Here is a 52,655-nt window from a genome sequence, read left to right on the forward strand (position 1 = left end):
TAGGGCAAATTTTTATCTCTTTTTTTATGCGTTGTTGTTATCATAATGCCATTGTCTATTTGGCTAAATCAAGGGAATAAAATGCGAAACATCAAACACTTCGCACAACGTTATGTGGATTGGGTAATCCGCCTTGGACGCGTGCGATTTTCTATACTTGGCGTCTTAGCTCTGGCGGTGCTGGCTTTATGCACACAGGTGTTATTCAGCCTGTGTGTGGTGGAAACGGTTTATTGGACGGACGTGGTGCGTTCCGTGGTGTTTGGCTTAATTTCCGCACCTTTTGTGATCTATTTCTTCACCCTTTTGGTGGAAAAACTGGAAAAATCTCGCCTTGAATTAGCCAAATTAGTGGAAAATTTACGCCGTGAAGTCTCAGAAAGAATGGTGGCAGAAAAAAAACTTTCTGTGGCGTTAAATGATTTAGAGCAAAACAGCCGTAACAAAACCGCCTTGATGACCACCATTAGCCACGAATTACGCACACCGCTGAACGGTATTATTGGCTTAAGCCGCATTTTATTAGACGGCAATTTAAGCGCCGAACAGCAAAATTATTTGAAAACCATCAATATGAGTGCGGTGTCTTTAGGGCATATTTTTAGCGATATTATTGATTTGGAAAAAATTGATGCGCACAAAATTGAGTTAAACCGCAAAGAAACAGATTTTTATGCCTTTCTTAATGATATTGCCAATTTTGCTACCTTAATGGCGGAGCAAAATCAGCTCAAATTTGAACTAGAATACGAACCCGATTTACCGCAATGGCTGATGCTAGATAGCGCCAGATTAAGCCAAATTTTATGGAACTTAATTAATAATGCGGTGAAATTCACCCCAAAAGGCGTGATCAAACTGAAAGTTAGCCGAACTGGCGAACAGCAATTTGCCTTCGCCATTTCCGATACGGGTATTGGCATTGCTGAAAGCGAATTGGCCAATATTTTTGCGATGTATTACCGCGTGCAATCCAATCAATATCAGCACGCCGGCAGTGGCATTGGCTTAGCAGTTTCCAAAACCATTGCCAATTTAATGGGCGGTGATCTCAGCGTGCAAAGTGCGGTGAAAAAAGGCTCCGTTTTTACCTTAACCATTCAAGCCGAATCGGTCAGCAAGCCGTTAGCCTATCATCAACATTTGCCAAACCAACTGCGTATTTTGCTGATTGAAGATATTGAAGTGAATGTGATCGTGGCGAAATCTGTTTTGGAAAAATTAGGTTATGAAGTAGATGTAGTAATGACAGGACAACAAGCCATCGAAGAATTTGAACAAAATAGCTATGACTTGCTGCTCATTGACATTCAGCTGCCTGATATGTCTGGCTTTCAAATCGCCCAGTATTTACGCCAAAAATACGAAAATGATGAATATGATTATCTGCCGCCACTCATTGCGCTCACTGCCAATGTAATGCACGATAAGCAAGAGTATTTACAGCAAGGAATGGACGATATTCTGCGCAAACCTCTTTCTTTAGAGGCGCTGACGCAATGTCTTTATCAGTATTTTGCTGATGAGATTGCGTTGCCACTGGGCGAAAGTTCTTCCAAAGCAATGAGAGAAACGACAATAGAGCAAGATGAAGCACTGGATTTCGCCACACTCAATGAATTTGTCGCTTTATTGGGCGTAAAAACAGTAAAAAATAACACCGCACTTTTCCAACAGCTAATGCCTGATTATATGGCTGAATTAATGACGGCTTACCAAATTTATCAAACTCAACCTGCACATAAAGCTGAAGTCGGCAACATCGCCCATAAAATCAAAGGTGCGGCAGGTTCAGTGGGCTTAAAACGTATCCAACAAATCGCCGAACAAGCCCAGCATAGTGAAAACCCAAATTGGGAAAGTGAAATCCCCCATTATTTGGAACAACTATCGCAAAATTGGCAGAAAGATTTGAACAAATTAATAAACTGGCTAAATTCTGTTGATCATTAGCAAAGTTTTTACACATTACACTAGTCACGCTTAAAGGTTTTAGCTAGAATCTGTGCAATTTTAATTCAACATCAACAAGAGGAGAAAACCGATGAATTTTCCAAATGTTGCCAAGCAGGTGATTGATAAACTGGGCGGCAAAGACAACATCAGCGCGCTTGCACATTGCGCAACGCGTTTACGCATTGTGGTGAAAGACGAAGGCAAAATTGACAAAGAAGCTATTGAAAATATTGATGGCGTAAAAGGTCAATTTGCAGTTTCTGGCCAGTATCAAATTATTTTTGGTTCAGGTACCGTAAATAAAGTACACGATGAAATGGCGAAACAGCTTAACATCGGCGATATGACCAAAAATGAAGTGGCGAAACAAGCTTCAGAAAATAACCAAGGGCTAATTATGCGCTTGGTGAAAGGCTTGGCGGATATTTTCGTGCCGATTATCCCTGCTATCGTGGCGGGCGGTTTGTTAATGGGTATCCACAGTATGCTTACCGCACAAGGTTTCTTCTGGGACGTACCACAAGCCTTGCGCGATTCTGGTCAGCCAATTACAGGTTATTCCGTAGTCGATCGTTTTAGCAATCTTTCTGATCTTGTTGATTTTATTAATACTATTGCCAACGCGCCATTCGTGTTCTTACCGGTGTTGCTTGGTTTTTCTGCTACTCGTAAATTCGGCGGAAATCCGTTCTTAGGGGCGGCGCTGGGAATGTTACTGGTTCACCCTGCATTAGCAGACGGTTGGAACTATGCCCTTACCGCTGCGCAAGGCAAAATCACACACTGGAATGTGTTCGGTTTAGAAATCGAAAAAGTGGGCTACCAAGGCACGGTAATTCCAACGTTAATTTCGGCTTGGGTTCTAGCTACGTTAGAAAAAACGTTCCGTAAATTTGTGCCATCTTACCTCGACAACTTGATCACCCCAATGTTCTCGCTCTTTATCGCAGGTTTACTTGCGTTCACCGTGATTGGGCCAATCGGACGTGAAGCAGGGGATTTGATCACTATCGGTTTAACTTGGTTATATGACAAACTTGGCTTTATCGGTGGCGGTATTTTCGGGACATTCTATGCACCAATTGTTATCACGGGTATGCACCAAACCTTTATCGCGGTGGAAACGCAACTGCTTTCTAATATGTCATTATCGGGCGGTACATTCATCTTCCCAATTGCAGCAATGTCAAACATCGCACAGGGTGCGGCTTGTTTAGGTGTGGCATTCGCATTGAAAGATCCAAAAGTACGCGGCTTAGCCGTTCCTTCAGGTATTTCTGCCTTATTAGGGATCACTGAGCCTGCAATGTTCGGGGTGAACTTACGCTATCGTCAAGCTTTCTTAGCGGCAATGATCGGTTCAGGTTTATCCAGCGCCTTTATTGCATTCTTCAATGTAAAAGCGCAAGCACTTGGCGCAGCAGGGTTCTTAGGTATTCCGTCTATTAAACCAGACAGCCTTGCAATGTACAGTGTGGGTATGGTGATTTCTTTCGCCGTTGCGTTTACTCTTTCTGTTATTTTAGTAAAACGCGCACAAACTAAAGCGTAATTTTTATAAAATTCGCAAAAAAGTACCGCACTTTGATCTGCACCTTAAACAGGAATACAATATTCTGCGTTTAAGGTGCAGATTTTTATTTTCAGCGAGGCAAAAATGAAGACGCAAATCGATAAGCTAGCTTGGCTATACATTAAAGATAAACAATTATTAATGGCACGCTCTAAAGGCAAAGAGAAATTTTATCTCCCCGGAGGAAAAAGAGAGCAAGGCGAAAGTGATCAACAAGCCCTAATGCGCGAAATTAAAGAAGAGCTGGGCATCGACTTAATTGAAAATAGCCTGCAACGAATCGGTGCATTTTCCGCTCAAGCAGACGGAAAAAATATGGATTGCATTGTAACGCTCACCTGCTACAAAGGGGATTTCATCGGCGATTATCGCCCTGAAAGTGAAATTGCTGAATTGGCTTGGATTGGTTATCAAGACAAAGAAAAATGTTCCCTCGCCACACAAAAAGTTTTGGAATATTTAAAACAGCAAGGGATGCTGGAATAAACGAACTAAATAAATTCGCAAAAAATAACCGCACTTTTAAACCATAGCATCAAAAGTGCGGTTTTATTTTTACCGTTTTTTATGATTAATTAGCGTTTGAACATATTGCCAAGACTACCTAGGCCGCTCATTCCGCCCATCATTCCTTTCATTCCGCGCATCATTTTTGCCATACCGCCTTTGCGCATTTTTTTCATCATACGTTGCATTTCGTCAAATTGCTTGAGCAATTTATTCACGTCTTGCACCTGTGTGCCTGAGCCAAGCGCAATGCGGCGGCGGCGTGAGCCTTTGATGATCTCAGGTTTGGCGCGCTCTTTTAGGGTCATTGAATTGATGATGGCTTCCATTTTGATGAACATTTTGTCATCAATTTGATTTTTAATATGATCAGGCAGATTTTTCGCGCCCGGTAATTTTTCAAGCATTGTCATCATTCCGCCCATTTTTTTCATTTCAATGAGCTGGTCGCGGAAATCTTCCAAGGTGAAATCATCGCCTTTTTGAAATTTTTTCGCCATTTTTTCTGCTTTTTCTTGATCCACAGAACGTTGTAGATCTTCGATTAGCGAAAGCACGTCCCCCATTCCTAAAATGCGTGAAGCCACACGATCAGGGTGGAAAGGCTCAAGGGCGTCTGTTTTTTCCCCAACCCCTAAGAATTTAATCGGTTTGCCAGTGATTTGGCGAATAGAAAGTGCTGCACCGCCGCGTGCATCACCGTCCACTTTGGTCAGAATCACCCCAGTAAGCGGTAGCGCTTCATTAAAGGCTTTGGCTGTGTTGGCGGCGTCTTGCCCTGTCATTGCGTCCACCGTGAAAAGGGTTTCCACAGGATTAAGTGCGGTGTGAATTTTTTGGATTTCTTCCATCATTTCGCCATCAACGTGCAGGCGACCAGCAGTATCCACAATCAACACATCATAGAATTTTAGCTTAGCATCAGCCAGTGCAGCTTGCACAATCTCTACTGGATTTTGCTGGCTGTTGGACGGGAAAAAATCCACCCCAACGGCTTGCGCAAGGGTTTCAAGCTGTTTGATCGCCGCAGGGCGATACACGTCCGCCGACACCACCATCACTTTTTTCTTTTGACGTTCACGCAAGAATTTAGCTAATTTCCCCACGCTGGTGGTTTTACCCGCCCCTTGCAAACCGGCCATTAGGATCACCGCTGGCGGCTGAGTGGCAAGATTTAGACTTTCATTCGCTTCACCCATCGCTTTTTCAAGCTCGGATTGCACAATTTTGAGAAATTCTTGCCCCGGCGTTAAGCTACGATTTACTTCTTCGCCGATAGCACGTTCTTTCACTTTATTGATAAATTCACGCACCACAGGCAGCGCAACGTCTGCTTCAAGCAATGCCATACGCACTTCGCGCAGGGTATCTTTAATATTATCTTCGGTTAAACGCCCTTTCCCTGTTATGTTGCGCAGGGTTTTCGAGAGCCGATCAGAAAGGTTTTCAAACATCGTTTTTCCTAAATTTGAGTGGAATAAAATGAAATAAATTGTGCCAATTATACTGAAATCCCACAGATTTTCATCATTTGAAAGAAATTTATAGCGATTTTAGTGCGGCAAGGCTAGAATAAGAATAGTTCTTAATTTGGCATTAAAGCGAATAAAAAGGTGAATAAAAATGTGGTTTGCCGTTGTTTCAATTTTTTTATATTTAATTAGCATTCTTCTCATTACCCCGATGTTGTTGAAAGCCCATTCGGGCGAACAAACCAAAAAACCGAATAAAACATTGTTTTTTTGCACCGCACTTTTGGCGATTATTACCCACGGCATTAGCCTTGCGCCGTTGTTTTCCCATTGGGCGAATGAGCAAACCTTCACCTTAATGGACATCAGTTCCTTGCTAAGTGTGATCGTGGCAGCTTTAGCAACTTTTGCCATTGGTTTTCGGGTGAATACGCTATGGTTTTTATTGCCGATTGTCTATTGCCTCGCCATTATCAATTTGATTTTACAAACATTTTTACCTTTTTCTATCGTGCAACATTTGATCCACAATGTGGGCTTATTCCTACATATCGGCTTGGCGCTGTTGGCCTATGCTGTTTGTTTTATTGCTACTTTATATGCCGTGCAGTTGTGGTGGATTGACCGCAATCTTAAAAGTAAAAAACTAGCGTTATCGCCAATTATTCCGCCATTAATGACGGTGGAACGCCATTTTTTCCGCTTAATGCTAAGTGGTGAAGTGTTGCTGACCTTAACGCTAATTTCTGGTGCGATTTATTTGCCTGATTTCTTTGGCGTGCAAAATGTACAAAAAGCCATCTTTTCGTTCCTTGCGTGGCTGGTGCTAGGTGTCGCATTAATCGGGCATTGGAAATGGCATTGGCGTGGAAAAAAGGTGATTATTTATAGCATTTCAGGTATGATTTTGCTTTCGATTGCCTATTTTGGCAGCCGAGTTGCGTTTGGGCTAGGGCTTTAATTTCGGCCACCCAAGAACGATGGTTTTATAAAAGGACTTGATTTTGGATAGTATTCCCCTTAGTACGTTATTTATCACTTTAATTATTTTACTCATTTTATCCGCCTATTTTTCCAGTTCAGAAACAGGCTTGCTTTCCGCCAACCGCTATCGTATGCGCTTTTTAGCCGAAAAAGGGCATAAAGGGGCGAAAAAAGCAGAAAAACTTTTGAAAAAAACAGATATTTTACTTAGTCTGATTCTTATCTGTAATAACCTTGTTAATATTTCTGCCTCTGCCATTGCTACCATTATTGGTATGCGTTTATATGGCGATATGGGCGTGGCGATTGCCACAGGGGCATTAACTTTCGCAATGTTGATCTTTGCGGAAATTTTCCCGAAAACCATTGCCGCACTTTATCCTGAAAAAGTGGCTTTTTTATCAAGCCATATTCTCACCCCATTGCTGAAAATTTTTAGTCCGATTGTGTTCTTAATGAACCTGATTATTTGTGGCTTGATGAAATTATTCCGCGTGAAAAATGAGCAAAAAACCAGTTCCTTAAGCACAGAAGAATTACGCGCCATTGTGAATCAATCGGGGCATTTCATTCCTTCCGCTCACCAAGAAATGTTGCTTTCTATTTTGGATTTAGAAAAAGTTACCGTGGACGACATTATGGTGCCGCGCAACGACATTGGCGGGATCGACATTGACGATGATTGGAAAGCCATTATGCGTCAGCTCAACCATTCGGCGCACAGTAAAGTGGTGTTGTACAAAGAGAGTATGGACGAAAATGTGCTAGGCATTTTGCGTGTGCGCGAAGCCTATCGCTTAATGCTAGATAAAAATGAATTCACTAAAGAAACCTTGATCCGCGCGGTGGACGAAGCCTATTTTATCCCTGAAGGCACGCCGCTTAATGCGCAATTATTGAATTTCCGCAGCAAAAAAGAGCGTATTGGCTTGGTAGTGGACGAATATGGCGACATCAAAGGCTTGGTCACCTTGGAAGATATTTTGGAAGAAATCGTGGGCGAATTTACCACCTCAACCGCCCCGTCCATTGATGAAGAAGTTACCCAGCAATCTGACGGCTCAATGATCATTGAAGGCTCTGCCAATATTCGTGATCTGAACAAATTGTTTGACTGGCATTTAGACACAGACGAAGCGCGCACTTTCAACGGATTAATTTTAGAGCATTTGGAAGAAATCCCCGAAGAAGGCACGGAATGTGAAATCAACGGCTTAAAAATCACCATTTTAGAAGTGGCGGATAATATGGTGAAACAAGCAAAAGTAGAAAAAATTTCACCAACAAAACAGCCAGAATAAAAGGTTTTTCCTATCCTAAAATCACAAAGACGAAAGGTGGCTTGCCTTTCGTCTTTTTCTTTTGTCTTTCATTTACTTTTCGTCTTTAAACATTATCTAATTTATTTCACGAAGTGCGGTGCTTTTTTACAAAATTTTTCTTAATTTTTAACGATCTTCTTCCTGTTTCAGAAATTTTTATTTTTTGAATTTTAAGTTATTGACTATAAATGCAAAAGCAAACAATAATAATTCTCAACAATTTGACAATATGAAATAAAGGAAGTTCATTATGAAAAAAGCAAAATTTGTTCTTTTACCTCTCGCTACGCTTGTTGCTACGGCGGTACAAGCGGAAAGCCTCGGCGTGATTGATGTCATCACAGAAAATACGGGTGCGAAGAGCAAAACTAATGTTGTTACCCTAAAACAAATGGAACGCAGCACCGAAACGGATTTGCGTGGTTTATTATTTGATGAGCCAGCCATCAATTTCGGTGGCGGAAATGGTGGGACATCACAATGGGTAACTATTCGTGGTATGGGACAAGATCAAATTGATTTCAAAGTGGACAACACTTATTCCGACACCCAAGCTTTTCACCACGAAGGGCGTTTCTTGCTTGATCCTGCGTTAATCAAACGTATTGATGTACAAAAAGGGGCAGGCTCAGCCAGTGCTGGGATTGGGGCGACCAGTGGTTCGATCATCGCCACCACTGTTGATGCGCAGGATCTCTTAAGAGAAGGGCAAAACTTTGGCTTTAAACTGACCGCAGGGGTTCGTAGCAATAAAGGTAACACCCAAGGTATGAGCGTTTATGGCAAAGTAGGCGCATTTGATGCTTTGCTTTCTGGTAACTGGAATCACAAAGAAAATTACAAAGGCGGTAAAGGCTATCAAAACCTTAACGGCTCAGACATTGTACAAAACAGTGCCTTAGGTGAGCGTGGTTTATTAGCCAAACTCGGTTGGGATATTACTGAAAATCAACGTGTGGTATTAAGTCATCGCCAAGAGCGCTATTACGGCGTAAGAGCATTGCGTGAAGAATTTGATTTTACCAATTCTTATATTTCTACATCACGCTTATCACCAGAGCAACGCAATAAGGGTTACAGCTTAAGTTCCGTTTATGCTGGGAAAGACAGACGTGGCAATGATTCTTACTATGTCCTCGATCAAAACGGTAACTATGTGGTGAATGAAGATAACAACAATCCACGTTACCGCACCACCACGCAAGATACTACCAATTTAGAGTGGACAGGTAAAAATATGGGCTTTATTACCGAGGCCAACGCCAATGTTTATCACACCAAACGTGTGCGTAAAGAACCTACAGGGCAAACCCGTATTCTTACCACTGGGGCAAACTTAAATTTAGACAGCGCTATTGGTGAAAATCACCTTGTGAAATACGGCGTAAACTATCGTAAACAAGTGGGAAAACCTAACCAACTGGCAGTGGGGGCTCATAATCAGCGTAAAGACGATTTAGGCTTTTATGTAGAGGGTATTTGGGGAATTGGTTCCGTTACACTCACTACGGGAGCCCGTTACGATTACTTTGAATTTAAAGCCTCCGATGGTAAAAAAGCTAGCCACGGGCATTTCAACCCAAGTGCGGGCTTAATTTGGCAAGTTTCTGATGATTTAAGCCTGAATACCAGCTTGAACTATGCAAGCCGCAGCCCTCGTTTATATGAAGTGGTTATTGCAGGTTCTGGCACGATTAGCGTGGATAGCAATATCCGTGCAGAACAAGCACGCAATGCAGAAATTGGCTTTAACTACGATCTGAACGACAGCTTCTCATTAAACGGAAGTTACTTCTGGCAAAAAGTGAAAGATGCGATGTCGTTAAAAAATAAGGTCATTTACAACGGCGCATTATTGCGTAACCAAGGTTATGAATTGGGGGCAACCTATAAACAAGCGGGCTGGAAGCTCCACCTTGGCGTTGCTGAAAGTAAGCCAGAAGTTTATGGTAATGTGGCGGACAACACCGTGTTTGCCGTGGCAACAGGGCGGACTTGGACGACTGAGGTTTCCTATAAATTTGACCAACCTAATCTTGAAATCGGTTGGAAAGGACGTTTTGTTGAAGGTGAAACGGGAACACCAAGCCGAGGTTCAGGATTTGGAACAAGCGTAAAACAGTCGGGTTACGGTGTGAATGATATTTTTGCAAGCTGGGAGGCAAATGAAAATCTCACCATTAATGTTGCGGTGGATAACGTGTTCAACAAGAACTACAAAAGCCACAGCCAACGCGCAGGGGTAAACAGCCTAACTGGTGCAGGGCGTGATTTCCGAATGAATGTGAGTTACACATTCTAAATGTGAAAAAACAAAGTGCGGTGATTTTTCACCGCATTTTTTGTTTGTGCTTTGACCGCAAATTTTTAATTTGCTACAATTTGCAACCTAATTGAAATTCATTCTCAATAACAATTAAGGGCAATTTGCCTCGTTTTATTTGAAGTCAGCGTTAAGGATTTCTCAATGCCGCAATTATTCGCATTTTTACAACATTATGTTGATTACATTATTTTAGGTTTACTCGGTTTAATGAGCTTTATTATGGTATGGTTCGTGATTGAACGCTTTATCTTTTTAAGCCGTGTGAATGTTTCGCACTACACCAATATCCACGAGTTAGACATTGATCTCAACCGTAACCTAACTATTATTTCCACCATTGGCTCAAATGCCCCTTATGTGGGTTTATTGGGTACAGTTATCGGGATTTTATTAACTTTCTATGAATTAGGAAATTCAGGTGGGGACATTGATGCCGCTGCCATTATGCTTAACCTTTCCCTCGCCTTAAAAGCCACGGCGGTGGGGATTTTAGTTGCCATTCCATCAATGGTGTTTTACAACGGCTTGCAACGCAAAGTGGAAGTCAATCGCCTAAAATGGAAAGCCTTAAACGGACAAAAAATCTAGGGGCATAATGTGAAAAAGTTTGATGAAATCAATATTATCCCTTTCATTGACATTATGTTAGTGTTGCTGGCGATTGTCTTAATCACCGCGTCTTTTATTTCGCAAGGCAAAATTCAAGTGAACGTGCCAAAAGCCAGTAGCACTGTGGCGTTTAAATCGGACGATTTAGCCAAATTATTAACCGTTACGGAAACAGGCGAAATCTTTTTTAATGATAAGCCGACAGATTTAGCGCAAATGGAAAAAGAAGTGGCAAGCTGGGCGAAAGATCAAAAAGTAACCCTTAAAGTGGACGCCAAAGCTACCTTCCAAGATTTTGTTAGCCTGACAGATTTAATGGCGAAAAATAACATCAAAAATGTTGCCATTGTTACAATGAAAGAAAAAGGCAAATAAATGGCAAATAAACATCGTTCTTGGTTCGGCTTCTTCTTTTCTCTCCTATTTCACGCCACCGTGATTGGGGCGATTGTCTATGCTGTAAAAGCCGACAGCAGCGCCAATGGCTATCAAGCAGACGTGATCGACAATAGTATTTCAATGGAAATGCTAATGGGAATGACCGTTGAAGAACCAGAACCTGTTGCAGAACCTGAGCCAGAGCCAGTGGCAAAAGAAACGGTGCCCGATCCCATTGTAAAACCTGAACCGCCAAAACCGGAAAAGCCAAAAGAAATTAAGAAAGAAAAGCCAAAAGAGAAAAAGAAAGAAAAACCGAAAAAAGAGAAACCTCAACTCAAAGAGAAACCTTTGGCGAATAAGGCGCTTGAAAAAGGGGATCGCAATGTGAATTCTGAAGCGAAAATCACAGCGACAGCAACCAGCTTAGGTAAGGCAACGGTGAATAATCCAAACCTTGTTAGTAAAAGTGCTGGCTCTGATGTAAAGAATGCCTATATGGGCGCATTGCGTCGAGAAATAGAACGCCATAGACGCTACCCACAACGGGCTAAAATGATGCGTAAACAAGGGATAGCGACAGTGAGTTTTAATATTGCCGCTGATGGTTCGTTGAGTAATATTCAACTCGCAAAATCCTCTGGTAATAATGATTTAGATAAAGCCGCCTTAGAGGCTGTAAACCGAACAAAATCTATCGGCGCAAGACCAGCAGGGCTTTCTTCTTCAATGACCGTGCCAATTCGGTTTAGTATTCAATAAAGTATAAAATATGAAGTGCGGTGGAAAAATTTTGAGTTTTTCCACCGCACTTTTCTTTACCTTAATTTTCCATCGGTTGGATTAATTTCCAGCTTTTATCTGGCTGAATTTGCAAATGCAATCTGTGATGTTTAAGTAAGGTGGAGCGATGTCCTACGCTGATTATGGTGGTATTTGGCAATGTGCTTTTTAATAATTGATACATTGCGTCTTCCAATCCTTCGTCCATACTTGCCGTTGCTTCGTCAAGAAATGCAACCTGTGGCTTGTGTAATAATAAGCGGGCAAAGGCAAGGCGTTGTTGTTCGCCGAGAGAAAGCACGCGCGTCCAATCCTGTTCTTGCTCGAGCTTATTGGTTAAATGTCCTAAATTAACTTGTTGCATAATTTGTTGGATTGCAGCGAGATCGTAATCTTCACTTGCCATTGCAGGATAATAAAGGGCATCAATTAAGCGACCTTGTGGCAAATAAGGTTTTTGCGAAAGGAATAGGGCGCTGTGTTGTGGGCAGATTACGGTGCCTTCGGAATATTGCCAAAGCCCTGCTGCGGTGCGTAATAGCGTGGTTTTTCCAACCCCAGATTGCCCTTGAATTAGTACCCTTGTGCCTAGGGGAAAGGTGAGGTTTAAGTTTTCAATCAGGCTTTTTCCATCAGGGCGTTTTATGGTGAGATTTTGGAATACCACTTCGCCTTGGCTATCTTGAAGCTGGGTTTTAGACGGTTGATTAACTGCGTTGATCGCACTATGAAAACCTGTTAAACGATCAAGCACAGCACGGTAAGCTGCGAAATCATCATAAGAATTACGATAAAAAGAAAGGGATTCTTGCACTTTGCCGAAGGCTTGGGCAGTTTGCATTAAATCACCGAGTTTGATTTGTTCACTGAAGTAGCGTCCCGCTTGAATAAGAAATGGGAAAATAACGGAGAGCTGTGAAACAGTTAAGTTAAAGCCAGATAATTTCAGGGTGCGGTAAACCAGTTGCCAGATGTTTCCAATAATTTTATTGAATTGTTTGAATAATAAGTGTTGTTCCATTTTTTCACCACGGTAGAAGGCAATACTTTCCGCATATTCTTTTAGGCGAATTAGGGAATAACGATAATTTGCGTTGAGCCTTTCATTAGCGAAATTGAGTTTAATTAATGGTCGTCCAATTCTAAAAGCAATCACACTGGTAATAAGCACATAAATAAACACTAAAAATACCATCATATGCGGGATTTCATAGCCCGCGATTTCCATTGGTCCTGATAAGTTCCACAAAATCGCGGTGAATGCGATGAGTGAAACTGTGGAGGAAATCACGCCTGTAGCAAAACTGAGCGAACTGTTGATGTAAGATTCAATATCTTGCTGGATTCGTTGATCGGGATTGTCTAGCTGATTGAGGCTATATAGGGTTTTATAATAGGCTTGGTTGGCTGTCCATTTTTCTACATAATGCCCATTGAGCCAAGTTCGCCATTGAATTTTGAAGCGTTGCGAAATGTAGTAGGTAAACAGCACATTCAACACGTGAACAGTGGCAAGCAAGGAAAATACGACCATTTGTTGCCAGAATACGCTGACATTCATTTCCTGTAATGCGCTGTACATTGCGTTATACCAATTAGAAAACAAAACATCTAACCGCACGGCAACTAGATTAAAGAAGATGATCACCCAAAAATAGCAGAGTGGTTTGAGGCTCTGTTTGGGGGAAAGGTAATTTTTAGCTAAAAGCCAAAATTGATGCGCCCAGCGAGTTGTTTTGACTAAAAGCGCTAAGATAAGGGAGAAGACAATGCTCGTAATCACGAGGCTTTGGATTATCCATAAAAATGAACTTAGTAATTCGTCTGACCAATTCATAATATTTCCGAGTAATGAGTTGATAGAAAAGAAAATAGTTAATCGTGTTGTTTAGATAGCAGAATGAGAAATTTGTTCAAAGATTGTTAAAGAAATTAATGCGGTAAGCAAGAAAAATGTGATGTAGATTAAACTTTTGGACTTTAATTCATTCTTTCTATCTGGAGATTGCTATAATTTTTTTAGTTAAATTAAATTTTTGAGGTTGTTATGAGTGATATTGCAGTTACGATTAGCATTTTAGCCCTCGTTGCGGTGGTCGGATTATGGATCGGCCATTTTAAAATTCGTGGCGTAGGGCTAGGTATTGGGGGCGTATTGTTTGGGGGGATCATTGTTGCCCATTTTACCAACCAATATGGGGTGCATTTAGATGCACATACGCTACATTTTATTCAAGAATTTGGCTTGATCTTATTTGTTTATACGATTGGTATTCAGGTAGGGCCGGGTTTTTTTGCCTCATTACGAGAATCAGGCTTAAAACTCAATGGGTTAGCTGTACTTATCGTATTACTTGGAGCCGCCAGTGTGGTTGTGTTATATAAAGCCGCCGATGTGCCACTTGATATTATTCTTGGGGTTTATTCTGGGGCGGTAACTAATACCCCGTCTTTAGGGGCCGGGCAACAAATTCTTGCTGAATTAGGAATGAGCCACACTACCAGCCATATGGGTATGGCTTATGCCGTAGCTTACCCTTTTGGGATTTGTGGGATTTTACTCACAATGTGGTTAGTGCGGTTGTTTTTTAAAATAAAAGTGGAAGAAGAGGACGCCAATTTCCAACGCGAAAGCGGTCAGGATAAGGAAAGTTTGCGTTCAATGAATGTGCGCGTAACCAACCCAAATCTTAACGGCTTGCCGCTAATTGAAATTCCGGGGTTTGAAAGTAAAGAGGTAGTTTGCTCTCGCTTAAAACGTGGCGATAACGTAAGCGTGCCGAACGCAGACAGCGAAATTTTTCTTGATGACTTGCTCCATTTAGTAGGAGAAGCGCATACATTAAGAAAAATGAAGCTAGTGATTGGTGAAGAAGTGGATGTGCCACGCTCAACACTCACCGGTGATCTTCGTTCAGAGCGCATTGTGGTAACCAATGAAAAGGTTTTGGGAAAACGCATTAAATCTTTGGGCATTCATCAAAAATATGGCGTGGTGATTTCTCGTTTAAACCGTGCTGGGGTGGAACTTGTACCAAGTGCAAATACGAGCTTGCAATTTGGTGATGTGCTACACATTGTCGGACGCTCTGATGTGATTGATAACGCCATTGCCTTAATTGGTAACGCACAGCAAAAATTGCAACAAGTGCAAATGCTCCCTGTTTTTATCGGGATTGGGCTAGGGGTGTTAGTCGGCTCAATTCCTTTTTATATTCCGGGGCTTTCTGTGGCGCTAAAACTGGGTTTAGCTGGTGGACCGCTTGTTGTTGCGCTGATTTTGGCAAGAATAGGGAGCATTGGAAAACTATACTGGTTTATGCCGCCAAGTGCTAACTTAGCGTTACGCGAAATTGGCATTGTTTTATTCCTTGCTGTTGTGGGGCTAAAATCAGGCGGTAACTTTGTGGATACCCTGGTAAATGGTTCTGGGCTTGAATGGATGGGCTATGGCATTATCATCACCTTCTTCCCATTAATGGCGGTGGGGCTGTTTGCTCGGTTATATCTAAAACTTAATTACCTGTCTTTATGTGGTTTACTTGCAGGCTCAATGACAGATCCCCCAGCGCTTGCCTTTGCCAATGCGATTAAAGAAGACAGCGGAATTGCCGCACTTTCTTATGCCACCGTTTATCCACTGGTGATGTTCTTGCGGATACTCTCACCACAGTTATTAGCTATTTTATTGTGGTCTTTTTTCTAACTTTTCTCACATTTAGTAATTTATCAATGCCCGGCTTAGCTGGGCATTTTTTTATTCTTATTTTTGATATAACAGCTAAGTTTACGATGATCTGACTGCTTATTATCCCTTTGTTTTCTTTTTATATTTTTCAACTGGTCTGAACTCTGATTAGTTAGGCTAAATTTGTTTGCACTAGTGTAGTGCTTTCTTTACAATCCAACAGCTTTTCTAATCAATTTTTATCAATTTAATCGAAAAAAGGTTACAAATGACTAAAACAACAATTTTTTCAAGAACATTACTTTCTTCTGCATTATTAGCTGTTGCAGGAGGTGCGCAAGCAGCAGCATTCCAATTAGCAGAAGTTTCAAGTTCAGGTTTAGGCCGTGCTTATGCTGGTGAAGCAGCCATTGCTGATAACGCTTCTGTGGTGGCTACCAACCCAGCTTTAATGACTTTGTTTAAAACCAACCAATTTAGTGCGGGTGGGGTTTATGTCGATTCTAAAATTCGTGTTGATGGTACGGTAACCGCGACAGCAGGTGGTCGTCCTGTTACTCGTCCACAATCTGCTGATAATAATGATGTTGTACCAGGTTCATTAGTACCTAATATGTATTTCGTAGCCCCAATCAATGATAAATTCGCGATTGGTGGAGGAATGAATGTAAACTTCGGTTTAAGAAGTGAATATGGCAGCGATTATAGTGCGGGTGTTTTTGGCGGAAAAACGGATTTAAGCGCAATTAACTTAAATTTAAGTGGTGCTTACCGTGTTACTGAAGGATTTAGTATTGGTGCTGGCTTAAATGCTATCTATGTTAAAGCTGAAGTTGAACGTACAGCAGGGATTTTAGATGACGCACTAAATGCGGTTGCAGCAAGTCCTAGCCCTTATGCACCAATGGCGGCACAAGTTGGTGCAGGTGTTGAGAAAGGTACAGTTCTTACTCACCTTGAAGATAGAAGCGCTTGGGGCTTTGGTTGGAATGCTGGCTTGGTTTATGAATTTAATGAAAGAAACCGTATCGGTGTTGCATACCACTCAAAAGTTGATGTGAAATTTAAAGATCGTAACGCAGTAAGTTATATGCCTTATGGTGTTCAACCTTATGTTGGTGCGGGTTCATTAACGTTAAATTTACCGGGTTATTGGGAAATCTCAGGTTTCCACCAATTAACAGATGCTTTTGCTGTGCATTATAGCTACAAATATACAGAGTGGAGTCGTTTAAAAAATTTACACGCGACTTATGAGAGCGTGCCGGCAGGCTCTCGCAATGGTGATCTTGCATTCCATAAAGAAGAAAGATACCGCGATAATACACGTGTAGCCTTAGGGGCAAGCTATCTTGTTAATGATCAACTAACATTACGCGCAGGTATTGCTTATGATGAAGCAGCCGCTCCAACTGAGCATGCGAGTGCATCAATTCCAGATACCGATCGTACTTGGTATAGCTTAGGAGCAACCTATAAATTTACCCCAAATCTTTCTGTAGATTTCGGTTTTGCTCATTTACGCGGTAAGAAAGTCAACTTCACTGAAACACAAAGCCTTGGTGGTGGTTTAGTTGAAGTAAAAGCTGACTATCGTTCAAAATCTAGCGCCAACCTTTACGGCCTAAACGTAAATTACAGCTTCTAATTTAAGAACTAGGCATTTACGCCAATTTGATTATAATAAGCCTATCCTGCTGGATAGGCTTTTTCTTAATTGCACACTTGTACTATGCAATTCAATTCTTTACAATATTTTTCATAATAAGAAATAAGCAGAGCAAATAAGATGTTTAATTTAACGGCTAAGCATTTTAAAGATGGCTATCTTTATCGTTTTTTCCAGTGTGGGGAATTGCATAGCAAAATTCCTGCAAATTTAACGAAAGTATTAGCAAGAAAATTAGATATGATAAATGCGGCAGAAAATCTAAATGATTTACGGGTTCCGCCTGCCAATCACCTTGAGCTGTTCGAGCCTAAAGAGAATAAACGTTATTCCATTAGGGTGAATAAACAATATCGTCTGATTTTTCATTTCGATAATGGCGAACTTTCTCAGCTTTATCTTGATCCACATCGTTATGATTTATAAGGAGAAATGATGTTCTCAACACAGCGCAAGCCCACATCAGTCGGTGAAATCTTACAAGAAGAATTTTTACAACCACTTAATCTTAAAGTAAGCGATCTTGCTGAAATCCTTGATGTTCATCGCAATACTGCAAGTAGCTTAGTAAACAATCATTCTAAAGTAACTTTAGAAATGGCGGTGAAATTGGCAAAAGCATTTGGCACTAGCCCCGAATTTTGGATTAATTTGCAAAATAACCTTGATTTGTGGGAACTGAACCATAATGCACGTTTTCAACAAAGTTTAGACAAGGTGAAAATAGCTAACTATCGCGCGAGTTTTTCGGTATAAAAGGTAAGTGCGGTCTTTTTTATGCGATTTTTTAGAGAATTCCCCATGTACGAAATCTATTATTGCTATTACCAATCCCCCATTGGGCGGTTATTGATGATTAGCCAAGATAACAAATTAACCAATTTGGATTTAGAAGCTGAGCAAATTGCACCAAATCCGAAATGGATTTTACAGGAAAATCACCCGCTCTTTGAGCAAGTTTCGGCGACATTAACCCGTTATTTTAATGGTGAAAAAGAAGATTTTGCAAGGATTCCGCTTAATCCACAAGGCACGCCTTTTCAGCAAAGCATTTGGCAGCAGCTTTGCCAAATTGCTTATGGTGAAACCACAAGTTATGGCGAGTTAGCCAACCGTATTAACAAACCGAAAGCAGTGCGTGCCGTGGGTGGAGCGGTGGGAAGTAATCCAATTAGTATTATTATTCCTTGCCATCGCGTGTTAGGGAAAACACGTCAGCTAACGGGATTTGGCGGCGGGTTGCCTGCCAAACGCCATTTATTACAGTTAGAAAATATTGCTTATGTAGATAAAGGCGTGGAATACGTCAAACAGAAATTATTGAAAAAGTATCAAAGCTAACAAAAATTTAATAAAAAAGCACCGCACTTTATGAATAGCCCAAACTCCGAACAAGCTCTACTCACCCTTGCGCAATCGCTGGCAGGACTCACTTTTGGTGAAGTTGCCAAGGAGCTGAATATGTCTGTGCCACCCAATTTGAAACGGGATAAAGGCTGGGTGGGAATGCTGCTGGAAACCGCCTTGGGCGCAACCGCGGGCAGCAAAGCGGAACAAGATTTTGCCCACCTTGGCATTGAACTCAAAACCATTCCCATTAATCGACAAGGTAACCCCCTTGAAACCACGTTCGTCAGCCTTGCGCCGCTGATTCAAAATAGCGGAATCACTTGGCAATCTTCTCACGTTCGCCATAAATTATCCAAAGTGCTATGGATTCCCATTGAGGGTGAACGCACCATTCCCCTTGCTGAACGTCATATTGGGCAGCCTATTTTATGGCAGCCCTCACCTGAGCAAGAACAACGTTTGCAGCAAGATTGGGAAGAACTAATGGAATATATCGTATTTGGTCGTCTTGATGAAATCACCGCGCGCCTTGGTGAAGTGCTGCAACTTCGCCCCAAAGGCGCAAATAGCAAAGCGCTAACTAAAGGCATTGGGCGAAATGGCGAGACGATTGACACCTTACCGCTCGGCTTTTATTTACGCAAAAATTTCACCCACGAAATCCTGCAACAATTTCAGCAAAATGGCTGATTTTCCTTTCCATTAAGGCCAGAAATCTATATTATTGTTCGCTTTAGATTTAATCTATAAGGAACTTATTATGTTTGACTGGATCGCCAGCCCCGAAGCCTGGGTGGCTTTATTTACTCTAACCGCATTAGAAATTGTGCTGGGTATTGATAACATCATTTTTATCAGTATTTTAGTAGGGCGTTTGCCTGCTCAACAACGCCAATCAGGGCGTTTAATCGGCTTAGGTTTGGCAATGGCAACCCGTATTTTATTATTGCTTTCCCTTTCTTGGTTAATGAAACTCACTGAGCCGTTATTTGAAGTTTTCTCGCAACAAATTTCAGGACGTGATCTTATTTTAATCGTGGGCGGATTATTTTTGGTGGCGAAAAGCACCCACGAAATTCACCACGCAATGACGCCAGAAGAAGAGGGCGAAGACCAAAGTGCGGCAAAAAAAGTGAATTTTTTCAGCGTACTCATCCAAATTGCCATTTTAGATATTGTATTCTCGCTGGATTCTGTGATCACTGCTGTGGGAATGGCAAGCGAAATTGGCGTGATGATTTTGGCGATTGTGATTGCCGTCGGCGTAATGATGCTGGCTGCCAAACCGATTGGCGATTTTGTGGAATCGCACCCAACATTGAAAGTACTTGCCCTTTCATTCTTGATTTTAGTGGGCGTGGCGTTAATTGGTGAAGGCTTAGATTTCCACATTCCAAAAGGCTACATTTACTTCGCAATGGGCTTCTCCGTGGTGGTAGAAATGATCAACATCAAAATGCGTAAGCGTTTGATTAAACGCCCATAATGCTAAAATAAAGAAGTGCGGTACAAAAATTCTGAAAATTTGCACCGCACTTTGTTTTTCTTCTTTTTACTTTTTCCAGCCCTAATTTTTTTATTTTACTTTTATTGTCTTACCATTTTCGATACATATTGGCGCACATCACTTGCCCTAACACATAAAGGGTGGAATTTTTTTGCAATTTTACCGTGTGTCGTTGTTGTTTGCGTAAGGCGGCGCGGATACCATCGCCCCAAAATTCACTGTAGTAATCCGTTCTAACTTGGGTAAGACGATAAGTATTACAGTTGAGAATTTTGTATTGACGCACGGAGCGTGCGTAAAGTTCTGGGCGCTCTTTATACACGAATAAGCCTTTATCCGAATTAATCACCACATCAAAATGAATTAAGTGCTTGTCTTCGTTATCCACCCAAACCGATTGAGTATCCACATAATATTCTGTATTCGGCGCTAATTTGAAATAGCCTGCTTTGGTTAAGGTTGGCAGAACGAGTTTGACTTCTGGGGGCGGTGAAGTAGGCGTAGTAGAACAAGCGGCAAGTAGCATTACGCTAAGCAATAAACCTAATTTTTTCATTTTGACCTCCTTACATTCTGAGGAAGAACGCTCGTTGATTAGGTTAGAATCATTCTGGCATATTTGAATGGGGATTTCTAACAAAAAAAGACGATTTTGTGAGCTGTTCCACAAAATCAGCTTTACATAAAGAGTGAAAATAAAGCGACGTGATAAAATTTATCGCAAACGATTGCGTAGGCGTGCTACAATACGCGCAATTTTCAGTAACTCAAGTCATATAGGAAAAAATCGTGAGCAAACAATCATTAAGTTACAAAGATGCGGGTGTGGATATTAACGCAGGCAACGCGTTAGTGGAAAAAATTAAAGCTGATGTTAAACGCACCACACGTCCTGAAGTTATTGGTGGATTGGGCGGATTTGGCGCGCTTTGTGCGTTGCCGAGCAAGTATAAAGAGCCAATTTTGGTGTCTGGTACAGACGGGGTTGGCACAAAATTACGCCTTGCCATTGATTTGAATAAACACGATACCATCGGCATTGACTTGGTGGCGATGTGTGTTAATGATTTAGTGGTGCAAGGGGCAGAACCGCTATTTTTCCTAGATTATTATGCCACAGGCAAATTAGACGTCGATGTTGCAGCCAGTGTGATTAAAGGCATTGCCAATGGTTGTGAGCAATCAGGTTGCGCCTTAGTGGGCGGGGAAACCGCAGAAATGCCGGGAATGTATCATCAAGGTGATTATGATTTAGCAGGTTTCTGCGTGGGCGTGGTCGAGAAGTCAGAAATTATTGACGGCAGCCAAGTGAAAGTGGGCGATGCCTTGATCGCATTAAGCTCAAGTGGCGCGCATTCCAATGGTTATTCCTTAATTCGCAAAGTGATCGAGCGTTCAGGTATCGATCCTGCTAACGCAGAATTAGATGGCAAGCCTTTCGCCGATCAAGTGTTAGCGCCAACCAAAATTTATGTTAAATCCATTTTACAATTAATCAAACACGTGCCTGTTCACGCTATTTCTCACTTAACGGGCGGTGGCTTCTGGGAAAATATTCCGCGCGTGTTACCGCATAATGTGAAAGCGGTGATCGATGAATCAAGCTGGCAGTGGCCTGCGATTTTTAACTGGTTACAAGAACAGGGTAATATCGATCGCTATGAAATGTATCGCACCTTCAACTGCGGGGTGGGTATGATCATCGCCTTGCCACAGGATCAGGTGGAAACCGCATTGGCGTTATTGCAAAAAGCAGGCGAAAATGCGTGGCAGATTGGGCGCATTGAGAGTGTGAGCGAAGGCGAAGAGCAGGTTGTTATTCGTTAATGAAAAAGATCGTTGTACTGATTTCTGGGGAAGGGCAAACCTTGCAAAGCATTATTGATGCTTGCCAAGGTGGCGAGATTGCGGCACAAATTTGTGCGGTGATTGCCAATAAAGCAACAGCTTATGGATTGCAACGCGCAAAAATGGCTGAAATTCCCACCGCACTTTTTGAACGCAAGGATTACGCTGATAATCTAGCGATGGATCGGGCTATCGGTGATTATATTGCTGAGCTTGGTGCGGATTTAATTGTGCTAGCCGGTTATATGAAAATTCTAACCGCCGAATTTACCCAACGTTTTGCAGGCAAAATTCTCAACATTCACCCATCATTGTTGCCTAAATATCCCGGTTTACACACTTATCAGCGCGCGTTAGAAGCAGGCGATCAAGAACACGGTACAACGGTGCATTTTGTCAATGAAGAAGTGGACGGTGGTGCGATTGTACTGCAAGCCAAAGTGCCAATTTTTCCAGATGATGAAGTCAGTGATATTGAGCAGCGCGTGAAATATCAGGAGCAGAAAATTTATCCTTTAGTGATAAATTGGTTTGTTACCGATCGTTTAACGCTTCAAAATGGCAGCGCCTATTTAGATGGCAAATGCCTGCCAAATGCAGGTTATGCAATGGATTAAGGATACAAAGCACAAACTTCAGTTTGTGCTTTTTCTTATTCTGTCGGAGAAAGAATTTTATTAAGTGCGGTCATTTTTTTGTGAATTTTTGGTATAGTAGCGAAAATTCATCATAACTTAGTTACTCTTTAGGATTTATAAATGGCAGAAAAAATTCTGATTGATGAAGATCGATTTATGCGAACCATTTCCCGAATTTCGCACGAAATCATCGAAAAACATCAAAATCTCAATGACCTCATTATTGTCGGAATTAAGCGCCGTGGGGCGGAAATTGCAGAGTTAATCAAACGTAAAATTAATGATTTAACCGGTAAAGAGCTGCCTTCCCTTGATTTGGATATTACCTTTTATCGCGATGATTTGGAATATGTTGAGCCGCAAAGCCAATCGCCTGTGTATAGCGGTGCATCAAATTATGTGAGTATTCAAAATAAAATTGTAATTTTGGTTGATGATGTGTTGTTCACGGGGCGCACCATTCGAGCAGCATTAGATGCGTTAATTGATTTTGGGCGAGCGGCAAAAGTGGAATTAGTGATTTTTGTGGATCGCGGACACCGTGAATTGCCAATTCGTGCCGATTATGTCGGCAAAAATGTGCCAACCAGTCGTGCGGAAAAAGTGCAAGTTCGGACGATGAAGTTTGATCAATGTTATGAAGTTGCGCTGGTATCAAAATAAACGTCGTGTAAAAAATGTTTTATCAAACTAAATCGATGAACCTTTTGGCAAATTGACACTCTAACGTAAAATAATTTGAACTAATAAATGGAAAATATGAAAGGATTTAACTTTAAAGCGATTTTAGTAGGTTTGGTGGGATTATTTGCGCTTTCAGCGAATGTATCTGCTGTAGAACGCGTGGTTGCCACCGTGAATGGAAGCCCTATTTTAGAAAGCCAAGTGCGTACTGCTTTAGGTAAAAAGGCCAATACAGAAGCAAATCGCGAGGCGGCATTAAATACGGTGATTGATGATATTTTAGTTAATCAAGCCATTAAAGATTCTGGCGTGAGTGTGAGTAGCGCACAAGTTGATCGTGTAATGGAAGATATTGCGGCACGCAATGGCTTGACGTACGGACAACTACTTGATGTATTGGATTATCAAGGCATTAACTATCATCAGTATCGCCAACAGATCGCAAATCAATTATTAATGTCGGAAGTGCGCAATCAGGCGATTGGTAAAAGTGTTGATGTAACCCGAGAAGAAGTGCAAGAACTTGGGCAAAAATTGCTTGATCAAGCGAAAGCACAGGGTAAAGAGAAAAAAGTAACTGGAACAGAATACCAAGTTCGTCATATCTTATTGAAATTAAACCCATTATTAAATGATGTGCAAGCGAAAGCGCAATTAACTCAAATTCGTGCGGATATTTTGGCGCACAAAACCACCTTTGCTGATGCCGCATTAAAATATTCTAAAGATTATTTATCTGGCGCGAATGGCGGCAGTTTAGGCTTTGCTTTCCCAGAAACCTATGTGCCACCCTTTGCTAAAATGGTACAAAGCACGAAGAAAGGCACCATTTCAGCCCCATTTAAAACAGAATTTGGCTGGCATATTTTAGAAGTTACTGACACTCGCCAAGGGGATCGTACCCGTGATGCTTATATGCAAAAAGCCTATGAACAGTTAGTTAATCAACAACTGCGTGAAGCCTCACAAGATTGGATGAAAGCCTTGCGTAAAACAGCGAATATTAAATATTTCAAGTAATTTGAAGCAATCACGAAATCCCAGCCCCAATGCTGGGATTTTTGTTTTATAATAGCGTGTCTTTTTTAACAGTGATAAATCATTATGAGTTCAAGAAAACATCTAGGTCATACCGCCCGTAAACGTTTTGGGCAGAACTTTTTATCAGACGATAATATTATTCAAAGCATTGTGGCAGCCATTTATCCACAGCCAGATCAATTCTTAGTAGAAATCGGCCCCGGTTTGGGGGCGCTAACAGAACCTGTGGCGGAGCGAGTTGAGCGTTTAACCGTTGTGGAGTTAGACCGAGATTTGGCTGAACGTTTGCGTCATCACCCATTTTTACATCAAAAGTTGAATGTGATTGAAACAGATGCGATGCAATTTGATTTTGGGCAACTTTACCGTGATGAGCACTTAGCGGAAAAAAATCAGAAATTACGCATTTTCGGCAATCTTCCTTATAACATTTCAACGCCACTAATGTTCCATTTGTTCAACTATTGCGAACAAATTCAAGATATGCACTTTATGCTACAAAAAGAAGTGGTAAAACGTCTTTGCGCCGCACCGAATAGCAAGACTTACGGACGCTTAACCATTATGGCGCAATATTTTTGCCAAGTCATGCCGGTATTGGAAGTGCCGCCGACAGCTTTCAAGCCAGCGCCCAAAGTAGATTCCGCGGTAGTGCGTTTAATTCCACACGGCACGCTTCCGCACCCAGTGAAAGATTTATACTGGCTCAATCGCGTGTGTACGCAAGCCTTTAATCAACGCCGTAAAACTTTGCGTAATGCACTTTCTACACTATTTTCTGCGGAAAATCTCACCGCACTTGGGATTGATTTAAATGCGCGGGCAGAAAATCTTTCTATTGCCGATTATGCAAGATTAGCAAACTGGCTGTGTGATAATCCTGTGGTGGAAAACGCACAGAACGAAACGGAATAAAATAATGGCAACCTATTTAGTCGGCGATCTGCAAGGCTGTTATGATGAATTACACGCTTTGTTGGAAAAAGTAAACTTCGATCCGAGCCAAGATGTGCTTTATTTAGTGGGCGATCTGGTGGCGCGTGGGGATAAATCCCTTGAATGTTTACGTTTAGTCAAATCCCTTGGCAACGCGGCGCACACCGTGCTGGGCAATCACGATTTGCACTTAATTTCCACCGCACTTGGCATTAAAAAAATCAAACCCAAAGATCGCGTGGACGCCATTTTCAACGCCCCTGATTTTCACGAGTTGATTGATTGGCTACGTCAGCAGCCCTTGCTTATTCATAACCAACAGGCAGGATTTTTACTCACTCACGCTGGGATCTCGCCTGATTGGGATCTTACCACAGCAAAAGCCTGCGCTGCCGAAGTGGAGCAAGTGCTACGCCACGGTGATTATTATGCAATGATCGAACAGATGTATGATAACCAGCCTGAACGCTGGTCGCCTGATTTGCAGGGCATCGATCGCCTACGTTACATTATCAACGTGTTTACCCGTATGCGTTTTTGCTATTATGATCACCGCCTTGATTTCGCTTGTAAAGCTCCTGTGGATCAAGCCCCCTCTGAGCTAACCCCTTGGTTTAACTTGGATAATCCTTTATTCAAAACAGAAAATCTCGTTTTCGGGCATTGGGCGAGCTTGGTTGATACGCCAACCCCAGCCAATATTTATGCCCTTGATACCGGCTGCGTGTGGGGTAACCGAATGACAATGTTACGCTGGGAAGATAAACAGTATTTTACTCAACCCGCAATGAAACAATACACTTAACCTATGAAAGAAAAACTGATTACTTCTGCCAGTTGCGAGCTGTTCAATCTCCCTTTTTTCCAGTTCGCCCAGATGAAAAAATTCTGCCCAGAGCAAATCCCGCAAATTAAAGCGGATTACAAACGGCAATGGAATTTATGGAAAACGGCGATTTTGCAAGTGGCTCAACGCCTTGGCACGCCTTTTGCTGATCCCCATATTGAAAAATGGTGTAACGGTTGGCAAGTGCGGGCGCATTTTTTCGCTTATTTCAAATATGAATTTAACAAAAATTCTGCCGCCATTTTATCGGTTATTTTAAACCGCCGCCGTTTACAAGTGAGCCTTGATTGGCATTGCTATCGCGCCGATCGCTCTCAAATCAATGTACAACAATATAACCAATGGTTTGAACAGCTGGATCAAACTCAGTATGCCGATTTTGATTTTTGGCGTGGTGATGAAAGTGAATACGCCGATTTCCGCAAAGTGCGGTGTCTTTCCGAACAAGATTTTTTATTGAATGACGAACAGGATTTTTTCTGTATTGGAAAAAATCTCGAAAAAGCGGAATTAGATCATATTGAGGTGGTGGATTTTATCGTGCAAACCATTCAAGCCTTACAGCCGTTATATGAAAAGTGTCATTGTTAAAATAGAATGTAAGAGAAAATGTTATTTTGGGATATTTTCTTTAGTATGATTAAAGTGCGGTCTTTTATTTTAACAAATTTATTGTGCGGTTAACTCCGCCCTTTACATAGATAAAATCAAAAAGTGCTTGCTTAGTTTTTTCTTTAATAAAGGGATTATTTTGAATTTTCGTTAAAAAATGATTTGCTTGATAATTGTCTTGCTTAAAGATTTCTTTCCAAATCATTACGACAACATCGGGATCTTCAAGTTTTTCTAAAATAATATGTAATGCCGTACCACAAATATAAATAGAATAATCATTATTACTATCGTTCATTATCGTATTTTGATATTTAGGCTTTTTATAAAACTTATCGCAACCTGCTATATAGGCGTTTTTAATTTTTTCTAACTTTTCTTTTGGGATATAACCAACGTCAGCTAGGAATTTAAAGGCAAAATAATCAGCACTTCCCTCGTGTAGCCAAGGAAATTTATCGTGCTTATGTTCATAAGCATTCCATATATGAAAGATTTCGTGAGCGACAAATTTATAAAGTTCAAAATATTGCGTTGAATTAAGTTGAGAAACATTATTAATATTATAAGAAAGAAAATTACCCAGTGCATCACCTTTATAGCCAAATTGATCTTTATTCTCACTAAAATCTAATATCATAATCGGAGATTTTTTAGTTAAATTTCCAAATAGGGTAGAATAATAAGTGAATATTTCATTAGAAAGGTGATAAAGTTTATTTTTTAATGGTTTGTTTTTCTCCAATCCTAGAATTTTTATTTTTTCAACCTTTCCAAAAAACACATATCTTTCCCCTAAAACATAATTTTTAGGATCTTCTTTGATTAATATATTAGGATAGTCTTTATCTTGATCTCTTTTTATATGTTTTCCCTGCTTGGTAATGATTTCTTCTGGAAATAAATAGTGAGAATAGAGTAAAAATTCACCGTTGCTATATAGTCGTAATGGATCGTAATCATCTTCGGAAATGATAGGAGCTATACGCAAAGTTACTGTGAAATTGCCTGTATCAGATTGCGTGATTGTTTTATTTTCAATGATACTCTTTTTGAAAACCTGATCTAACACAATACTGTTTGCATTTTCTAGCTGAAAAGATAAGGTAAGCTCGTCCTTTTCTTTTGCTAACGAAAGGACGTTTTGAGCGAATACAGCATAATGAACACTATAAAAAAGGCAAATACAAAATATTTTAAAAGAAAAGCAACGTCGCATATCCTTATTTTCCCCATATAAAAAGTAGTAAGCACCACAGGGAATCGGAGAATTATACAGTGATTTTTCTTAAAAAAATGTGAGATAGCTCTCAGAACAAAAAATGATTTTGTTCAATTACACTACCATTGTATGAATTGTATAAAAAGTGTCATTGTGTGATGAGGGCAATTTTCGCAATAGTTCTATCAATTTTCCCCATTTTACGCTATCCTATACCACATTTTCTTATTCATCTATGCCGCCTAAAATCGCCGTAATAAATGGGCAAAGTGCGGTCAATTTTTTGATAATTTTTTAAAGGTAACATTATGCAAGAACAATATCGCCCTGATTTAATTGAGCCTGAAGTGCAGAAATATTGGGCTGAGAATAAAACATTTAAAGCGGTGCAAGATCCGAGCAAAGAGAAATATTATTGCCTTTCAATGTTCCCCTATCCCTCTGGTCGCTTGCATATGGGACACGTTCGCAACTATACCATTGGTGATGTGATCTCGCGCTATCAGCGAATGAACGGTAAAAATGTGCTACAGCCAATGGGTTGGGACGCATTCGGGTTGCCAGCAGAGGGAGCAGCGGTGAAAAATAAAACTGCGCCTGCGAAATGGACATACGAAAATATTGACTATATGAAAAATCAGCTCAAAATTTTGGGCTTTGGTTTTGACTGGGATCGTGAAATTGCCACTTGCAAACCTGAATATTACAAATGGGAGCAATGGTTCTTTACGGAGCTTTATCGCAAAGGCTTGGTGTATAAAAAAAGCTCTAGCGTAAACTGGTGTCCGAATGATGTAACCGTGTTAGCGAACGAGCAAGTCCACGAGGGGCGTTGCTGGCGTTGTGATACCCCAGTGGAACAAAAAGAGATCCCACAATGGTTTATCAAAATTACCGACTATGCCGAGCAATTATTAGGTGGTTTAGATCATCTGCCAGAATGGCCAGAAATGGTGAAAACGATGCAACGCAACTGGATCGGGCGTTCGGAAGGGGTGGAAATTACTTTCAACATTGAAAATTCTGATGAAACCGTAACAGTTTATACCACACGTCCTGATACTTTCTATGGCGTGTCTTATCTTGCTGTGGCAGCTGCGCACCCATTAGCAGAAAAAGCAGCGCAAAATAACCCCGCACTTGCACAGTTTATTCAAGAAGCCAAAAACACGAAGGTGGCGGAAGCCGAGCTTGCCACAATGGAGAAAAAAGGAATGGCAACGGGCATTCACGCCATTCACCCGATTACAGGAAAATTAGTGCCTGTTTGGGTGGCGAATTTCGTGTTAATGCACTATGGAACAGGTGCGGTGATGGCAGTGCCAGCCCACGATGAACGTGATTATGAGTTTGCTAAAAAATATGATTTACCGCTTTATCCTGTGATTACGCCAGCAGACGGTAGCCCGTTAGACTTATCACAGCAGGCTTACACCGAACACGGTATTTTGATCAATTCAGCAGAATTTGATGGCTTGGATTTTGATGCCGCATTCAATGGCATCGCCGATAAATTAGAAAAAATGGGCGTGGGCAAACGCCAAGTGAATTATCGTTTACGCGATTGGGGCGTATCTCGCCAACGTTATTGGGGCGCGCCAATTCCAATGCTAACACTGGAAAACGGTGAAGTTGTACCTGCACCATTGGCTGATTTACCAATCGTGTTACCTGAAGATGTGGTAATGGACGGCGTACGCAGCCCGATCAAAGCGGATCCAAATTGGGCAAAAACCACTTATAACGGACAACCAGCATTGAAAGAAACCGATACTTTCGACACCTTTATGGAATCTTCGTGGTATTACGCACGTTACACTTGCCCAGACTTCTACCAAGCAATGCTCAACCCAGAAGAGGCCAATTACTGGCTACCTGTGGATCAATATATCGGTGGGATCGAACACGCCACAATGCACTTGCTTTACTTCCGCTTCTTCCACAAATTATTGCGTGATGCGGGCTTAGTGAACTCTGACGAGCCAGCAAACAAATTATTGTGTCAAGGAATGGTATTGGCTGATGCGTTCTATTACACCAGCGACACTAACGAGCGCATTTGGGTATCACCAACAAAAGTAACCCTTGAGCGTGATGAGAAAGGACGCATTATCCGTGCCATTGATGATGAAGGACGCGAGTTAGTCCACAGCGGAATGACAAAAATGTCTAAATCGAAAAACAATGGTATTGACCCACAAGAAATGGTGGAAAAATACGGTGCGGATACCGTGCGCTTGTTTATGATGTTTGCCTCCCCTGCGGAAATGACCTTGGAATGGCAAGAATCAGGCGTAGAAGGGGCAAATCGTTTCCTACGCCGTTTATGGAATTTAGTGTTTGAATACAGCAAAAATCCAGCAAAAACTGCGCTAAATCCAACCGCACTTTCCAGTAGCCAAAAAGCGCTTCGCCGTGATGTGCATAAAACCATTGCGAAAGTGAGCGATGATATTGGTCGCCGCCAAACCTTTAACACAGCGATTGCAGCGGTAATGGAGTTAATGAACAAATTAACCAAAGCGCCATTGGACGATGAGCAAGATCGTGCGGTAATGGCAGAAGCCTTAAATGCAGTGGTAAGAATGCTTTACCCAATCACCCCACACATTTGTTTCCAATTATGGAAAGAGCTTGGCAACCAAGACGCTATTGACTTCGCCCCTTGGGTGAAAGCCGATGCGCAAGCAATGGTTGATGACGAAAAATTGGTGGTGGTGCAAGTAAACGGTAAAGTACGCGCGAAAATCACTGTGCCTGCGGATATGGCAGAAGACGCCATTAAAGAAATCGCCCTTGCCGATCCGAATGTACAAAAATTCCTAGACGGTTTAACCATTGTGAAAACCATCTATGTACCAGGTAAGTTATTTAGCTTTGTCGCGAAATAATCCAACCGCTCCACTCATTGAGTGGAACGAATTATTAAGAGAAAACACTATGTTGAATTTACTTAAAAAATTATGCCTTGTCGGTGCGTTGGCAACGCTCACGGCTTGTGGTTTCCACTTTGAAAATGGTGAATTAATTCCGCAAGAGATGAAAACATTGCGTTTGGAAAGTAGTGATCCTTATGATGCGATGACGATTGCTATGCGCAAGCAGTTGCGAGCCAATAACATTCAGCTTGTTGAGCAAGGTGATGTGGTGGTGTTGCGCTTAAATAATGCCCGTGAGAATAGCGAAGTGGCGTCTATTTTCAAACAAGGGCGTGAGGCGGAAAAAGTGTTGGTGTTGCAAGTGGAAGCCAGCGTTCAGCTTAAAAATAAACAACGTTATCCGATTAGCACCCAAGTTACGCGCACTTTCTTTGATAACTCGCGCGCTGCCTTAGCGAAATCTGCCGAGAAAGAAGTGATTTGGAATGATATGCGTGAACAAGCTGCACGTCAGCTTATCACCAAAATGGTGGCGTTAAAACAACAGGTGAAAAGCCAATAATGCAACGTCTGTTTGCTGATCAGCTTAGGGCCTCGCTAGAGAAAAAATTGGCATCAATTTATTGTTTAGTGGGGCAAGATCCTTTGCTTTTACAAGAAAGCAAGGATCTCATCTGCACTGTAGCAAAACAGCAAGGTTTCGATGAAAAAAATGAAATCACTCTGGATAACAGCACCGATTGGATCGCCTTAAACGAACAAGTTCAATCGATGGGCTTGTTTTTCAGTCGTCAAATTTTATTGCTAAATTTTCCTGAAAATCTCACCGCACCTTTACAAAAGCGCTTAGCCGAATTAATTGGCTTATTAAATCAAGATGTGTTGCTTATTCTACAAACGGCAAAGCTCACCAAACCAATGGAAAAGCAAGATTGGTTTGTGCAAGCTAATCAGTTTGATGCGCAATTTTCTATCGTCAATTGTCAGACACCAAATATTGAACAGCTCCCCCGTTGGATTGTAGGGCGTAGCAAAGCCTTAGAGATGTTTGTTGAGCCAGAAGCAATCCAGCTTTTGTGTTACAGCTACGAAAATAATCTTCTTGCCTTAAAACAAACCTTACAACTGCTCGCCTTGCTTTATCCAAAAGAGAAAATCACCCTCGCTAAAGTGCAAAATGTGGTGGAACAATCTTCCGTTTTCACCGTGTTTCAATGGATTGATGCCTTGTTGGAGGGGAAAAGCCAGCGCGCAAGACGCATTTTAGACGGTTTACGTGGTGAGGAAATCCAGCCTGTGATTTTATTGCGCACCTTACAACGCGAGCTAATCACTCTGCTGACACTGACTCAACCACAGCAAGGAATGAACAATATTGATCAACCGCTTTCTACCGCAAAATTGCGTGAGCAGTTTGATCAACTTAAAATTTGGCAATCACGCCGCCCGCTTTTTCTGCAAGCAATCCAACGCTTAACTTATCGCAAATTATATAAAATCATTCAGCAGCTCGCTGAATTAGAACGCTTGGTAAAACTTGAATTTAGTGATGATGTGTGGGAAAAATTGGTCGATTTATCTGTGCAGATTTGTCATTAAATTTTTGGCTTTAGTCAGTGTTTCTAAGAATGTGTTGCTATCTTAAAATCTGATGAATTTTCACTTAGTCAGCTGATTTTTCTAGTTTATTTCTATCTTGGTTAGAATTTTTTGTAGGCGCTCAACAAAACCTTGCGGATTTTCTTGATGGGCATTATGCCCTGCATTTGGGATTAAATGTAAGTTCAGTTGATTTTCCACCGCCATTTGGCGGAATTTGCCATCGTTTTCACCACACAGATAAAAAATTGGCAAGGAATTTGACCGCACTTGTGGGCGAAAATCAGGTTGTTTGGCAAGGGAAGTGGCTTTGAGCATTTGAGCAATATTCTCACCATAATTAGCTTGGCGAAGTTGAATTAAGGCTTGCCGTTGCTCAGTGGTTAAGTGAGAAAAAACGCGTTGTTGATACCAATCTTCTAACACTTGATGCGCAGGCTGAGTGGCAAAGCGTTCTGCCCAATCACAATCATTTTGCCAGCGCTGTTGGCGTTCTTGCTCGCAGGTTAGTCCTAAATTTGCGCCTTCTAAAATCAGCCCTTGCAAATCCCCTTTTTCCACTTCGGCTTGCAAGGCATAGTAAAGGGCAAGTCGTCCGCCGAGGGAATAACCGATTAAAAAATAAGGCTGATTTTGCACCGCACTTTGGATTTGCGCACTTAAGATTTCAGCGCTTTGAGCAAAATCTTTGGCTGCAAGCTGTTTGTTTTCGCCGTGAAAAGGAAGATCAAGGGCAACGCAAGGAAAGTGCGGTAGTTTTTCGATGATTTTTTGCCAATCGGCTTTTGTGCCAAGTAACCCGTGCAGAAAAACCAAATACGGACGTTGCGTTGCCATTTTGTTATTGAGAAGTTATGCGCCAATCACCGCGTGGCTAATTTGTTCAATCAGGCGTTTATAAATATTGCTGCCATCACTGTTGTTTACCTTAATTTCAATCAAGGTGGCTTCACGGCGGAAATAAGCCTGTTTTAGCACCGAGCTTAAATCTGCCCAAGTGTAAGGACGCGCATATTTGAGATCAAACATTGATGCTGCGTGAGAAAATTCCAAATTATGCGGCATACGATAGAATTTATCTTTCATTTCTGCATCTACAGGCAGCATATCGAAAATTGCGCCGCCGTTATTGTTGATAACAAAAATAATGGTTGGCTGGTTCACCTTTTTAAGCAATGCTAAGGAATTGAGATCGTATAGGGCAGAAGTATCCCCTAACATCGCAACCGCAGGTCGATTTGAACCTAAACTTAACCCTGCAGTGGTGGCGAGTAAGCCATCAATGCCACTTGCGCCACGGTTGGTGTAAACAGGGTAACCTTCAGGTAGTTTGGTGAGCGCATCAACCAAGCGCACAAATAGGCTGTTGCCTAAAAAGAGCAGTCCATTGTTTGGCAATAAACGCTCTAAATGATGGGCTAAAGAGGCTTCATTCAAATTCCCCCCCACTTGCTGTTCCACAAAACTTGCGCAGAACTTGGCAAGCGCAATTGGCTCTAATAGCCACGGTTTTTGGCGCAACGGTGGGTGAGCGCGTAGCCAATGGTGAATTTTGCCATTAAAACGGGTGTGAGCGTGATGGTTTGGATCGATCGAATTATCTGATGGCTCAACGATCCAATATTCCCCTTTAAACGCCGCCATAAATTGATTAATGCGCTTGCTGATAAAATGCGAACCAAATTGCAACACAATATCTGCTTCCAGCAATTTTTGTTTAACAGTTTGATTTGCTAGCCAAATATCGGCATAAGGTAGGGTTGGCTCAACACCTGATTGTATATCGGTGAGCATAATCCAGCCTTGGGTTTCAGCCCAAGTGCGAATGCCCATAGATTGCTCTGGTGGCAGCTTGCCGACCAAGATGATCCCACGTTTTGTGCGCCAGTGATCCCAATGCTCGTGCATTACCACTTCTCGTTGTGGCGCCTGATGATTATGCCACGGCTTGTTTTGGCTTAGCCAACGTTGAATCGGCGCAAGCCAAGAATGTTGATCAATCTGATCTGCATTGGCTTCATACAATGGCTCCGCAAATGGTACATTAATATGTATCACGCCAGCGTGTTGGCTTTGGCGATAACAAGCCTGTTCCACAATTGAAATCAACCAATTTGGCGTGTAATCTTGGCTAGGGCGCGGTAAGTCCACCGTTGCCACAGGATAATCGGCAAAAATATTGTGCTGTAAAATCGCTTGATTTGCACCGCACTCTAATAATTCTGGTGGGCGATCAGCGCTTAATACAATGAGATTAACCCCACTTTGGCGCGCTTCAATCACTGCAGGATAAAGATTTGCCACCGCGGTGCCAGAAGTAACAATTATCGCCACGGGGTTTTTATGCGCTTTGGCCAAGCCAAGGGCGAGAAAGCCCAAACCACGCTCATCAAAATGAGTATGGCATTTGGCTTTGCCACCTTGTTCAAGGCGTGCCGCTTCTAACGTGAGTGGGGTAGAACGAGAACCGGGGGCAATGCAAAAATGGCTTACACCTTGGCGCACAAGGGTTTCCAAGATCACTTTTGACCAACAACGATTAAATACACTCACTGACATAGGGTTCTCCGTTTATTTTGTCCGTTCTTTTTTATTCTTGTAATAAAGAAATTAATCCTAAGGCTTTACGCTCAATTTCTTGCCATTCTAGCAAGGGAATAGAGCCTTCAACAATCCCTGCACCGGCAAAAACGCGAATTTGTTCTTGCTCAATGAATGCAGAGCGAATGGCAACGCAAAATTCAGCCCATTCTTTTTGCATTACGCCTAATGTCCCTGCGTACCAACGGCGATCAAAGGTTTCCGTTTGGCATAAAAAGGCGAGCGCCTCGTTGCGTCCTAAGCCTGCCACAGCCGCGGTGGGGTGAATGGCGTTCAAGAAAATATCATCACCATATTCAGGGGAAATTTGCGCTGAAATTTGGCGTCTTAAATGCTGTACCTGACGCAAGGTTTTCAAACCCAAAGGGGACACCGTAATGTGCTGGCTATAAGGGGCAAGATGTTGTTTAATATCATCAACAACTAATTGATTTTCATAAATATTCTTTTCATCTTGCAACAACCATTGCGCTTGTTGTGCGGTTTCTTGCGCATTTTCACCCACTAACGCTGTGCCAGCCAAAGCCTCAGTTCGCAGCTGTGAACCTTGCCGTTGATATAGGCGTTCAGGGCTGGAGCCAATAAAAATACATTTTTCCGTTTCGGCAAAAAGAAAATGATAGCAGCCGAAATTATAGCGTTCACTTTCGCCCAAAAAATCATAGGCGTTCAGTTTGCCTTCTGATTGGAAAAGGGTTTCATTGGCCAACACAATCTTATTTAGCACGCCTTGTTTAATGTGCTGTAAACCTTTTTCCACCCATTCGCACCATTCGCGTTGTTCTGCCCGTTTTTTCCCAAAATGAATGGATTGTTGAATGGGGCAAAGTGCGGTGCTTTTTTCAAAGGTTTTTAATGCGTTTAAACAGGCTTGGCGTTCTTGCTCAACATCTTTTGCTTGATCGATAAATAACTGAATGTTTAACTTATTTTCTTGCTGTTGCAAATACAGACGCGGCAAGAAAAATTGGCTTTCGCCATAAAATTGCACACCGCCCACTAAAGGATAACCGCTTTGTTGCATAAAGGCTTGCGCCTGATTTAATTGCGAAAAGCCGCGCACTTGCCCGATAGCCGCCACAACTTGGGTGCTATCGCGCAAATTCAAGTAAAACTGCGGATAGGTTTTTTGCCCTTTTAACCAGCTTAATAAATTGAGATCAGTTTCAATTTCTGCCTGCACGCAAGCGACCCCTTGTTGCGTAGGCAGCGTAGGGGAAATTCTCTCGATCAGCTGTTGTTTAATTGATTGCAAATTATCCATTTAAAAAGCGTTGTTTTTGGCAAAAAAATCAGTTAAAAATAAGGGCTAATTCTACCGCACTTTGACAGAATTTTTTATAAAATCTTTTCATCTTTGCAAAATAAGCGTAAAGTGCGGTGAGAAATACGCCGATTTTTATCGGCAATTTTTTACCCCAATGATAGCAGCACGCAATATTATTGATATGGCAACCAAAAGGATAATAACAATGACAAAATTTCCTAAATCAAGCAAGTTAGAACACGTTTGTTACGATATTCGTGGGCCAGTGCATAAAGAAGCACTGCGTTTGGAAGAAGACGGGCATAAAATCTTAAAATTAAATATCGGTAACCCCGCGCCTTTTGGTTTTGAAGCGCCAGATGAAATTTTGGTGGATATTTTGCGGAATCTCCCCGCAGCACAAGGTTATTGCGATTCCAAAGGGTTGTATTCCGCGCGTAAAGCTATTGTGCAATATTACCAATCGAAAAATATTAAAGGGGCGACTGTTGATGATGTGTATATCGGCAACGGCGTGTCTGAACTGATTATGATGGCGATGCAAGCGCTTTTGAATAATGATGATGAAGTGTTGATCCCAATGCCAGATTATCCATTGTGGACGGCGGCCGCCACCCTTGCTGGCGGAAAAGCAGTGCATTATTTATGCGATGAACAGGCAGATTGGTTTCCTGATTTAGAGGATATCAAAAGCAAAATCACTTCGCGCACCAAAGCCATTGTGATTATCAACCCGAATAACCCAACGGGCGCGGTGTATAGCAAAGATTTATTGCAAGGCATTGTGGATATTGCTCGTGAGCATAATTTAATTATTTTTGCCGATGAAATTTACGACAAAATTTTGTATGACGATGCGGTTCATCATCATATTGCTGCCCTTGCGCCAGATTTATTAACAGTTACCTTTAATGGTTTGTCAAAATCTTATCGTGTAGCAGGGTTCCGTCAAGGCTGGATGATTTTAAACGGCCCGAAACATCAGGCAAAAGGCTATATTGAAGGCTTGGATATGCTAGCTTCAATGCGTTTATGCGCCAACCACCCAATGCAACACGCCATTCAAACCGCATTAGGCGGCTACCAAAGCATTAATGAATTTATTCTGCCAGGCGGACGTTTATTAGAACAACGTAACAAAGCCTATGAACTGATTAATCAAATCCCTGGGGTAAGTTGCGTTAAGCCAATGGGCGCGCTTTATATGTTCCCAAAAATTGATGTGAAAAAATTCAATATTTATGATGATGAAAAAATGGTGCTGGATTTATTACGTCAAGAGAAAGTGTTATTAGTACACGGACGCGGTTTTAACTGGCATTCCCCCGATCACTTCCGCATTGTAACCTTACCTTATGTGAATCAAATTGAAGATGCACTTTCTAAGTTAGGGCGTTTTTTAGCTAATTATCGTCAGTAATATATGAATTTTAACGCCAGTGAGTGCTGGCGTTTTTATTATTTCACTATTTTTCTCACTAAATTTACTCCCCAAAATCCGCCGGTAAGTGATGCAACATCGCTTTCCAAATGCTACTGCTGCGTTCGCGGTTTTCTGCTAGGCATTGAATGGCAAGTTCAACATTGCCTTGTTCGCAGCTTTGGCGTAGGGTTTGGTAAAATTGCATAGTAAATTGGCGTGATTTGGCTTCAGAAAAGAATAACGATGCCACTTGGTGATAGAGATCTTTAAAGCTATTTAGAATTAAGCCATAGACCGGTTTGTTCGCCACAAAGGTAAAAGAGCGGTATAAATTATAGTCAAATTCTGCGTAGGCTTGTGGCGTGTCTGCCAAGTGCGGTAGGTTTTCAAATAATTTTAATGAAGCGGCAGGATCGGTTTGAATGGCTTCTGGGATATAATGTTCACCCATTCGAGTACGCAAAGACACCACATTGGTGATGATCACAGGAATGGTGGATTTATCAAGCTGAATCAGCGTGCTGATAATGTTTGGCCCAGCGGTTTCCCATACGTTATTCACGCGGGTTGGTTTGCCGTGTTGAATGCTTAACCAGCCATCACGGGCAAGGCGTTGCAACACTTCTCGCAATGTCGTTCTGGTTACCCCGATTTTTTCTGCTAATTCCCGTTCTGCTGGTAGATCAGACCCCGGTGGAAAATGGTTATTCCAAATGCTTTTTACAATATATTCCTCAGCTAATCCCGCTGGGCTTTGGGCTTTAAGAAGCGACTGATGATTATTCATACTTTTGCGCAATTATTTGTTGAAAAATTTGTGATATAGATAACAAAATAGAGATTTGTTATTATCCTTGAAAGGTGGATATATTACAATTAGCACAGTTATATTTTTTTGTTTTAAAGTAAAGGTCGTAATATGAACTATTCTCAAGCATTTCTGAAAAATTTTCTTGGTTCAAGTCCTGATTGGTACAAACTGGCAATAGTCGGATTTTTAGTTTTAAATCCGATTTTGTTTTTTTGTGTTAGCCCTTTTGTTGCGGGCTGGGTGTTGGTTGCGGAGTTTATTTTAACTCTTGCAATGGCGTTGAAATGTTATCCATTACAACCCGGCGGGCTGTTAGCCATTGAAGCTGTGATGATTGGAATGACTCACCCCGAACACGTTAAAGAAGAAATTATGGCAAATTTTGAAGTAATTTTGCTGTTAATGTTTATGGTGGCGGGCATTTATTTTATGAAACAGCTGCTCCTTTTCATTTTTACCAAGCTGTTACTCAATATTCGTTCCAAATTGGTGCTATCCCTTTCATTTAGCTTAAGTGCGGCATTTCTTTCCGCATTTTTAGATGCCTTAACCGTGGTGGCGGTGATTATTAGCGTGGGAATGGGATTTTACGGCGTGTATCATAAAGTGGCATCGGGCAAACAATTCGATGATTCTGATGATATTAATGATGACAAACACATTGGCAATAGCCGTGAAACCTTGGAAGAGTTTCGTGCCTTTTTGCGTAGCTTAATGATGCACGCAGCCGTGGGGACGGCATTAGGCGGCGTGATGACAATGGTCGGTGAGCCGCAAAATCTGATCATTGCTGAACAAGCAAAATGGGGCTTTGGCGAATTCTTTTTCCGAATGACGCCAGTTACCGTGCCAATTTTGATTTGTGGCGCATTAACTTGCCTTGTGGTGGAAAAATTCCGTTTATTTGGTTATGGTGCGAAACTTCCGCGTAAAGTGTGGGGCGTGCTAGCTAAATTTGACCGTAACCGCCAGCTCAAAATGAACAATCAAGAACGCGTAAAATTGGTGATCCAAGCCTTAGTGGGCGTATGGTTAGTGGTTGGTTTGGCATTCCATTTGGCTGCAGTCGGGTTAATTGGGCTAAGTGTCATTATTTTATGTACATCAGCTTGCGGTATTACCAGCGAGCACGCGCTCGGCAAAGCCTTTGAAGAATCCTTGCCATTCACCGCATTGTTGGTGGTGTTCTTCTCAGTGGTGGCGGTGATTGTGGATCAGCACCTGTTTGCGCCTATCATTGATCTTGTGCTTTCTGCTTCCGAAGATGTGCAATTAATGCTGTTCTATGTTTTCAATGGGGTATTATCCGCGATTTCTGATAACGTGTTTGTGGCAACGGTTTATATTAACGAAGCAAAAGCCGCATTGGAACAACAGATTATTTCGCCATATCAATTTGAATTAATTGCTGTGGCTATCAACACAGGGACAAACTTACCATCGGTGGCAACGCCAAATGGGCAAGCGGCATTTTTATTCTTGCTGACTTCTTCACTTGCGCCGTTAATTCGTTTGTCTTACGGACGAATGGTTTATATGGCGCTACCTTATACAATTGTGTTATCTTTAGTGGGGTTATTTGCGGTAGAATTTTTATTGCCAGCAATGACACAACTTTTAGCACAAATTGGATTAATTACGCCAGTATAAGAAGGATTCCCAATGCTGAAATATTTCAAACAGTTATCGCTCAATCGTGGCGGTTGGTTGCTTTTATTGATCTCAACAATCGCGTTAGAAAGCACCGCACTTTATTTTCAACACGGAATGGGGTTAGCCCCTTGCGTAATGTGTATTTACGAACGAGTCGCCTTGTTTGGCATTACATTTTCAGCATTAATTGGCTTGCTTTATCCACGCGCATTAATTTTGCGTTTATTGGCATTATTGGTGGGCTTGGGCAGCGCAGTGAAAGGCTTATTGCTCGCCATTAAACACGTTGATTATCAGCTCAATCCTGCACCTTGGAATCAATGTTCTTATATGGCTGAATTTCCACAAACCTTGCCATTAGATCGCTGGTTGCCTTATGTATTTAATCCAACGGGATCTTGCTCGGAGATTAGCTGGTCTTTCCTAGGCTTCTCAATGGCACAATGGATTGTGGTGATTTTTGCCTTTTACAGTCTACTGTTGGCGGTTTTATTAATTAGCCAATTTAAACGGGTAGAGCAAACGAGAAATATTTTTAAATAATAGCCTGAGAAATTAGTCTGCATTTTGATACTTGTAGTCAATACACGAGTGTTGAAATGCAGATTTTTATATGCAGAATCTTATATTCTCTAAAAATAATTAAAAGGAGGATATAAAAAAGAAAATATTTAGAAAGGATAAAAAAGATTGGCGGAACGGACGGGACTCGAACCCGCGACCCCCTGCGTGACAGGCAGGTATTCTAACCAGCTGAACTACCGCTCCGAATCTGAGAGTGCTAAATTGGCGGAATGGACGGGACTCGAACCCGCGACCCCCTGCGTGACAGGCAGGTATTCTAACCAGCTGAACTACCACTCCGCGTTAGCGAGAGGCATAATAATAGTGAACGAAAAGTTCGTCAAGCAATTTTTATACCCCACTGTTTAACTGATTAATGAATGAGCGCTAATGTATGCTTTCATTCTCCGTTCGTTTTATCCATAAACAGTTTTCTTTGCTTTTTTTGTTAATTAATTTTAAATAGTCTAAATGGGCTTGCTCTTCTTCTGCATTGGGTGTAATCACAGTAAAATCTTGTGAAAAAACCACCGCACTTTCAATTTGTACTTCTTCTTCAATCTGTTGTATCGGTTCTTCGGTTTCGGCATCATCAAACAAGCTCGTTTGACCACCTGTCATTGCTAAATAAACATCGCCTAGAATCTCCGCATCCAGCAATGCACCGTGTAGTGTTCGTTTACTATTATCGATATGTAAACGATCACAAAGTGCATCTAAGCTATTGCGCTTGCCGGGGTATTGCTGGCGAGCCATTTGTAAGGTATCTGTAACGGTACAAATATCGCTAGTCTTCACATTGCACTTGTGTTTTTCAAATTCATAATCCATAAACCCCACATCGAAGGGCGCATTATGAATCAGCAACTCAGCACCTTGAATAAACTCAATAAACTCTTGAGCCACTTCAGAAAAACTTGGTTTATCCGCTAACATTTCATCAGTAATGCCGTGAACTTTAATTGCCTCAGGATCAACAGGGCGATCAGGTTTAATGTACAAATGCAGCTTTCGCCCCGTGTATTTGCGGTTAATCAATTCAACCGCACCGATCTCAATAATACAATGCCCCTCATAATGCGCACCAAATTGGTTCATACCAGTGGTTTCTGTATCTAGCACAATTTGACGTTCAGGGATAAGTGAAGTCGTCATAGTTTTCCTATCTCTTTATTAAATTTTGCGGTATTATCGCCCCATTTGAAAAAAAATTATAGCTAAAATTTATCTGAATTTATGTTGAAACATATTGAAATTTTCACTGATGGCTCCTGTCTAGGCAACCCCGGCGCGGGTGGCATAGGCATTCTATTACGTTATAAACAGCACGAAAAACAAATTTCAAAAGGTTATTTCCAAACAACAAACAACCGAATGGAGCTGAGAGCCGTTATTGAGGCTTTAGCTAGCTTAAAAGAACCTTGTCAAGTTACTCTACATAGCGATAGCCAATATATGAAAAATGGCATTACTAAGTGGATTTTTAATTGGAAAAAAAATAACTGGAAATCTAGCACAGGCAAGCCAGTGAAAAACCAAGATTTATGGTTATTGCTTGATAATGAAACACAAAGACACCAAATACATTGGCAATGGGTGAAAGGACACAGCGGGCATCGAGAAAACGAAATCTGCGATCAACTCGCAAAACAAGGTGCAGAAAATCCAACGTTGGAAGATGTGGGGTATGAGCCGTAAAATTAAGGATCTTTCAAAAAAGATGTAGAAAATTAAAAAGCACTTTTAGAAATGGTTGTGTTAAATCAGAAAGAGTTGGTAAAATCCAACTCTTTTTGTTTTTGGGAAAGAAAGTGTGAGAATGAATTTATCCTTCAATTTCTCCACAAAACCGATACCCTTCACCGTGGATAGTTGAGATAAGTTCTGGGGTGTCGGGGTGATCTTCAAAATGTTTACGAATACGACGAATAGTAACGTCCACCGTTCTATCTTGTGGCTTTAGCTCTCGCCCTGTCATTTTTTTCAATAATTCTTCGCGAGATTGGATTTTTCCAGGGTTTTCGCAGAATTGTAACATTGCACGAAATTCGCTGCGTGGGAGTTTGTATTCTTCGCCTTCTGGATTAATTAAGGTGCGGCTGTTGAGATCTAACGTCCAGCCGTTGAAACGATATTGTTCCACTGGTTGTGAACTTTGCTTGGTGTTTTCAGCCATCGTACGTTGTAATAAATTTCTCGCACGAATAGTTAATTCTCTCGGATTAAAAGGCTTGGTGATGTAATCATCAGCACCGATTTCTAAACCTAAAATTTTATCTACTTCATTATCACGCCCAGTTAAGAACATTAACGCCGTGTTGGTGGTTTCGCGCAATTCTCGTGCGAGCATTAGCCCATTTTTACCAGGTAAATTAATGTCCATAATGACAAGATTAATGTCTTGGCTGGAGAGAATTTTGTGCATTTGTACGCCATCATTGGCTTCAAATACGTCATATCCTTCTGCTTCAAAAATGCTTTTTAGCGTGTTTCTTGTAATGGCTTCATCTTCAACGATTAAAATTTTTGCGGTAACCATATTCGCATCTCTTCCTTTCCAATATTGATTGGCGAGTTAAAACTAACAATTCTAGGGTATTCTAAGTTTGCCATTGTATAATTGCAACATTATTGTAACAAGTAGGATAAATGAATTCTGCGTGCTTTTATGATCTAAATCATAGGTTTTATTGCTTTATTTTATAAAAAAGAAACGCTCTCTGAAAAATTCAGAGAGCGATATGGAAATATATCTTATAACATCTTAGCGTTTTTTCTTTTTGCCCCCTTGACGCGCTTTAAAGCGTGGATTTTCTTTACAAATAACATACACCACACCTTGGCGGCGTACCACTTTGCATTTTGGGTGGCGCGTTTTGGCGGTTTTTAATGAAGAAAGTACTTGCATTATTTGTCCTTATTTTGATTTGAGTGAGCCGAATTTACTGTATCTGTTTAGGAAGCTACTTGCTCTGCCTTCGTTATTAATTTGTCTGGTTTTTCCTGTATAAAATGGGTGCGATGCAGATGAAGTATCACACATAAAGACAGGATACTCTTTGCCATCTTCCCATTTCATTGTTTGAGTGGTTCTGGCGCAAGAACGAATTAAAAAGCCTTGTTTGGCATTGCTGTCGTAAAAAAGTACAGTGCGGTAATTTTCTGGGTGAATCCCTTTTTTCATTTGATAACTCCTTATTTTTTACTGCGAAATAACTAGGCTAGGCATACTATATTAAATAGGAACGATTATCAACTCTTATTTTTCTTTGAGAAATAAGTGTGGCTGTTAAGAATCTTAAGACAACGAAAAAAATAAGATAAAGTGAAAGAACTCAAGACTTTTTATACATCTCGTGCGTTGATACTGTGCTAGAATGAAGCCACATAGATTAGCTTTAGGTTTTAACATTCAATAGGTTAGCAAGCGAGAATGAAAAAGATTTTTACCTTTTTGCTTTGTTTTTGCAACGCACTTGTGGTGCAGGCAGGGCTTTTTGATAGCAAACCGCAATTTTTGAAGGCTGATGAAGCTTTTCAATTTTCTGCCCATTCTAATGGGGAGAGCTTGCAATTAGCGTGGCAAATTGCACCAGATTATTATCTCTACAAAAAAGAAATCTTGCTTGAACAAGGGGAGCAAAAGGTCGCAAATCTACCTTTTCCGCCAGCAGAAAAATATCAAGATGAATTTTTTGGCGAAACGGAAATTTACCGTGATCATCTCACCTTAAATGTGCCGATTTCATCAGCAACGCCACAAGCCTTTTCTGTTACCTACCAAGGTTGCACGAAAGGCTTTTGCTATCCGCCTGAAACTAAAACCGTGCAATGGCAGCCTTTAGCAACCCATTCCGCAGAAAAAACGACACAAAAAAACACCGCACTTTTACCTGCGTTAAATGAACAACAATCCTTGGCGCAACGTCTGTTTGAAAGCAAATATGCGGTATTTGGCTTTTTCTTATTAGGCTTAGGCTTAGCGTTTACCCCTTGTGTATTGCCAATGTTGCCGCTGCTTTCTGCCGTGGTGATTGGCAGCGGGCAACGCCCAAGCACGGCGCGCGCGTTGGGATTAAGCCTTGCTTATGTGCAAGGAATGGCGCTCACTTATACTTTACTCGGTCTAGCCGTGGCCGCCATCGGATTGCCTTTCCAAATTGCGTTGCAAAGCCCTTATGTACTCATCGGTTTATCGGTGATTTTCGTTCTGCTCGCCTTATCAATGTTCGGTATGTTCACCTTACAACTGCCATCATCATTACAAACCAAGCTCACCTTGTTAAGCCAAAAACAAAAGAGCGGTGCATTTGGCGGCGTTTTTGTGATGGGAATGATCGCAGGCCTTGTGGCATCACCTTGCACTTCCGCACCGCTATCGGGCGCATTGCTTTATGTGGCACAAAGCGGAGATCTATTTACTGGTGCAATTACCCTTTATTTACTTGCGTTGGGAATGGGCGTACCACTGATTTTAGCCACGGTTTTCGGCAACCGCATTTTGCCAAAATCAGGCGAATGGTTAGAAAAAGTAAAAGTGATTTTCGGCTTTGTAATGCTTGCTTTGCCGGTTTTCCTGCTTTCTCGTATTCTGCCTGAAATCTGGGAAAATCGTTTATGGGCGCTACTTGGCGTGTCTTTCTGCTTATGGGCAGGCTTGCAAATCAAAGGGCAGGGCATTGGCTGGGTGTTGCGTATTGGATTTTTTATCTTAGCGATGATCTTGGTGAAACCACTGCAAACTTGGCTCTGGAATGAACCTGATTTAGCACAAACAACGCGCGCGCATCAAACCGCGTTCCAAAAAGTAAGCAGCTATGACGAACTACAAAAAATCTTGCAAAAAAACGACCGCACTTTTGCAATGCTTGATCTTTATGCCGATTGGTGCGTGGTCTGTAAAGAGTTTGAAAAATATACTTTTTCCAATGCCAACGTTCAGCAGGCCCTTGACGATATTTTATTGTTACAAGTAGATATGACCAAAAATAGCCTAGAAAACAAAGCGTTAATGGAAAAACTGAATGTACTAGGCCTACCCACCATCATCTTTTTTGATAAACAAGGCAACGAAATTGAACCCGCCCGCATTACGGGATTTATGAATGCTGATGAATTTTTGGGGTGGTTGCAGCAGCGTTTAGGATTTTAGATTGTTTACAAATAAGAAAAAGTGATTTTCATTATTATGAATTGTATAGGTAATGCAATTCCGTTATGATACGCGCTCTTTCGCTCCTACTGGAGTAAGATTATTTTTAAAGGAAACATTATGAATTCATTAAATAAACTTAGCCCTTATGCACTCGGATTATTACGCATTATTGCAGGCTATATGTTTTTATTACACGGCACGTCAAAATTCTTTGAATACCCAGTTTCAATGACAGGTGGCAACGGTGCTGTGGAACTCTTTTCAATGATGGGCATTGGCGGAATGTTAGAAATCGTTGGTGGCGTATTATTGATTTTAGGGTTATTTACCCGCCCAGTGGCATTCATTCTTTCTGGTATGATGGCGGTGGCATATTTCCAAATTCACGCATCTTTGGATAACGTGTTATTGCCAATCGTCAATAAAGGTGAGCTTGCTGCACTATATTCTTTAGTTTTCTTAAACTTTGTGTTCTTAGGCGCAGGCGCTTTTGCATTAGATAACAAAGTTTGCAAGAAGAGCTAATAAAACTAATTTGTCTTTTTTAGAGTTGTTGATTTTAACCCGCGTTAGCGGGTTTTTTTGTCTTTTAAGAAAAATAATTCAAAAATGCACCGCACTTTTGGTACGCCTTGCCTATGGAAATTTTGAGTTGTTGGTTTTTTGTTAAGAAATTTGATTTCGTGCTACATAAAAGCAAACGATTGCGTTATAATGCGGGCGTTTTTTCATTTCATTAAATTAAAGGAAATCTCAATGCAACCAAATCGCCCAATTCGTCAGGCTTTACTTAGTGTTTCAGACAAAACTGGTATTGTGGAATTTGCTCAAGGCTTAGTGCAACGTGGAGTGAAACTGCTTTCCACTGGTGGCACGGCAAAATTATTAATGGAAAAAGGTTTGCCTGTTATCGAAGTATCCGATTACACAGGCTTTTCAGAAATGATGGACGGGCGCGTGAAAACCCTGCACCCGAAAGTTCACGGCGGTATTTTAGGGCGCCGTGGGGTTGATGATGAAATAATGGCGCAGCACCAAATTGATCCCATTGATATGGTGGTGGTGAATCTTTATCCTTTCGCCCAAACCGTGGCAAAACCAGATTGTACTCTTGAAGATGCAGTAGAAAATATTGATATTGGTGGCCCAACAATGGTGCGATCTGCAGCGAAAAACCATAAAGATGTGGCGATTGTGGTGAATAATCAGGATTTTTCCGCGATTTTGGCAGAAATGGATCAAAATCAAAATGGCTTAACCTTAGAAACACGTTTTGATTTAGCCATCAAAGCCTTTGAGCATACCGCACAATATGATGCGATGATCGCCAACTATTTTGGCAAATTGGTGAAACCTTATTTTGCTGCAGATGAAGACGAGCAAAATGCCTTGTGCGGGCAATTCCCACGCACCTTGAATTTGAATTTTATTCGCAAACAAACAATGCGTTATGGGGAAAATGGCCATCAAAATGCCGCATTTTATGTGGAAAAAGAACAAAAAGAAGCCAGCGTATCCACCGCAAAACAGCTACAAGGCAAAGCCCTTTCTTATAACAATATTGCCGATACGGACGCCGCACTAGAATGTGTGAAAAGTTTTAATGAACCTGCTTGTGTGATCGTGAAACACGCGAATCCTTGTGGTGTTGCCTTAGGCGAGGATATTTTAGACGCCTACAACCGCGCTTATCAAACCGATCCAACTTCCGCTTTCGGCGGCATTATTGCCTTTAACCGCCCTTTAGACGAAGCAACGGCACAAGCTATTGTTGATCGTCAATTTGTTGAAGTGATTATTGTCCCAGTGGTGCAAGATGCGGCGAAAGCCGTATTGAAAGCAAAGAAAAATGTGCGTGTTTTAGAATGTGGTGAATGGCATAGCGAGCCACAGCAACGCTTAGATTTTAAACGAGTTAATGGCGGATTATTAGTGCAAGATAGCGATTTAGGAATGGAGGATCTTGCTGATTTACAAGTGGTGAGCAAGCGTAAGCCAACAGAAAAAGAACTGCAAGATTTACTGTTTTGCTGGAAAGTGGCGAAATTTGTGAAATCGAACGCCATTGTGTATGCCAAAGATAATCAAACCATCGGCATTGGCGCAGGACAAATGAGCCGTGTTTATTCCGCCAAAATTGCGGGCATTAAAGCACAAGATGAAGGCTTGGAAGTGAAAGGTTGCGTAATGGCGTCCGATGCGTTCTTCCCATTCCGTGATGGCATTGATGCCGCAGCTAAAGTAGGCATTGAATGTGTGATTCACCCAGGTGGTTCAATGCGTGATCAAGAAGTGATCGATGCCGCAGATGAACACAATATGGTGATGGTGCTAACGGGAATGCGTCATTTCCGTCATTAATTAAAAGTGGGGTAGAAAAAAATGAATATTTTAATTATCGGAAATGGTGGGCGTGAACACGCCCTTGCGTGGAAAGCAGCGCAATCCCCTTTAGCCAGTAAAGTGTTTGTTGCCCCAGGCAACGCAGGCACGGCGAGAGAAAAGGGCTTCGGCAAAAGTGCGGTGGAAAATGTGGCAATTTCTGCGACAGATATTCCAGCATTAGTGAAATTTGCCCAAGAAAATCAAGTGGGCTTAACCATTGTTGGGCCAGAAGCCCCGTTGGTAGCAGGCGTTGTCGATGCCTTTGAACAAGCAGGTTTAACCATTTTTGGCCCAACTCAAGCCGCCGCGCAGCTAGAAGGTTCAAAAGCATTCACCAAAGATTTCTTAGCACGTCATCAAATTCCAACGGCAGAATATCAAAACTTCACAGACGTGGAGCAAGCCCTGGCTTATGTTCGCCAAAAAGGCGCGCCGATTGTGATTAAAGCAGACGGCTTAGCGGCGGGTAAAGGCGTGATTGTAGCAATGACGTTAGCGGAAGCAGAAGAAGCAATTAAAGATATGCTTTCAGGCAACGCCTTTGGTGATGCAGGTTCACGCGTGGTGATTGAAGAATTTTTAGACGGCGAAGAAGCCAGTTTTATCGTGATGGTGGACGGCAAAAATGTTGAGCCAATGGCAACCAGCCAAGATCACAAGCGTGTGGGTGAGGGCGACAAAGGCTTAAATACCGGCGGAATGGGCGCTTATTCGCCAGCCCCTGTAGTTACCCCTGAAATTCATCAGCGTGTAATGGAGCAAATTATTTATCCAACCGTGCAAGGAATGGCGGCCGAAGGCAATGTGTATAAAGGCTTTTTATATGCAGGCCTGATGATCGATAAAAATGGTCAGCCAAAAGTGATTGAATTTAACTGTCGTTTTGGTGATCCTGAAACGCAACCTATTATGATGCGAATGGATTCTGATTTGGTGGAACTTTGCTTAAAAGCCTGCGAAGGGAAGTTGGATCAAGTTAAATCGCAATGGAAAAAACAAGCCGCGCTAGGCATCGTGCTTGCTGCAGAAGGCTATCCTGCGGATTATCGCAAAGGCGATGAAATCCAAGGGTTACCAACTACTGAGCAGGCAGATGAAAAAGTTTTCCTTGCAGGTGTGAGTGAAGAAAACGGCAAATTAGTGACCAACGGCGGCCGTGTTCTTTGTGCCACCGCATTAGGTGATTCCGTGCTTGACGCTCAACAGAAAGCCTTAAAACTCGCTGAACAAATTCAATGGCAAGGACGTTTCTTCCGCCGTGATATTGGTTGGAGAGCTATTGCACGCGAGAAGTCATAATAGAGAAGTAATAAGAAAAAGGAGAAATATGTATCAAGATAAATCACTTTGCCGCGTGAGAGCAATCAGCCTGTTTTTATCCCTAACTAAAGATAAAGCACAATGGCAACAACAACTACAAATGGCTAAAGCGGAATGTGACCTACTTATTCCAGCTATTCAGCAAAAAGGTTATGAAATTCAGTCTATCCGTATTATCACTAATCCTTTTGGTGAATATTTGGATTTGACCAGCATTGACACGGCAAAGAGTGATTTAGCCTTGCTTAAAACTTTGCTCAATGAATTAAATGAGAGTGGATTGCGTATTCGATTTGCGATTGGTGAGGCGAAAACCAAACAAGAGATTGTTTTATTGCCAGAATTAATCGCAGATTATGGTGATTTATGTAACGCTTGCGTGAATGTGGAACGCGATGAAAATGGCTTTCTAAATTATGATTTATTATTAGATTGTGCAAGTGCGGTGCAAAAAATTGCAGAATTAACTCCACGTGGCGAAGGCAATTTTAATTTTACCGTAAACTTTAATTGCAAACCTTTTATTCCTTATTTTCCTGCAGGTTATCATCGCAGTGAGTTAGATAATGCTGTGGTAATTGGATTAGAAACGCCAGATTTATTAGTGGATGTGCTAGAAACTTTACCGAGTAGTGAAAATCGCCAACAGTTTTTTCATCAAGCAAGTGTGGCAATGTCTCAAGCTTTGCAATATCACATTGATGAAGTGCAAAATGTCGTAAAATCTGCGTTATCTGGTAATTTTAGCTTAGCGGGTTTTGATAGCTCAGCAGCACCATCAAAAAATTGCCATTCAATGACAAAAGTTTATGAATTACTTGGTGTGCCTTATTTTGGTGCAGCAGGCACTGTGGAGGTATCTGAATTACTCACTCGCGTGTTCAAATCCATCAAAAATGTCAATTTGGTTGGCTTTTCGGGTTTAATGTTAGCCGTAACGGAAGATTTAGGATTAGCAGAAGGCACAAAAAGATCGCAATTTGATATTCGAGCGTTACTCACTTATAGTGCCGTATGCGGCATTGGTTTAGATACTGTACCAATTTCAGGTGAGACAACCATTGAACAAATCGCAGGATTAATGAGTGATACTGGCACAATGGCATTTCGTTTAAATAAGCCCCTTACCGTCAGGCTATTCCCTATTCCTAATAAAGTAGCGGGAGAAATGACCGAGTTTGAAAGCGATGATTTATGTAATTGCCGCATTTTAGCTGTACCATAGTTTATGATATGTAAAGGAAAAATTGGTCCTCACGAAGGAATAGAGCTTGAGTTAATGTTATCGAGAAAGAAAATGTTAGCACTTTTCTTTAATGATATGGGAGTTCCAGGTACGTTTTTACCTTATATAGAACGGGGTGTTTTTCGTTGTAATTATCTTGTTTTAGTTCCTCAAGATAAGCAGACTCCAATAGAGTTGGGAGCCTTTATTCTATTTAGACCCGTTCATCAAAAATATGCAGTACAGCTTGAGCAACTATTGAAGAAAAGTATAGGACACTTTGATCCTATGGTAGAACGAGAAATTGGTAAATTGCTTGGTTACCAAGAAGAAGATATCTCGCTTTATATTAATAATTGTAAAAAGGAATTGCGACAAGCATAGGATATGAATAATATTCATCATCGCAATGAAAATTTTGAACCTAATTTTTCATTACAAGATAGTGAAAAAAGGCTAAACTAGTTAAATCTTAAATAATCATATTTATAAGAGGACAAACACAATGTTAAAAAGAAGTATGAACATCGCTGATTACGATCCCGTATTATGGCAGGCGATCCAAGATGAAAATCGCCGTCAAGAAGAACATATTGAATTAATCGCATCAGAAAACTATGCCAGCCCACGCGTAATGGAAGCGCAAGGCTCTCAATTTACTAATAAATATGCGGAAGGTTACCCGGGCAAACGCTATTACGGCGGTTGTGAATATGCAGACATTGTTGAGCAGCTTGCAATTGACCGTGCGAAAGAATTATTTGGCGCAGATTATGCTAATGTGCAACCGCATTCTGGTTCGCAAGCCAATGCGGCAGTGTATATGGCATTGTTAAATCCGGGTGATACCATTTTAGGAATGAGCTTGGCACACGGCGGCCACTTAACTCACGGTGCATCAGTGAGCTTTTCAGGCAAAATTTATCACGCAGAACAATATGGCATCACTGATGAAGGCGTGATTGATTATGACGCATTGCGTGAACAAGCGTTACGCGTTAAGCCAAAAATGATCGTGGGTGGTTTTTCTGCCTATTCTCAAGTAGTTGACTGGGCGAAAATGCGTGAGATCGCCGATGAAGTAGGCGCTTATTTATTTGTGGATATGGCGCACGTTGCAGGCTTAATCGCTGCAGGTGTTTATCCGAACCCATTACTGCACGCGCACGTTGTGACAACCACAACGCACAAAACCTTGGGCGGCCCCCGTGGTGGCTTGATTTTAGCGAAAGGCGGTGATGAAGAGCTTTACAAAAAATTAAACAGCGCTGTTTTCCCAGCTGGCCAAGGTGGTCCATTGGTTCACGTTATTGCAGCCAAAGCGGTATGTTTTAAAGAAGCTCTCGAGCCAGAGTTTAAAGCTTATCAGCAACAAGTGGTGAAAAACGCAAAAGCGATGGTGGAAGTGTTTAAACAGCGTGGTTATAACGTGGTGTCTAACGGCACAGAAAACCATTTATTCTTAGTGGATTTAGTGAGCCACGGTTTAACTGGAAAAGCCGCCGATGCCGCATTAGGCAAAGCGAACATTACGGTAAACAAAAATGCAGTACCAAATGATCCACAAAAACCGTTTATCACTTCAGGAATTCGTGTAGGCACACCTTCTGTGACTCGCCGTGGTTTTAAAGAAGCAGAAGTGAAAGAGCTAGCAGGCTGGATGTGCGATGTGCTTGATGCCGTGGGTAAAGAAAACGAGGAAGAAGTTATCGCAGCAACAAAAGCGAAAGTGCTAGATATTTGTAAGCGTTTGCCGGTTTATCCTGCGTAATTTTTTAGTATCGTGCGAAACAGGCTGGATTGGGTATCCAGCCTGTTTTT

49 protein-coding genes and 2 tRNA genes are annotated in these 52,655 nt (G+C 41.5%); 37 read left to right on the forward strand and 14 right to left on the reverse strand.

Annotated features, from left to right (window positions below; genetic code table 11):
* Positions 1-81: 81 nt before the first annotated feature.
* The 3 genes from ACLS0A_RS01300 (at position 82) to ACLS0A_RS01310 (ending at position 4,015) form a co-directional block, all read left to right on the forward strand.
* Complete coding sequence (locus ACLS0A_RS01300) at positions 82-1,953, forward strand: ATP-binding protein (protein WP_416082094.1); 1,872 nt, start codon at positions 82-84, stop codon at positions 1,951-1,953.
* A gap of 91 nt (positions 1,954-2,044) precedes the next feature.
* The gene (locus tag ACLS0A_RS01305) at positions 2,045-3,508 is read left to right on the forward strand and encodes a sucrose-specific PTS transporter subunit IIBC (protein WP_416082095.1); all 1,464 of its coding nucleotides are present in this window, start codon (positions 2,045-2,047) and stop codon (positions 3,506-3,508) included.
* A gap of 105 nt (positions 3,509-3,613) precedes the next feature.
* The gene (locus ACLS0A_RS01310; protein WP_416082096.1) at positions 3,614-4,015 is read left to right on the forward strand and encodes an NUDIX hydrolase; all 402 of its coding nucleotides are present in this window, start codon (positions 3,614-3,616) and stop codon (positions 4,013-4,015) included.
* 89 nt (positions 4,016-4,104) lie between these two features.
* On the opposite strand, the gene ffh is transcribed toward ACLS0A_RS01310, so the two are convergent.
* Complete coding sequence (gene ffh / locus ACLS0A_RS01315; protein ID WP_416082097.1) at positions 4,105-5,490, reverse strand: signal recognition particle protein; 1,386 nt, start codon at positions 5,488-5,490, stop codon at positions 4,105-4,107.
* Positions 5,491-5,659: 169 nt separating this feature from the next.
* Here ffh and ACLS0A_RS01320 point away from each other — a divergent pair, with 169 nt between their 5' ends.
* The 6 genes from ACLS0A_RS01320 (at position 5,660) to ACLS0A_RS01345 (ending at position 11,889) form a co-directional block, all read left to right on the forward strand.
* Positions 5,660-6,469: a cytochrome C assembly family protein gene (locus ACLS0A_RS01320; protein ID WP_103853413.1), complete on the forward strand. Its 810-nt coding sequence runs from the start codon at positions 5,660-5,662 to the stop codon at positions 6,467-6,469.
* A 43-nt stretch (positions 6,470-6,512) separates the two neighbouring features.
* Positions 6,513-7,793, forward strand: coding sequence for an HlyC/CorC family transporter (locus ACLS0A_RS01325; RefSeq protein WP_416082098.1), 1,281 nt, complete (start codon positions 6,513-6,515; stop codon positions 7,791-7,793).
* Between the two features lie 271 nt (positions 7,794-8,064).
* On the forward strand, positions 8,065-10,116 hold the full coding sequence (locus ACLS0A_RS01330) for a TonB-dependent receptor domain-containing protein (RefSeq protein WP_416082099.1): 2,052 nt from the start codon (positions 8,065-8,067) through the stop codon (positions 10,114-10,116).
* A 165-nt stretch (positions 10,117-10,281) separates the two neighbouring features.
* Positions 10,282-10,728, forward strand: coding sequence for a TonB-system energizer ExbB (gene exbB / locus ACLS0A_RS01335; protein ID WP_103853410.1), 447 nt, complete (start codon positions 10,282-10,284; stop codon positions 10,726-10,728).
* A gap of 9 nt (positions 10,729-10,737) precedes the next feature.
* Positions 10,738-11,124, forward strand: a complete 387-nt coding sequence (gene exbD / locus ACLS0A_RS01340) for a TonB system transport protein ExbD (RefSeq protein ID WP_103853409.1) — start codon at positions 10,738-10,740, stop codon at positions 11,122-11,124.
* Entirely contained in the window at positions 11,125-11,889 is a 765-nt protein-coding gene (locus ACLS0A_RS01345; RefSeq protein WP_416082100.1) for a cell envelope integrity protein TolA, read from the forward strand.
* A 61-nt stretch (positions 11,890-11,950) separates the two neighbouring features.
* Here the strand turns inward: ACLS0A_RS01345 and ACLS0A_RS01350 are convergent, their stop codons facing one another.
* Positions 11,951-13,747, reverse strand: coding sequence for an ABC transporter ATP-binding protein/permease (locus ACLS0A_RS01350; RefSeq protein WP_416082101.1), 1,797 nt, complete (start codon positions 13,745-13,747; stop codon positions 11,951-11,953).
* 210 nt (positions 13,748-13,957) lie between these two features.
* On the opposite strand from ACLS0A_RS01350, the gene ACLS0A_RS01355 reads away from it, so the two are divergent.
* The 7 genes from ACLS0A_RS01355 to ACLS0A_RS01385 all read left to right on the forward strand — a co-directional run bounded on the left by ACLS0A_RS01355 (position 13,958) and on the right by ACLS0A_RS01385 (position 20,103).
* Positions 13,958-15,616: a putative transporter gene (locus ACLS0A_RS01355; RefSeq protein ID WP_416082102.1), complete on the forward strand. Its 1,659-nt coding sequence runs from the start codon at positions 13,958-13,960 to the stop codon at positions 15,614-15,616.
* 250 nt (positions 15,617-15,866) lie between these two features.
* On the forward strand, positions 15,867-17,246 hold the full coding sequence (locus ACLS0A_RS01360) for an outer membrane protein transport protein (RefSeq protein ID WP_416082103.1): 1,380 nt from the start codon (positions 15,867-15,869) through the stop codon (positions 17,244-17,246).
* Positions 17,247-17,387: 141 nt separating this feature from the next.
* Positions 17,388-17,693, forward strand: a complete 306-nt coding sequence (locus tag ACLS0A_RS01365) for a type II toxin-antitoxin system RelE/ParE family toxin (RefSeq protein ID WP_416082104.1) — start codon at positions 17,388-17,390, stop codon at positions 17,691-17,693.
* Positions 17,694-17,702: 9 nt separating this feature from the next.
* Positions 17,703-18,023 (forward strand): HigA family addiction module antitoxin, encoded by a 321-nt coding sequence (locus tag ACLS0A_RS01370; protein WP_330934410.1) that lies wholly within the window; start codon positions 17,703-17,705, stop codon positions 18,021-18,023.
* Between the two features lie 45 nt (positions 18,024-18,068).
* Positions 18,069-18,608, forward strand: a complete 540-nt coding sequence (locus ACLS0A_RS01375; protein ID WP_416082105.1) for a methylated-DNA--[protein]-cysteine S-methyltransferase — start codon at positions 18,069-18,071, stop codon at positions 18,606-18,608.
* A gap of 30 nt (positions 18,609-18,638) precedes the next feature.
* Entirely contained in the window at positions 18,639-19,307 is a 669-nt protein-coding gene (gene mutH / locus ACLS0A_RS01380) for a DNA mismatch repair endonuclease MutH (RefSeq protein WP_416082106.1), read from the forward strand.
* 70 nt (positions 19,308-19,377) lie between these two features.
* Positions 19,378-20,103: a TerC family protein gene (locus ACLS0A_RS01385; protein ID WP_115249505.1), complete on the forward strand. Its 726-nt coding sequence runs from the start codon at positions 19,378-19,380 to the stop codon at positions 20,101-20,103.
* Positions 20,104-20,212: 109 nt separating this feature from the next.
* Here the strand turns inward: ACLS0A_RS01385 and ACLS0A_RS01390 are convergent, their stop codons facing one another.
* Positions 20,213-20,680 carry a surface-adhesin E family protein gene (locus ACLS0A_RS01390; RefSeq protein ID WP_416082107.1) on the reverse strand — a complete coding sequence of 156 codons (468 nt, stop codon included), beginning with the start codon at positions 20,678-20,680 and terminating at the stop codon, positions 20,213-20,215.
* 233 nt (positions 20,681-20,913) lie between these two features.
* Here ACLS0A_RS01390 and purM point away from each other — a divergent pair, with 233 nt between their 5' ends.
* The 7 genes from purM to ACLS0A_RS01425 all read left to right on the forward strand — a co-directional run bounded on the left by purM (position 20,914) and on the right by ACLS0A_RS01425 (position 26,709).
* A complete protein-coding gene (gene purM, locus ACLS0A_RS01395) occupies positions 20,914-21,951 on the forward strand; it encodes a phosphoribosylformylglycinamidine cyclo-ligase (protein ID WP_416082108.1) in 1,038 nt (345 codons plus the stop codon).
* On the forward strand, positions 21,951-22,589 hold the full coding sequence (gene purN / locus ACLS0A_RS01400) for a phosphoribosylglycinamide formyltransferase (RefSeq protein WP_416082109.1): 639 nt from the start codon (positions 21,951-21,953) through the stop codon (positions 22,587-22,589). Before purM ends, purN begins: the two co-directional genes overlap by 1 nt.
* Positions 22,590-22,730: 141 nt before the next feature.
* Positions 22,731-23,273: a bifunctional pyr operon transcriptional regulator/uracil phosphoribosyltransferase PyrR gene (gene pyrR, locus ACLS0A_RS01405; protein WP_103853398.1), complete on the forward strand. Its 543-nt coding sequence runs from the start codon at positions 22,731-22,733 to the stop codon at positions 23,271-23,273.
* Between the two features lie 96 nt (positions 23,274-23,369).
* Entirely contained in the window at positions 23,370-24,314 is a 945-nt protein-coding gene (locus tag ACLS0A_RS01410; RefSeq protein WP_416082110.1) for a peptidylprolyl isomerase, read from the forward strand.
* An 84-nt stretch (positions 24,315-24,398) separates the two neighbouring features.
* Positions 24,399-25,250, forward strand: coding sequence for a 16S rRNA (adenine(1518)-N(6)/adenine(1519)-N(6))-dimethyltransferase RsmA (rsmA, locus tag ACLS0A_RS01415; protein ID WP_416082111.1), 852 nt, complete (start codon positions 24,399-24,401; stop codon positions 25,248-25,250).
* A 4-nt stretch (positions 25,251-25,254) separates the two neighbouring features.
* The gene (gene apaH / locus ACLS0A_RS01420; RefSeq protein WP_416082112.1) at positions 25,255-26,076 is read left to right on the forward strand and encodes a bis(5'-nucleosyl)-tetraphosphatase (symmetrical) ApaH; all 822 of its coding nucleotides are present in this window, start codon (positions 25,255-25,257) and stop codon (positions 26,074-26,076) included.
* A gap of 3 nt (positions 26,077-26,079) precedes the next feature.
* Positions 26,080-26,709 (forward strand): HI_0552 family protein, encoded by a 630-nt coding sequence (locus tag ACLS0A_RS01425; protein ID WP_416082113.1) that lies wholly within the window; start codon positions 26,080-26,082, stop codon positions 26,707-26,709.
* Positions 26,710-26,773: 64 nt separating this feature from the next.
* Here ACLS0A_RS01425 and ACLS0A_RS01430 read toward each other — a convergent pair whose 3' ends face one another.
* Positions 26,774-27,949 (reverse strand): hypothetical protein, encoded by a 1,176-nt coding sequence (locus ACLS0A_RS01430; RefSeq protein WP_416082114.1) that lies wholly within the window; start codon positions 27,947-27,949, stop codon positions 26,774-26,776.
* Positions 27,950-28,260: 311 nt separating this feature from the next.
* On the opposite strand from ACLS0A_RS01430, the gene leuS reads away from it, so the two are divergent.
* The 3 genes from leuS to holA are packed head-to-tail and all read left to right on the forward strand — an operon-like array spanning position 28,261 to position 32,430.
* Positions 28,261-30,843: a leucine--tRNA ligase gene (gene leuS, locus ACLS0A_RS01435; protein WP_416082115.1), complete on the forward strand. Its 2,583-nt coding sequence runs from the start codon at positions 28,261-28,263 to the stop codon at positions 30,841-30,843.
* 49 nt (positions 30,844-30,892) lie between these two features.
* Positions 30,893-31,393: an LPS assembly lipoprotein LptE gene (gene lptE, locus ACLS0A_RS01440; RefSeq protein WP_416082116.1), complete on the forward strand. Its 501-nt coding sequence runs from the start codon at positions 30,893-30,895 to the stop codon at positions 31,391-31,393.
* Positions 31,393-32,430 (forward strand): DNA polymerase III subunit delta, encoded by a 1,038-nt coding sequence (gene holA, locus ACLS0A_RS01445; protein ID WP_416082117.1) that lies wholly within the window; start codon positions 31,393-31,395, stop codon positions 32,428-32,430. Before lptE ends, holA begins: the two co-directional genes overlap by 1 nt.
* 81 nt (positions 32,431-32,511) lie before the next feature.
* Here the strand turns inward: holA and menH are convergent, their stop codons facing one another.
* From menH to ACLS0A_RS01460, 3 genes are read right to left on the reverse strand one after another with little or no spacing between them, the layout of a single operon-like run.
* Complete coding sequence (menH, locus tag ACLS0A_RS01450; RefSeq protein ID WP_416082118.1) at positions 32,512-33,267, reverse strand: 2-succinyl-6-hydroxy-2,4-cyclohexadiene-1-carboxylate synthase; 756 nt, start codon at positions 33,265-33,267, stop codon at positions 32,512-32,514.
* 15 nt (positions 33,268-33,282) lie between these two features.
* Positions 33,283-34,989 carry a 2-succinyl-5-enolpyruvyl-6-hydroxy-3-cyclohexene-1-carboxylic-acid synthase gene (gene menD, locus ACLS0A_RS01455; RefSeq protein WP_416082119.1) on the reverse strand — a complete coding sequence of 569 codons (1,707 nt, stop codon included), beginning with the start codon at positions 34,987-34,989 and terminating at the stop codon, positions 33,283-33,285.
* A gap of 31 nt (positions 34,990-35,020) precedes the next feature.
* Complete coding sequence (locus ACLS0A_RS01460) at positions 35,021-36,295, reverse strand: isochorismate synthase (protein WP_416082120.1); 1,275 nt, start codon at positions 36,293-36,295, stop codon at positions 35,021-35,023.
* Between the two features lie 208 nt (positions 36,296-36,503).
* Here ACLS0A_RS01460 and ACLS0A_RS01465 point away from each other — a divergent pair, with 208 nt between their 5' ends.
* Positions 36,504-37,718, forward strand: coding sequence for a pyridoxal phosphate-dependent aminotransferase (locus ACLS0A_RS01465; protein ID WP_416082121.1), 1,215 nt, complete (start codon positions 36,504-36,506; stop codon positions 37,716-37,718).
* Between the two features lie 64 nt (positions 37,719-37,782).
* On the opposite strand, the gene fadR is transcribed toward ACLS0A_RS01465, so the two are convergent.
* A complete protein-coding gene (fadR, locus tag ACLS0A_RS01470; RefSeq protein ID WP_416080525.1) occupies positions 37,783-38,508 on the reverse strand; it encodes a fatty acid metabolism transcriptional regulator FadR in 726 nt (241 codons plus the stop codon).
* Between the two features lie 132 nt (positions 38,509-38,640).
* Between fadR and nhaB the strand changes: the two genes are divergently transcribed.
* Both nhaB and dsbB read left to right on the forward strand, forming a co-directional pair.
* On the forward strand, positions 38,641-40,182 hold the full coding sequence (gene nhaB, locus ACLS0A_RS01475) for a Na(+)/H(+) antiporter NhaB (protein WP_416082122.1): 1,542 nt from the start codon (positions 38,641-38,643) through the stop codon (positions 40,180-40,182).
* Positions 40,183-40,194: 12 nt separating this feature from the next.
* Entirely contained in the window at positions 40,195-40,728 is a 534-nt protein-coding gene (dsbB, locus tag ACLS0A_RS01480) for a disulfide bond formation protein DsbB (protein WP_416082123.1), read from the forward strand.
* A gap of 148 nt (positions 40,729-40,876) precedes the next feature.
* Here dsbB and ACLS0A_RS01485 read toward each other — a convergent pair.
* The 3 genes from ACLS0A_RS01485 to dnaQ all read right to left on the reverse strand — a co-directional run bounded on the left by ACLS0A_RS01485 (position 40,877) and on the right by dnaQ (position 41,904).
* Positions 40,877-40,953 (reverse strand) — tRNA-Asp (locus ACLS0A_RS01485).
* Between the two features lie 19 nt (positions 40,954-40,972).
* A tRNA-Asp gene (locus ACLS0A_RS01490) sits at positions 40,973-41,049 on the reverse strand.
* A gap of 87 nt (positions 41,050-41,136) precedes the next feature.
* The gene (dnaQ, locus tag ACLS0A_RS01495; protein WP_416082124.1) at positions 41,137-41,904 is read right to left on the reverse strand and encodes a DNA polymerase III subunit epsilon; all 768 of its coding nucleotides are present in this window, start codon (positions 41,902-41,904) and stop codon (positions 41,137-41,139) included.
* A gap of 81 nt (positions 41,905-41,985) precedes the next feature.
* Here dnaQ and rnhA point away from each other — a divergent pair, with 81 nt between their 5' ends.
* The gene (rnhA, locus tag ACLS0A_RS01500; RefSeq protein ID WP_416082125.1) at positions 41,986-42,447 is read left to right on the forward strand and encodes a ribonuclease HI; all 462 of its coding nucleotides are present in this window, start codon (positions 41,986-41,988) and stop codon (positions 42,445-42,447) included.
* Between the two features lie 127 nt (positions 42,448-42,574).
* Here rnhA and arcA read toward each other — a convergent pair whose 3' ends face one another.
* The 3 genes from arcA to ACLS0A_RS01515 all read right to left on the reverse strand — a co-directional run bounded on the left by arcA (position 42,575) and on the right by ACLS0A_RS01515 (position 43,933).
* Positions 42,575-43,288 carry a two-component system response regulator ArcA gene (arcA, locus tag ACLS0A_RS01505; RefSeq protein ID WP_416082126.1) on the reverse strand — a complete coding sequence of 238 codons (714 nt, stop codon included), beginning with the start codon at positions 43,286-43,288 and terminating at the stop codon, positions 42,575-42,577.
* A 225-nt stretch (positions 43,289-43,513) separates the two neighbouring features.
* Positions 43,514-43,657: a type B 50S ribosomal protein L36 gene (gene ykgO, locus ACLS0A_RS01510; RefSeq protein WP_103852716.1), complete on the reverse strand. Its 144-nt coding sequence runs from the start codon at positions 43,655-43,657 to the stop codon at positions 43,514-43,516.
* 9 nt (positions 43,658-43,666) lie between these two features.
* Positions 43,667-43,933, reverse strand: coding sequence for a type B 50S ribosomal protein L31 (locus tag ACLS0A_RS01515; RefSeq protein ID WP_103852717.1), 267 nt, complete (start codon positions 43,931-43,933; stop codon positions 43,667-43,669).
* Between the two features lie 249 nt (positions 43,934-44,182).
* On the opposite strand from ACLS0A_RS01515, the gene ACLS0A_RS01520 reads away from it, so the two are divergent.
* From ACLS0A_RS01520 to glyA, 7 genes are all read left to right on the forward strand, one after another.
* On the forward strand, positions 44,183-45,901 hold the full coding sequence (locus tag ACLS0A_RS01520; protein ID WP_416082127.1) for a protein-disulfide reductase DsbD: 1,719 nt from the start codon (positions 44,183-44,185) through the stop codon (positions 45,899-45,901).
* A gap of 120 nt (positions 45,902-46,021) precedes the next feature.
* On the forward strand, positions 46,022-46,429 hold the full coding sequence (locus ACLS0A_RS01525) for a DoxX family protein (protein WP_416082128.1): 408 nt from the start codon (positions 46,022-46,024) through the stop codon (positions 46,427-46,429).
* A 231-nt stretch (positions 46,430-46,660) separates the two neighbouring features.
* Positions 46,661-48,265: a bifunctional phosphoribosylaminoimidazolecarboxamide formyltransferase/IMP cyclohydrolase gene (purH, locus tag ACLS0A_RS01530; RefSeq protein WP_416082129.1), complete on the forward strand. Its 1,605-nt coding sequence runs from the start codon at positions 46,661-46,663 to the stop codon at positions 48,263-48,265.
* A gap of 21 nt (positions 48,266-48,286) precedes the next feature.
* Complete coding sequence (purD, locus tag ACLS0A_RS01535; protein WP_416082130.1) at positions 48,287-49,588, forward strand: phosphoribosylamine--glycine ligase; 1,302 nt, start codon at positions 48,287-48,289, stop codon at positions 49,586-49,588.
* A 28-nt stretch (positions 49,589-49,616) separates the two neighbouring features.
* Entirely contained in the window at positions 49,617-50,834 is a 1,218-nt protein-coding gene (locus tag ACLS0A_RS01540) for a DUF711 family protein (protein WP_416082131.1), read from the forward strand.
* A 72-nt stretch (positions 50,835-50,906) separates the two neighbouring features.
* Positions 50,907-51,218, forward strand: a complete 312-nt coding sequence (locus ACLS0A_RS01545) for a hemocin immunity protein (protein ID WP_423093691.1) — start codon at positions 50,907-50,909, stop codon at positions 51,216-51,218.
* 121 nt (positions 51,219-51,339) lie between these two features.
* Complete coding sequence (gene glyA, locus ACLS0A_RS01550) at positions 51,340-52,605, forward strand: serine hydroxymethyltransferase (protein WP_416083495.1); 1,266 nt, start codon at positions 51,340-51,342, stop codon at positions 52,603-52,605.
* Positions 52,606-52,655: the final 50 nt, after the last annotated feature.

Origin of the sequence: Avibacterium volantium (assembly GCF_049366555.1) — a bacterium.
GTDB lineage: Bacteria > Pseudomonadota > Gammaproteobacteria > Enterobacterales > Pasteurellaceae > Avibacterium > Avibacterium volantium_A.

Coding starts and splice junctions, on each gene's coding strand:
- ACLS0A_RS01300 (WP_416082094.1), top strand. CDS start 82: ATGCGAAACATCAAACACTTCGCACAACGTTATGTGGATTGGGTAATC.
- ACLS0A_RS01305 (WP_416082095.1), top strand. CDS start 2,045: ATGAATTTTCCAAATGTTGCCAAGCAGGTGATTGATAAACTGGGCGGC.
- ACLS0A_RS01310 (WP_416082096.1), top strand. CDS start 3,614: ATGAAGACGCAAATCGATAAGCTAGCTTGGCTATACATTAAAGATAAA.
- ffh (WP_416082097.1), bottom strand. CDS start 5,490: ATGTTTGAAAACCTTTCTGATCGGCTCTCGAAAACCCTGCGCAACATA.
- ACLS0A_RS01320 (WP_103853413.1), top strand. CDS start 5,660: ATGTGGTTTGCCGTTGTTTCAATTTTTTTATATTTAATTAGCATTCTT.
- ACLS0A_RS01330 (WP_416082099.1), top strand. CDS start 8,065: ATGAAAAAAGCAAAATTTGTTCTTTTACCTCTCGCTACGCTTGTTGCT.
- exbB (WP_103853410.1), top strand. CDS start 10,282: ATGCCGCAATTATTCGCATTTTTACAACATTATGTTGATTACATTATT.
- ACLS0A_RS01345 (WP_416082100.1), top strand. CDS start 11,125: ATGGCAAATAAACATCGTTCTTGGTTCGGCTTCTTCTTTTCTCTCCTA.
- ACLS0A_RS01350 (WP_416082101.1), bottom strand. CDS start 13,747: ATGAATTGGTCAGACGAATTACTAAGTTCATTTTTATGGATAATCCAA.
- ACLS0A_RS01355 (WP_416082102.1), top strand. CDS start 13,958: ATGAGTGATATTGCAGTTACGATTAGCATTTTAGCCCTCGTTGCGGTG.
- ACLS0A_RS01360 (WP_416082103.1), top strand. CDS start 15,867: ATGACTAAAACAACAATTTTTTCAAGAACATTACTTTCTTCTGCATTA.
- ACLS0A_RS01365 (WP_416082104.1), top strand. CDS start 17,388: ATGTTTAATTTAACGGCTAAGCATTTTAAAGATGGCTATCTTTATCGT.
- ACLS0A_RS01370 (WP_330934410.1), top strand. CDS start 17,703: ATGTTCTCAACACAGCGCAAGCCCACATCAGTCGGTGAAATCTTACAA.
- ACLS0A_RS01375 (WP_416082105.1), top strand. CDS start 18,069: ATGTACGAAATCTATTATTGCTATTACCAATCCCCCATTGGGCGGTTA.
- mutH (WP_416082106.1), top strand. CDS start 18,639: ATGAATAGCCCAAACTCCGAACAAGCTCTACTCACCCTTGCGCAATCG.
- ACLS0A_RS01385 (WP_115249505.1), top strand. CDS start 19,378: ATGTTTGACTGGATCGCCAGCCCCGAAGCCTGGGTGGCTTTATTTACT.
- ACLS0A_RS01390 (WP_416082107.1), bottom strand. CDS start 20,680: ATGAAAAAATTAGGTTTATTGCTTAGCGTAATGCTACTTGCCGCTTGT.
- purN (WP_416082109.1), top strand. CDS start 21,951: ATGAAAAAGATCGTTGTACTGATTTCTGGGGAAGGGCAAACCTTGCAA.
- pyrR (WP_103853398.1), top strand. CDS start 22,731: ATGGCAGAAAAAATTCTGATTGATGAAGATCGATTTATGCGAACCATT.
- ACLS0A_RS01410 (WP_416082110.1), top strand. CDS start 23,370: ATGAAAGGATTTAACTTTAAAGCGATTTTAGTAGGTTTGGTGGGATTA.
- rsmA (WP_416082111.1), top strand. CDS start 24,399: ATGAGTTCAAGAAAACATCTAGGTCATACCGCCCGTAAACGTTTTGGG.
- apaH (WP_416082112.1), top strand. CDS start 25,255: ATGGCAACCTATTTAGTCGGCGATCTGCAAGGCTGTTATGATGAATTA.
- ACLS0A_RS01425 (WP_416082113.1), top strand. CDS start 26,080: ATGAAAGAAAAACTGATTACTTCTGCCAGTTGCGAGCTGTTCAATCTC.
- ACLS0A_RS01430 (WP_416082114.1), bottom strand. CDS start 27,949: ATGCGACGTTGCTTTTCTTTTAAAATATTTTGTATTTGCCTTTTTTAT.
- leuS (WP_416082115.1), top strand. CDS start 28,261: ATGCAAGAACAATATCGCCCTGATTTAATTGAGCCTGAAGTGCAGAAA.
- lptE (WP_416082116.1), top strand. CDS start 30,893: ATGTTGAATTTACTTAAAAAATTATGCCTTGTCGGTGCGTTGGCAACG.
- holA (WP_416082117.1), top strand. CDS start 31,393: ATGCAACGTCTGTTTGCTGATCAGCTTAGGGCCTCGCTAGAGAAAAAA.
- menH (WP_416082118.1), bottom strand. CDS start 33,267: ATGGCAACGCAACGTCCGTATTTGGTTTTTCTGCACGGGTTACTTGGC.
- menD (WP_416082119.1), bottom strand. CDS start 34,989: ATGTCAGTGAGTGTATTTAATCGTTGTTGGTCAAAAGTGATCTTGGAA.
- ACLS0A_RS01460 (WP_416082120.1), bottom strand. CDS start 36,295: ATGGATAATTTGCAATCAATTAAACAACAGCTGATCGAGAGAATTTCC.
- ACLS0A_RS01465 (WP_416082121.1), top strand. CDS start 36,504: ATGACAAAATTTCCTAAATCAAGCAAGTTAGAACACGTTTGTTACGAT.
- fadR (WP_416080525.1), bottom strand. CDS start 38,508: ATGAATAATCATCAGTCGCTTCTTAAAGCCCAAAGCCCAGCGGGATTA.
- nhaB (WP_416082122.1), top strand. CDS start 38,641: ATGAACTATTCTCAAGCATTTCTGAAAAATTTTCTTGGTTCAAGTCCT.
- dsbB (WP_416082123.1), top strand. CDS start 40,195: ATGCTGAAATATTTCAAACAGTTATCGCTCAATCGTGGCGGTTGGTTG.
- dnaQ (WP_416082124.1), bottom strand. CDS start 41,904: ATGACGACTTCACTTATCCCTGAACGTCAAATTGTGCTAGATACAGAA.
- rnhA (WP_416082125.1), top strand. CDS start 41,986: ATGTTGAAACATATTGAAATTTTCACTGATGGCTCCTGTCTAGGCAAC.
- arcA (WP_416082126.1), bottom strand. CDS start 43,288: ATGGTTACCGCAAAAATTTTAATCGTTGAAGATGAAGCCATTACAAGA.
- ykgO (WP_103852716.1), bottom strand. CDS start 43,657: ATGCAAGTACTTTCTTCATTAAAAACCGCCAAAACGCGCCACCCAAAA.
- ACLS0A_RS01515 (WP_103852717.1), bottom strand. CDS start 43,933: ATGAAAAAAGGGATTCACCCAGAAAATTACCGCACTGTACTTTTTTAC.
- ACLS0A_RS01520 (WP_416082127.1), top strand. CDS start 44,183: ATGAAAAAGATTTTTACCTTTTTGCTTTGTTTTTGCAACGCACTTGTG.
- ACLS0A_RS01525 (WP_416082128.1), top strand. CDS start 46,022: ATGAATTCATTAAATAAACTTAGCCCTTATGCACTCGGATTATTACGC.
- purH (WP_416082129.1), top strand. CDS start 46,661: ATGCAACCAAATCGCCCAATTCGTCAGGCTTTACTTAGTGTTTCAGAC.
- purD (WP_416082130.1), top strand. CDS start 48,287: ATGAATATTTTAATTATCGGAAATGGTGGGCGTGAACACGCCCTTGCG.
- ACLS0A_RS01540 (WP_416082131.1), top strand. CDS start 49,617: ATGTATCAAGATAAATCACTTTGCCGCGTGAGAGCAATCAGCCTGTTT.
- ACLS0A_RS01545 (WP_423093691.1), top strand. CDS start 50,907: ATGTTAGCACTTTTCTTTAATGATATGGGAGTTCCAGGTACGTTTTTA.
- glyA (WP_416083495.1), top strand. CDS start 51,340: ATGTTAAAAAGAAGTATGAACATCGCTGATTACGATCCCGTATTATGG.